Source organism: Spongiibacter tropicus DSM 19543, from assembly GCF_000420325.1.
In the GTDB taxonomy this organism is placed as follows: domain Bacteria; phylum Pseudomonadota; class Gammaproteobacteria; order Pseudomonadales; family Spongiibacteraceae; genus Spongiibacter; species Spongiibacter tropicus.
Window position 1 is genome coordinate 171,141 of the sequence record NZ_ATUS01000005.1, and the last position, 57,671, is coordinate 228,811.

Here is a 57,671-nt window from a genome sequence, read left to right on the forward strand (position 1 = left end):
CGAATATTTATTACTACCATGGCTATTTCAATCTGGCTGATGACGAGGCCCTGGTGATCGAAGCGGATGAGATTCCCGATTGCGACAACTGGAATTTCCAGCTCAATAACTACTGGATGGAGTCGCTGGAATACCGCTACGTCGATATTCATGTGAACAAGCACACCGCTAAATACCGCCCCGATGGGGGTGTACGCATCGTCGTGTCGGCGCGTGATCCCGGCTGTGATAACTGGCTGGATACCACTGGACACCGCGAGGGCACCATGGCCTTCCGCTGGATTGGCGCCGACCGCATCGTCGACCCGCGTTGTCGCGTGGTCAAGCTTAGCGAACTTTCATAACAACAACTCAGTAGTAAGGATTTTGAACATGACAGAACAGGCCATTCCCGAGGTCGAGCTGAGTGTAGACGCGCTGCTGGCCGCCGCCAGTGAGGCCACCGGGCTGAGTGATTTTGGCGACGACAGCTTTCGCGAGCCCATGGCCGTGCTGGTCAAGGCGCTGAACGAAGAAGCGAACCTGAATGCGGCAGGTCGCTACGGGCAATACGAACGTATTCTCAATATTTTGATCAACCGTCTGCGGGTAGAGGCGTGGATAGCCAAACACCCGGAAATTCTCGACGAGAAGGTGTTGGCGCCGGTGGTCATTATTGGCCTGCAGCGCACCGGTTCTACCTATACCCACCGCATTCTAGCCAGCGACCAGCGCTTTTTCGCGCCGCTGTGGTACGAGGTGCGTAATCCGGCACCCGCGTTGGATTGGGACTTCAAGAGCAAGGATGCGCGCATTACCTCCGCGGAGGCCGAAGTGGCGGCGATGCTGGAAGCGAACCCGGAGTTGGCCGCGATTCACCCGATGGACCCGGTGGCGGCAGATGAAGACATCATGCTGCTGGAGCACAGCTTCTACAGCACCATTCCCGATGCCTTTTGTAATGTGCCCAGCTATGGCCAGTGGAACGACAGCCACGACAACACGCCGGGCTACGAGTATCTGAAGCGTTTGCTGCAATGTTTGCAGTGGCAGAAAAAACGCAGTGGTCAGCAGGCGCAGCGCTGGCTGCTGAAAACCCCGCACCATCTTCACCATGTGGCGACGCTGTTAAAGGTGTTTCCCGACGCGAAAATCGTACAGACCCATCGCGATCCGCTGCAAACTATTCCATCCGCGGCCAGTATGAACTACAACCTGTGGATTATGTGCAGCGATGAGGTTGACCCGAAAGTCGTCGGCGCTCAGTGGGCTGAAAAATACGCGCGGGGAACACGCCACACCATGGCGACCCGGCGGGCGCATCCCGAAGCATTTCTGGATGTGTGGTACAAGGACACCATCGACGATCCGCTGAAAACTGTCGAAAGGGTGTATGACTTTATCGGTATGCCGCTGACCGATGCCGCCCGCGATGCCATGGAGCGTTATCGCGAAGATAACAAGCGCGATGCACGGCCCTCCCACGACTACACGCTGGAGCAATTTGGCTTCAGCGAAGACCAGCTCAAGGCGATGTTTGCGGAGTATCGCGAGGCGTATCTGTAAGGGCCTGGCGGCGGCAGAGGTCGATCCAGTCTCTGACCGCCGCCTTGTCGTGACGCTTGCGCGGCAGGGCGAAATAGAATCGCCGCCGCATATCCCGTCGACTCAGTTTCAGCGGCACCAAGGTGCCGTTCTGAAAGTCCTTCTGTAATACCACCTGTGACAGACAACCGATGCCCAGCCCGGATTCCACGGCGCTTTTGATCGCTTCGTTGTGGCGGAATTCCCGGTAGATATTAATTTCCGGCAGCAGGCCTGCCAACGCTCGGTCGAAGGTGTGACGAGCACCGGAGTCGGGTTCGCGCAGCACCCAGCGTGCGCTCTTGATATCGCGATCGCTGAGGGATTGCTTCTCGGCCAGCGGGTGGCTCGCACTGCAGAACACAATCAGCTCGTCTTCCATCCAGGGAATCAGCTCCAGGTCGCGGTGCTGGACTTCACGCTCAATCATGCCGACATCCACTTCGTAGTTAAGCACCTTGCTGACCACCTCCGGGGTGTTGGCAGTGGTCAACTGCACATCGGCTTCCGGGTAAAGACTCAAGTAATCGGCCAGATAACGCACCACAAGGTGGTTGCCGATGGTAAAGCTGGCGCCCACCTTGAGATGGCCCAGTTCGCCGTGGCTGCGCAGGCGCTGGTCAAACTCCTGGCAGTGCGCATAGAGCACCTCGGCGTCGCGACGCAGGCTGCGGCCCACGGCATTGAGGGACAGCTTGTTGCCCTGACGCTCGAACAGCGACACGCCGTAATTGTTCTCAAGAGCCTGAAGGGCTGCACTGGCGGCCGACTGGGACAGCTTGAGATCGGCGGCGGCACGGGACACGTTTTCGTGGCGTGCCACGGCTAAAAAAATGCTCAACTGGCGAAGGGTGTAGTTCATGATGTTTGCCGTCGCATTGCTGGAAATTAAGTATCGATGAAATCGATACTGAGTATAGCAACAAGTCGTTTTACTTGTAGTAGTCGGAGGCCTATGATGCCGCACTATCTCAGTGGCAGATCACTGCCCTTTGCATACAGCCATTCCTATTCGGAGATCAGCATGACAGAAGTGAAAGCGACGAATGTTCACTGGCACGACGGCGAAGTCAGCCGTGAAGATCGCAACGCCCTGCTTAAGCAGAAGGGTGTAACCCTGTGGTTTACCGGCCTGTCTGGCAGCGGTAAAAGCACCGTAGCCGTGGCGCTGGAGAAAGCGCTGATGGAGCAGGGCCACCTTTGCTACCGTCTGGATGGCGACAATATCCGCATGGGTATTAACAAAAACCTGGGTTTCAGCGCTGAAGACCGCGCCGAAAACATCCGCCGTATCGGCGAAGTAGCCAAGCTGTTCGTCGATACCGGCGTAATCGTATTGAGCAGCTTCGTTAGCCCCTACCGCGCTGACCGCGACGCTGTGCGCGCTCTGCACGATGAAAGCGGCATGGATTTCGTGGAAGTTTACGTGAACGTGCCGCTGGAAGTGGCCGAAGAGCGCGACCCGAAAGGTCTGTACAAAAAAGCGCGTGCGGGTGAAATCAAAAACTTCACCGGCATCGACGATCCCTATGAAGCTCCAGAGAAGCCCGAGCTGGTGCTGAACAGCCATGAGCTGAGCCTGGAAGAAGAAGTGAACGTACTGCTGGCCATGCTCAAAGAGCGCGGCGTTATCTGAACCCGAATCGACCGATGTATTAAGGGAGTTACTTTATGATTAAGCCTCATGGCGCCGACGAACTGAAGCCATTGTTCGTCTATGACACCGAGCAACACCATGCCCTGAACAAAGAAGCTGAAAGTCTGCCGTCTATCGTCGTCAGCTCTGCCGCCGCGGCCAACGCGGTGATGTTGGGTGGCGGTTACTTCACCCCGCTGACCGGCTATATGAATCTGGCTGATTCACTGAGTGTGGCTGAAAATCTGCACACCGCTGATGGCCTGTTCTGGCCTGTGCCCATTATCAACCTGATGCCCAGCGCTGAAGGCGTTGAAGCGGGCAGCCGTATCGCCCTGCGCGACCCTAACGTTGAGGGCAACCCCGTTCTCGCCATCATGGATGTGGAGGCGGTTGAGAGCGTGAGCGACGAGCAGATCGACTTCATGGCCGAAAACATCTTCGGCACCCTGGACATGGACCACCCCGGTGTGAAGACCTTCAAAAGTCAGGGCAATGTACTGCTGTCCGGTCCGATTCAGGTGCTGAACTTCTCCTACTTCCAAGACGACTTCCCCGACACCTTCCGCACCGCTGTTGAAATTCGCAACGAAATGGCTGAGCGCGGCTGGGAAAAAGTCGTGGCTTTCCAAACCCGTAACCCCATGCACCGTGCGCACGAAGAGCTGTGCCGTATGGCGATGGAAGACCTGGGCACCGATGGTATTCTGATTCACATGCTGCTGGGCAAGCTGAAGGCTGGCGATATTCCTGCTCATGTGCGCGACGCGGCGATCCGTAAGATGGTGGAAGTGTACTTCCCCAAAAACACCGTAATGATCACTGGCTACGGTTTCGACATGCTGTATGCCGGTCCTCGCGAAGCAGTACTGCACGCGGTATTCCGTCAGAACTGTGGCTGTACTCACCTGATTGTGGGTCGCGATCACGCCGGTGTGGGCGACTACTACGGCGGTTTTGACGCGCAGACCATCTTCGATGAGAAAGTGCCCGCCGGTGCCCTGGAAATCGATATCTATCGTGCAGACCACACGGCGTACTCCAAGAAGCTGAACAAGGTGGTGATGATGCGCGATGCGCCAGATCACGAGAAAGAAGACTTTGTTCTGCTGTCAGGCACCAAGGTTCGTGAAATGCTGGGCAACGGTATTGCGCCGCCGCCTGAGTTCTCTCGTCCTGAAGTGGCTCAGATTCTGATGGATTACTATCAGATTGAAGGCTGATTTGCGGCGCTGAGCGCAAGCAAATAAAAAGCCCTGCCGCGCGAGCGACAGGGCTTTTTTTATGGGCGGTGCGTGTAAGATTAGAAGTAAAAGCCAAAGTTGATATTGAAGCGGGTATTCGCATTGCCGGCGTTTTCGCCCATGCTGCCGCCGATAAACGGCTGGTTTTCACCGTGTATCAGGTCGACATAGGTAAACAGGCTGCCTTTGCTGATCGACGCCCCGAGGACATGCATCTGGGTGTCGTCGAGTTGCCCCGATTTATTGCTGATCAGGCTGTTGTCCAAATAGAACGTCATCGTATCCAGCCCGGCCAGGGGCTTATCCCAGCGGTAGGCGATGTTGGCACTGTGAATATCCGCCTCGGCGGCAATACTGTCGAAGAAGGAATAGGCGCCCACTACCATACGCTCCGCGCCGTCGTCGCTGTTGTACTCGTAATGCCCGGTGGTAAGTTGCAGGTTCCAGTTGCCCAGATTGGCGTCCATATGGAGTGCATACGCGCCGTAATCGCCAGCGGACTGTTCCTGGTCATTGTGCAATTGTCCGTGCAACAGGGATACGCCCAACTGAACCTTGCGGTTTTCATCTTGCAGAACATTGCCCGCTAACCGCCAGGCCAAGGTATTACTCTCTGCCAGCGCACTCCCCGGTGCATCAAAGGTGCCTTCTCCGGCTTGTCGGCTGCCGACGACATCGTAGGAGTAGCGGTCGCTACGATTGTCGACATAGCCGTCAATACCACCCTGTTCATCGTTCTTGAAAAGGGCGATCTGGCTTTCGATACGCTCGCCCTGATAGAGAAACTTCAGGCCGAAGTCGTAGTCATCTTCCAGTCCGACATAGTAATTGCTGCTGAAAAAGAAGCTGTGGGAGTTATAGCTGAGGTTGCCGAAGGGCACCTGGGTGATCCCCAGTTGTGCCTGCCATTCGGGATTGATCTGGTAGCCCAGCCAGGCGTGGTGCACCACTTCCATATACTGGTAGTAGCGCAGCTCCGCCGACAGCAGAATATTGTCCACAGTGCCATCAAAGTTCAGGCGGACCGTATCCAGGTCGAGGTCGCCGACCCGCTCGCGATTGCCGTTGTCGTAATCCTCGAAGGTATACTGAAATCGCACGGCGCCACCGACCGTAATGTCGGTGGCTGCCGAAGCCGTCAATGGCAGCAGTGTAGCGGCCAGGCAGACGAGAGGCTTTTTCATGCGTTGGCCTCCTCAGTCAGTGAGTCGCTGGGGGCGATGGTTGCTCGCGTCATGTCCAGATACAGCAGATGTTTGTTGTATTGGGACAGGATGTCACTGATGATCTGCTCGCGCGGATAATCCATGATGTCGTAATGCTGGGCGCCATCGCTAAGGTGTACGTCCAGGCGGTAGACATGATGCTGCCGGGCGGCGTCCATGTGCAGGTCAGACACGACAAAGCTGGGCGCAATATGGCTGCTCAGAAAGACGCCGTAGCGGAAGTTCTCCTCGTCGCCATGGAAGACTTTGAGCACAATATTGTCGTCACCGCGCTGCACTTCACAGTGCAGATCGTGCTTGGCAAACTCCTTGCGCACCGCCGTAAAGGCATCCAGCACTTCCGAATTCAAAAACGCGGTGGCACGCTCCCGGCCAGGGAAGGTCACCATGCGCTTCAGACGAACCTGCCAGGGAACCTCGCTGGCCGTAATGCTGTGGTCGTCCTGGCTGCGTGCTTCCAGTCGCAGGCTTTCGCGTCTCAAGCCTTTGTGCAGGCCGTAGCAGATCACCAGCATGATGAAGGTGAAGGGCAGGGCACTGGCGATGGCAGCGCTTTGCAGGGCCGCCAGACCACCGGCAAGCAGCAAGGCGATGGCAACAACACCTTCGGTGACCGCCCAGAATACACGCTGCCATGTGGGTGGCTCGTGGTTGCCGCCGGAAGTGATAATGTCGATGACCAGCGAGCCTGAATCGGAGGAAGTCACAAAAAAAGTGATGACCAACAGGGTCGCCAGCATCGATGCAATATTCCCCATGGGCAGGTAATCAAACACTTTAAAAATAGCGGTGGAGACATCGCTGTTTACTGCCGCGGCAATCGCGCCATCGGCAATACCAAAGTCTAAGGCTATCGCGGTATTGCCGAACAGCGTCATCCACACGAAGGTGAAGCCCACTGGCACAAAGAGAACGCCCATCACAAATTCACGAATGGTGCGGCCCCTCGAGACGCGGGCGATGAACATGCCGACGAAAGGCGACCAGGCAATCCACCAGCCCCAGTAGAAGAGCGTCCACGCGCCCATCCATTCGGTGGGTTCGTAGGCGTAAAGATTGAAGGTTTTTTCCATCAGGCCATCGAGGTAGTGGCCGGTGTTTTGAACGACCGCCTGCAGCAGGTGCTGAGTGGGGCCGCTGACGAGCATGTAGACCATCAAGGCGCCGGCCAGTATCAGATTGAGAATACTGAGTCGACGGATACCGGCATCAAGGCCCGCAACGACCGAGGTCGTGGCAAAGGCGGTAATGATGGCGATCAATATAATTTGAACGGTCGTCGATACCTGAATATCAAACAGGTAGCTCAATCCCGCGTTCACCTGCATCACCCCGAGGCCCAGTGATGTGGCTACGCCAAACATGGTGCCCAGTACCGCGAAGATGTCTACCGCATGACCGATCCAGCCGTGCATACGCTCGCCAATGATGGGATAGAGGGCTGAGCGGAGGGTGAGTGGCAGCCCGTGGCGAAAACCGAAATAGGCCAGTGACAGGCCCACCACGGCATAGATAGACCAGGCGTGCAGACCCCAGTGGAAGAAAGTGGTGGCCATGGCCTCCCTTGCGGCTTCCACGCTATGACCTTCTCCTTGGGGAGGGCTGCTCATATGAATCACGGGTTCGGCGACGCCATAGAAGATCAAGCCGATACCCATGCCAGCGGAGAACAGCATGGCGAACCATGAGCTGTAGCTGAAGTCGGGCTGTGAATGCTCGGGGCCCAGGCGAATGCTGCCGTACTGGCTGAGTGCCAGATAAAGCGAGAACAGCAGGAAGACCGCGACAGCCAGTAGATAAAACCAGCCGAAGCTGTCGACGATCCAGCTTTGAGTTTGGCTGAAGACGCTGCCCGCCAAGTCCGGGCTACTGACCGCGAAGAGAACGACGGCGAAAATGAGAATGACAGAGCCGAAAAAAACCGGCGGATTGATGTGTTTCAAACTGAAACCGGGGGAAGAGTTAGGCATGTTGCGCATGCTCCGATTAACGGTGTGTGACCTCGCAAGGATGAGTGGAATAGTGTTAGTTAAGTCGCCAGAACTGCTGAATACAAGTAAAGCGCTAAAAAAGGCGGGAATTTGTAGAGTCGTTCAGGGGAGATAGCAATGTTACGCGATGAATCAATAAAAAAAGGGGCGGAAATCCGCCCCTTGTCGATATTGCCTGTGTTGGCTTAGCTTTCCGAGCTGATTACCTGCAGCTCTACGCGGCGGTTACGCTCGCGTCCTTCTTCCGTGCCGTTGTCGGCAACCGGCTTACTTTCACCATAACCCACAGCACGCAGGCGGCTGCTATCGATGCCCTGACTGATCAGGAAATCAACCACGGCTTGAGCACGCTCTTGTGACAGGCGTTTGTTGTAAGCATCGCTGCCCATCGAATCGGTGTGACCGGCGATGATGATGCGTACATCAGGCTCGTTGGTCAGTGACTTGGCGACATTACTCATGACCGTTTTCGAATCCAGCATCAAGCGCGCTTTGTCGAATTCGAAGTGAACACCGCTCAGCTCAACGGTTTGCGAAATGACGCAGCCACGTGAATTAACCTTCATGCCGGGCAGGGTGCCAGGACACTGGTCAATCTTGTTGGGCACGCCGTCGTTATCGGTATCCAGCGGACAGCCACGGGTGTCAACGGGGACGCCGTATGGTGTGCCTGGGCACTGGTCGATATCGTTGGGTACACCGTCGCGGTCGTCGTCGATGGAACAGCCGTTTACGTTAACCTTCGCGCCAGCGGGAGTGTTCGGGCACTGGTCGCGGAAGTTGGGTACGCCGTCGCCGTCACTGTCCAGCGGACAGCCGCTGGAATCAACGGGTGTGCCGCGAGGGGTGTTCGGACATTTGTCGATCCGATCCGGCACACCGTCGCCATCGCTGTCGTAGTTATACGGCAGGGGCTTGTCACCGAACGGTACCGATACACCGAGCATGAAGGCATAGGTGTAGAAGTAATCGTCAACCAGCACGTCTTTTTCGTGGATCTTATCGATCTGGTAGCGGGCTTCAGCGCGAAGCGAGGCATGATCCAGTTCGTAAGTCAGACCGAGAATGGCGTCGTTACCGTAGTTGGACTCGATGTCGCCAACAAACTCGATTTCGTGATAAGTCAGACCCAGACCGAAGTAGGGCTGCAATGCGCTGGCATCCAGATAAAAGGCGCCGAAAGGGAAGAACAGAATATCCAGACCGACAGCTGCACGCTCGTACACATCATCTTTGCTGGTCTTCAACTCGCCGTAGTTGATGTGGCTGTCCAGCATAATGTAAGGGCTGATGGGCTTACCGAAACCGATTTTGCCCTGTGCACCGTTGTCGAGGTCGTCGTCATCGGCAACCTGCGCGCCGATCATGCCGTGCACACGCCAGCGATCGTCGAATACCTTTTCCTCATCGCTGCTCTGGGCAACCGCAGTGAGCGCCAGGCCCATCGCGGCAACACCTAGCGCAAAATTACGCAGTTTCATTGGGAGTCTCCTAGTAGCTATCCAATGGCAAAACGCGGCCCGAAGGCCGCGCTGGTATTGTTGTTGTATTACAGGCCGCCTTCAAAAATGGCTGCGCAGTTATCAAAGTTGATATCAGCAATATCCTCAAAGGCGCCAGCGTCAAAGGTAAGGATGCCTGTGAGAAGGTTGCCTAAGAAGTCAAGCGTTTGGGACAGGACGCATGAGTCGAGGAAGTCGACTAGCAAGCCCAGTCCCGGTACTTGTTCTATGCCATTGATCAAGCCATCAGTGATGGTTGCCAAGCCAAAGCCGAGGTCTGGTGCATCTGCGCTCAGGCCAGTGAAGTCACCGTAGAGCAGGCCGTCGAGGATTTCCTCCACGGGCAGTGCGCCACCGTCGTCATTGGCAACCAGGCTGGCCAGCAGCGGGTCTGCAACCAGGCTTACGCCGTAGATGACAGGCAGAAGAATGCCCGGGCCGTCGCCGTCAACGAATGACAGTGAGCCGCCGAGCGTCAGTACGGGCTCCAGTGTTTCGCAGAGTTCGTTAGACGAGGCAAGCAGTGTGTCGTCCGCGGCAGGCAGAACCAGAACGGTGGTGCCGTCAACCGTACGGATGTCCTCAGGGATTTGCTTGCTTTCGTCTTTCAGCGCAAAGCCTGTTACGCACACCGTGTTAAGGCGCAGTAAGCCATCGGACTTCAGGCGACCTTTCTTGTTCGGGTCGAAGCTGGCCGCCGGTGAGTTAACAATAACGCCACCGGTTTCCTCGCCGAGGTCGGGGATTTCACCGAGGTTGGAAATGCTCTGACACATGGCAGGATCTGCCCAGCTGCCACTCCAGTAGCCCGATTCCGCGCTGAACTGGATTTCAGTCTCAGGGGTGACGTAGACGAGGCCGGAGTCCGGTCCATTGGGGTCGTCCAGGTTGGGGTCTGCAGAGCCCGGGATGTTGGAGAATACAGCGTAAATCTCGAACTGCTGGCCGTTCTCTACAAAGTTTTCGTCATTGCTGACTGACGATACGAGGTCCGAGCGGCCCACACAGGCGAACTGGTCGATTTCCACTTCATCCGGGTTGGACTTGTTCGGCACCATAAACAGACGCAGCGCCTGCAGTTCGCCGGGGTCGCGCGCTTCAATGTTGCGGCTGCCGCTGATGTCCTCATCGCTGCCGATGTAAGTCACAGTCAGTGTGAACGGGAAGGGCTCTTGCGCCAACTGAACACCGGTTTTGGGTTCGAGAGTGATAACAGGTGTTGCTTCTGCGCTGGGTTCTGCAACATCAGGTGCGGAAGAGGTCCAGCGAATCAGGCCGTTGGGGCAGGTCTCGAACTCTTGCTCAGTACCAGACAGGTCGCTGAACTGACACAGAGCGCGGTACTCAATGCCATCCAGGAAGCTGTTGACGTAGATGGTATCCGGGCTCTGTTGGGGATCGTCCGCGTTGAGGCCGTCAGTGCGCTCAATCTTGATAGCGTCTACGCGCGCATCGACCAGATTCAGTGTCAGGCTGTCTTGCAGCTCGGGAACGCCTTCGCCGAAGTTACCGGTAACAACCGCATTGGGGTTGGCAACAACTTCAACAAGTTGTGCGTAGGCGAGGCGGTCGATAGTGGCCGCTGTACCCTGATCAGGGTCAACAGCCGGATCGCTGGAGAAGATATCGGGCTCGTCGACACTCCACGTCGGTGCAGTAGCATTTTCGCGTTCTTCGCTACACAAGTATTCGGTGAGTGTTTGCGTGGTATCAGTGGTCGAGTTGAAGGTTTTGCGGGCTACGAACTGAAGATTTTGCGCGGCGGGTACAAAGATACTGTCAGTATCCAGTCCGCGGCAATCCGCAATGTAGTCCTCATTGAATGCTCCACCTGCACTACAGGCATCGCCAGCGGGGTTGATCACCGCGCAGATATCAACGCTGGAGAAGGTTGCCGGGCGAAGTGTGACTTTTAGCTGACGCTCGCCGTTTGGCTCGGCGCCCACGCAAGCGTCGTTGCTGTCGCCGTCAACAGCGAACAGGATGACTTCCTTGGCTTCATTGTTGCCATCGGGAGTGAAGGGGTTGGTATACGTGACATCCACAACACCATCGCCGGGGCTGACGGGCTGGCCGGCTTCCACGGTGGCAAACTCGCTGCTTGAACAGATCACCACGGTATGCGTGCGGTTCTCCGGCACCGAGGTGTTGGTGAAGTATTGCAGGAGGCGGTAACCATTGGTCTCGCTGTCACCGGGAATCGTCGGGTCAAGCAGGATGAGGTCTTTGCCCACCAATTGCTCGGCGCCACTCGGGGTTGGCGGAACAATGGTGAAGTCGCCCACTCGAGAGGTCCCTTGGAAGGTGCCGGTGATTGACGCGCTGACCACGGCCGCGTCGATCTCCATTTGCTGGGTGCTCTCGATATCGATAACAGTACCAATACCATTGCGGGTGACCGTCCGGAAAGACAGGTCGCCATCTTCATCTGAAGACAGTGCCGCAAGAGGGGTGTTGGTGAGCGTCCAGTTAACGCGGGAGGTAATGTTTTGGGCCGGGCCGACATTTTTGTTAATGCCGTCAGACTGCAGAGCCATCATTCTTACGGAAATACGGTTGTTACCCGTTCCCGGTAGAGTGGTAATGCCGTCGACGAATTCCAATTGCATGGTCGACGGGTCGATGCTTAGGCCGGGACGGTCAGGGCTTCGGGCATCTCCGCCACCACCACAGGCCGCAAGTAAGCTGGATGTGATCAAGAGCCACACCGCGAGTCTGAGACTTTTCATTTATCCCCCTCCAGGAGAGTCGAGCAGGTGTTACAGGGCGTTATTAAATACGTTCGTCTAGAAACTTAAGTAGTTTCACGGATGTAGCAGGTAAAAACAACTATTGCCGCATCTAAGCTTAGATGTTAGAGCAGGGGTGGCGGGCATTTCTGTGATCTATGCACGGGCTCAGGGTAAAAAACTGTGCATTTTTACGCAGAATTTCCAAGTGGGTGACATTTTCACCTTTCGACATGCCCGAGCTGTAAAGCCAAAGCCGCACAAACAAATGCGCAGCGGTTTTTGACCGCGAATGACATTGTCATTGCCCGCCGCCAGACGCAAGCTCCTGAACATGAACAATAAGTAAGGAGTTTCTAATGGCGCGCTACCGGCTTCACTCACTTTATCAACGTATGGGGCTTATCGGGGCGCCAGGTGCCGTGACTGCGCAAGGCATGCCATCTCCGCTGTCAGTTCTTTTGCGTTTTGTGGCGAGTCGGTTGAGGCGCGGTAAGTCGGTAGCGTCCAATGACTTCAGTACACGAGTCATGCGCCTGGCCGCTGAATTGGAGATTGATGTCCCAGAGCCGATGACGCTTGTTGGGGGCGAGCTGCGTTGGCATTCCACCGGAGTGCAGTGTCAGGCCGGTGACCGCGTCATGCTGCTCGCCTGCGGACATCTGTATCTTTCCAGGGCGCTCGACGTAGGTCTGGGACCGAATTCCGCGCTTTGGTATCGCTTCGGTGAGGGCAAGGTGCAGAAGGCCTTGAGCGAGGCCACGATCCTTACTGCGGACTGTGATGGTGAATTACAGCTTATTGCTGTCGCTCCAGGCGATTTTGCGACGACCACTGGTGATATTGATGAAGTGGCGCAGCCACCTTTGCCGCTGACTGGAACGATGGCGGTGATTCCTGTTCCAGCGCTTGCGGATGCCGAGTTGCTGGCTAGAGCTCGGCAGTCCGCGCCCGAGCTATTTACCGATGTTGCCGAAGTGCAGCCGTTGCCCGAGGGCTGGAAGGATTTGTGGCGGATGGGCCAGGGGCGCATTTTCTCGACGAACGGCTGCGGCGAAATAAGCTGTCGTACCTGTGGCGATGTGGGGATTGTTCAATACCCGGTTGACCTTCCTCTCGACGACGCACTGACGCTGAACTGGTCATGGATGGCCGAGTCGCTGCCGTCCAATCTGCCAGAAAATATTCAGGCAACGCACGACTACCTATCTATCGCCGTCGAGTTTGATAACGGCCTGGATTTAACCTACATGTGGAGTGCCGAGCTCGCAGAGGACACGATTTTTCAGTGTCCACTTCCCTGGTGGGATCAACGTGAAACGCATTGGGTGCTGCGCAATGATCCCGAAAAATTAGGGCATTGGCTGCAGGAGCGGCGCTCCCTGCTTGCCGATTACCGGCGGGCGATTGGGGGGGAGCCGCCGGAGCGTGTTGTCGCCGTATGGCTAATCGCCAACTCTGTTTTTCAGCGCGGAGAGGGGCGCTGCCGCTATCGGGATATCGGCTTTGACAATGCTGATGGCCATCACCCCGTTTGGACGGTGGCGCAAGGCGCAGCAGAAAGTGCCAGTTGAGCGCCGTGCGGTGATCACTGCCGGCCGACATGGCGACGAGCCTGCGGCTGGCCTTCTTTTTCCTGTCTTTAAATATTTGCAAGCTTCGCAAATTCGCAAATTTTCTTCGCAATAACCCGCTTTTTTAGCCCTTGTTACACGATGTTTGCCGCGCAACTATGGCGGCCGTGCAGCGCTGTGGGCCGAGTTCCCGCTGTACGTGAACACGCAGTAATTGCCATTGCCAATGGGCCAGTAGAGATCATGGTCTGGCCGATCCGCTTTGCAAGTATTGCGAATATCTTGAAGTTACTAACTGGCTGTCCATTGCTGGGGTCAGCGGTTGCGGAGAACGATCATGAGCGAAGCCTTCATCTCAAAAGAAGCCTCAACGGGCGCGGCGCCGGTTGGCAAAAAGCCCAAGAAGTCGGTCGCCCTGTCCGGGGTCGTGGCCGGCAATACCGCGATTTGCACGGTGGGGCGCACGGGCAACGATCTGCACTATCGCGGTTACGACATTCTCGATCTGGCGCAGAACTGTGAATTCGAAGAAGTTGCCCATCTGCTGATACACGACAAGCTGCCAACCGCCGCCGAGCTCCGTGCTTACAAGACGCGCCTTAAATCGCTGCGCAGTCTACCCGCCAATGTGAAAAGCGCCTTGGAGGCCGTGCCCGCTGCGGCTCACCCGATGGATGTGATGCGCTGTGGCGTCTCGGCGTTGGGCTGCGTGTTGCCGGAAAAAGAGGATCACAATATTCCGGGCGCCCGCGATATTGCTGACCGGCTGGTGGCATCGCTGGGTTCCATGCTGCTCTACTGGTATCACTGGTCTACCTCGGGGCGCCGCATCGAGGTGGAAACCGATGATGATTCGGTTGGTGGGCACTTCCTGCACCTGCTGCATGGCGAGACTCCCAACGAGTCTTGGGTGAAGGCCATGCACGTTTCATTAATTCTGTATGCCGAGCACGAATTTAATGCCTCGACCTTTACCTCGCGGGTTATTGCGGGCACTGGCAGCGATATGTACTCGGCCATTGCCGGGGGGATCGGGGCGTTGCGGGGTCCCAAGCACGGTGGGGCCAATGAAGTCGCTTTCGAGGTGCAGAAGCGCTACGTCTCGCCGGATGAGGCCGAGGCGGATATTCGCCGTCGGGTGGAAAACAAGGAAGTGGTCATCGGTTTTGGTCATCCGGTCTATACCGTGAGCGACCCCCGCAACGAGGTAATCAAAAACATCGCCCGGCAGCTTTCAGAAGAAGCGGGCAGCATGAAGATGTTTAACATCGCCGAGCGACTGGAGTCAGTGATGTGGGAGGTCAAAAAGATGTTTCCCAACCTCGATTGGTTCAGTGCCGTCAGCTACCACATGATGGGCGTGCCCACGGCAATGTTTACGCCGCTGTTCGTAATTGCTCGCACGGCGGGCTGGTCGGCGCATGTGATCGAGCAACGTATCGACAACAAAATCATTCGACCCAGTGCCAACTATATCGGTCCCGAAGATATGGCGTTTACGCCGATGACCCAGCGCGCCTGAGGCTTTTTCCCATTTGTTGTTGCGGCAGCAACGCAAGTCTGCCGCTGTTGTGATGTTATGAGGTTCCACATTGTCATCGTTAAATACTGCCTATCGCATTGCTCTGCCGGGTACCGAACTGGATTATTACGACGCGCGCAGCGCGGTGAACGCCATCCGGCCGGGTGCCTATGAGGGCTTGCCCTACACCTCGCGGGTGCTCGCCGAACAGTTACTGCGACGCTGTGAGCCGAACGCCCTGACCGAGGCACTCACGCAGTTGGTTGAGCGACGCCGAGACAGCGATTTTCCCTGGTATCCCGCCAGAGTGGTTTGCCACGATATTCTCGGCCAGACGGCGCTGGTTGATCTTGCTGGCTTGCGCGATGCCATTGCCGAGCAGGGGGGGGATCCTGCCAAGGTGAATCCGGTGGTGCCTACGCAGTTGGTTGTCGACCACTCTCTGGCGGTGGAAGCGGCGGGTTTTGATCCCGAAGCTTTCGAGAAAAATCGCGAGATTGAAGATCGCCGCAATGAAGACCGTTTTCACTTTATTGAGTGGACCAAAACCGCTTTTGAGAATGTGGATGTGATTCCCGCAGGCAACGGCATCATGCACCAGATTAATCTGGAGAAGATGTCGCCGGTCATTCAGTCTCGCGACGGCGTCGCTTTCCCGGATACCTGCGTAGGCACCGACAGCCACACCCCGCATGTGGATGCGTTGGGCGTCATTGCTATTGGCGTAGGTGGCCTGGAAGCCGAAACGGTGATGTTGGGGCGTCCATCGATGATGCGTCTGCCGGATATTGTCGGTGTGCAACTGAGCGGCAAGCGTCAGCCCGGTATCACCGCGACCGATATTGTGCTGGCGCTGACCGAGTTCCTGCGTCAGCAAAAGGTGGTGTCGGCCTATCTGGAGTTCTTTGGCGAGGGCGCTCGCGACCTGACCATCGGCGACCGCGCGACCATTTCCAATATGACGCCGGAGTTTGGTGCTTCTGCTGGGCTGTTCTATATCGATGAGCAGACGCTGGATTACCTGACACTAACCGGGCGCGAACCGGAGCAGGTCAAGCTGGTTGAACAGTATGCTAAAACCGCCGGACTGTGGGCCGACGATCTTGAGGGTGCAGAATACGAGCGGGTGTTGGAGTTCGACCTGTCCCGCGTGGCACGCAATATGGCCGGGCCATCCAACCCTCATCGCCGCCTGCCGACCACAGCTCTTCATGAGCGGGGAATAGCGGTGGGTCTGGAAAAAGCGCGTGAAGAGGAGGCTCAGGGAAAGCTGCCCGATGGCGCGGTGATTATTGCGGCCATTACGTCCTGCACCAATACCTCGAATCCGCGCAATGTGGTCGCGGCGGGCTTGCTTGCCAAAAAGGCCAATGCGCTGGGGCTGCTGCGTAAGCCCTGGGTGAAAACCTCGTTTGCGCCGGGTTCCAAGGTGGCTCGTCTGTATTTGGAAGAAGCAGGGCTTCTGCCGGAGCTGGAAAAGCTGGGCTTTGGGATCGTCGCCTATGCCTGCACCACCTGTAACGGCATGAGCGGGGCGCTGGACCCGGCGATTCAGCAGGAAATTATCGATCGTGATCTGTATGCCACAGCGGTGCTGTCGGGCAATCGCAACTTCGATGGCCGCATTCATCCCCATGCCAAGCAGGCCTTTCTTGCGTCACCACCGCTGGTAGTGGCCTATGCCATTGCCGGTACAGTGCGCTTCGATATTGAAAAAGACGTGCTGGGCTACGATGACAAGGGCATGCCGATTACCTTGAAAACGCTGTGGCCCTCCGACGAGGAGATCGATGCCATTGTTCGTGACCATGTTCATCCGGCGCAATTCAGACAGGTGTACATCCCCATGTTTGATCTGGATCGTGGCGCCCGGGCACCGAGCCCATTGTATGACTGGCGTCCTCAGAGCACATATATTCGCCGTCCTCCGTACTGGGAGGGCGCACTGGCCGGAGATCGCAGTTTGACGGGTATGCGCCCGCTTGCGGTGCTGGGTGACAATATCACCACCGATCACCTGTCTCCCTCCAATGCGATTCTGGCCTCCAGCGCGGCGGGGGAGTACCTGGCCAAAATGGGGCTGCCTGAGGAGGACTTTAACTCTTATGCCACGCACCGGGGCGACCATCTCACCGCGCAGCGGGCAACCTTTGCCAATCCCAAGTTGTTGAACGAAATGTGCTTGGATGGCAAGACTGGCGAGCCTATCCAGGGCTCGCTGGCACGACTGGAGCCGGAGGGCGATATCGTGCGCATGTGGGAGGCCATTGAAACCTATATGGCTCGAAAGCAGCCGCTGATTATTGTCGCGGGGGCCGATTACGGACAGGGCTCCTCCCGCGACTGGGCAGCAAAAGGCGTGCGTCTGGCCGGGGTTGAGGCCATTGTGGCAGAAGGCTTCGAGCGCATTCACCGCACCAATCTGGTTGGCATGGGTGTTCTGCCGCTGGAGTTCAAGGCAGGGGAAAACCGCAATACCTTTGGGATTGATGGCTCCGAGTTGTACGACGTGGTGGGCGACATTGCGCCCCGCGCCGAGCTGACCTTGATTATTCACCGTCAGAACGGCGATAGCGTGCAGGTGCCGGTGACCTGTCGCCTGGATACAGCCGAAGAGGTTTCGGTGTATGCGGCAGGCGGGGTATTGCAGCGCTTTGCTCAGGATTTTCTGGCGGGCAATGAGGCGGCATAAATGTGTTGCCTTGCCGCCGTGTTAACGATTTAAGGACAGCGTATGTCGTGTTCACCTCAGCTTCGTATTCCCGCTACCTATATGCGTGGCGGCACCTCAAAAGGGGTGTTTTTTCGTCTGGATGATCTCCCCGTTGCTTGTCAGCAGCCGGGGGAGGCCAGAGACCGCCTGTTTATGCGGGTGATCGGCAGTCCCGATCCCTATGCCGCCCATATCGATGGCATGGGCGGCGCGACGTCCAGCACCAGCAAATGCGTGATTCTGTCGAAAAGCCAGCAGCCTGATCACGATGTGGACTACCTCTATGGCCAGGTGTCAATTGACAAGCCCTTTGTGGATTGGAGTGGCAATTGCGGCAACCTGTCTACGGCGGCGGGGGCCTTCGCCATTCACGCCGGGCTGATTGAACCGTCGCGATTGCCGGAAAGCGGCTACTGCGAGGTGCGTATCTGGCAGGCCAATATCGGCAAAACTATTATTGCCCGCGTGCCGGTCTGCGATGGTCAGGTGCAGGAAAGCGGCGATTTTGAGCTGGACGGTGTGACCTTTCCCGCCGCAGAGGTTGTGCTGGAATTTCTCGACCCGGCCGATGGCGGTGAGGATACCTCGCTGTTTCCCACCGGCAATCCTGTCGATGAGCTGGACGTGCCGGGGATCGGTACGCTGCCTGCCACGATGATGACGGCGGGGATTCCCACTGTATTCGTCAACGCCGCAGACACTGGCTACCAGGGCACTGAGCTTCGCGACGATATCAATAATGACACGGTGGCGCTGCAAAAGCTGGAAGCCATTCGCGTGGCGGGTGCGCTGCGCATGGGCTTGATCCGCGCGCCGGAAGAAGCACTGCAGCGCCAGCACACCCCCAAAATTGCTTTCGTGGCCGCGCCTGCTGACTACCGTGCAGCAAGTGGGGGCACCGTTTCTGCCGACGATATCGACCTCTTGGTGAGGGCGGTGTCGATGGGCAAGTTGCACCACGCCATGATGGGTACAGCGGCCGTTGCCATCGCCGCCGCGGCGGCAATTCCCGGCACCTTGGTCAATCTTGCGGCGGGCGGCCGTGCTCGTGAGTCCGTCTGTTTCGGACATCCCTCCGGCACGCTGCGTGTGGGTGCCGAGGTGGCAGAAGAAAACGGCGAGTGGCGTGTGAAGCGCGCCATTATGAGTCGCAGCGCCCGCATTCTGATGGACGGCTGGGTGCGCGTTCCCGCCGATACCTTTTAACGCAGTAACACTGAATTATTGACAGGAAAAACGTATGTCCACAGGAAAAACTTTGAGAGAACTTGCCAATGCCCGTCGGGGTGTACTGGTGCCTGGCGCCTTCAATGCCTTGTCTGCCAAGGTGATTGCCGATCTCGGTTTTGAAGCGATTTACGTCACCGGCGCTGGCGTTACCAATATGCAGTTGGGACTGCCGGACATGGGATTTATGGGGCTGGCGGAAATTGTCGAACAGACCTCACGTATCCGCGACGCGGTGGACCTCCCGCTGCTGGTTGATGCCGACACCGGTTTCGGCAACGCCGTTAATGTGCGCCACAGTATCCGTCAGCTCGAACGGGCTGGCGCCGACTGCGTGCAGTTGGAGGATCAGCTCAGCCCCAAACGCTGTGGCCACTTTAATGGCAAGGCGGTGATTAGCTGCGAAGAAATGGTCGGTAAAATCAAAGCCGCCGTCGATGCCCGTCAAAGCGAAGATCTGCTGATTATGGCTCGCACCGATGCTCGCGCTATCGATGGCTTCGATGCCGCCGTTGACCGCGCGGCAGCTTATGCTGAGGCCGGTGCTGACATTCTGTTTGTCGAAGCCTTGGAAACCGCAGATGAAGTGCGTCGTTTGCCGGCGTTCCTGAGCGCACCCTTGCTGATGAATATGGTGATCGGCGGTAAAACACCTATTGCGACGACCGGCGAACTGGCGGAATTCGGCTATGGCATCGTGCTTTATGCCAACGCGGCCCTGCAAGGTGCTGTAGCGGGCATGCAGCGGGCCCTGACGGTGTTGCGCGATGAACGTCACTTGAACGAAGATCCGGCGCTGGTAGCGCCCTTTGCCGAACGTCAGCGCTTGGTGGGCAAGGCGTTTATCGATGAGCTGGAGGCACAGTATTCGGTGTGAGGAACGGCTTTTGCGCTGGGTGCCGGCCTTAGTGCTGTGATGCGCCGAGTAAAAGGCCTATTTCTGTTTTAATATCGTCCAGCGGCGCGGGATCTCTGCTCGAACGGCACATCACAATGGCACCCTCCATTGCCGCGATGATCAAACGCGATCGGCGGCTTGCAGCGAGGGAATCAACGCCGCTGCTCTCCAATGCTGAGGCAATAATCGCCTGCCAGCCACTGAAAGCGTCTTCGGCAATATCAAGGAACTGACGTTGTACGCCGGTATCCGGCGCGCCATCGTCGCCGATATATTGCTCGACGCAAACGGCGAGGATAGGGCAGCCGGCTTCATAGTCATTGTCGCGAAGGATGTCCTTCCAGCTATCGATAAAAGATAGCACCCCTTCTGTTGGTCCTTTGTCTTCGATCAACGCTTTCAAAAGTTGCGTTACCAGTTCGTCGGCACTGCGCATCGCCTCCGAGATCAATTGCTGCTTTCCGTCGGGGAAATGGTGTCGCACAGAGCCTCGTGGAGTATTGCTGTGTTTCACCACCTCACGGACGCTGGTGGCATTCAGGCCGCGTCGGCGCAGCAGGTCGATGGCACCAAAGATCATTTTGTTTCGGGTTTGCCCTTTCATTTTCTGCCACCGGTATGGATACGAAGCTTGACTATGACGCACGGCATAATATAGCCTCCAGGAATATGTCGCATGGCATAATTCTATGGGATTTCGCAGGGTACTGAAATGGACACACCAACAAAAATCTATAAATGGTTCATCTGGATAACGCTTTACGGCGCGGCATTGCACTTCTTCGACAATGTTTACTTCTTTGATGAATATCCCGAGCCCGCCTGGTTGACGGCAGAGATTGTCGCCTTGCTCTTTATTCCCATTATGTTGCTCGCGCATCGCGCGGTGGACTACATCTACCGGGGTAAAGTCGACTACAGCTTTTCTCTGGTTCACGGCTTTGTATTGGCGAACTGGATTTCCTTGGGGCACTACCTCTTCGCGAGTCCGTCGGAAGTGTTGCCGCGCATTAATTTTGCCATTGCTCTGCAGGTGGGTCTCGCGACTGGATTGTTTATCTATACGCTTTGGTTTCAATATCAGCGTGCCCCTGAATCAGCGATGTGGAGTCGCCGAGCCTGGAAAAAGAATGTGGTGATGTACGCAGTGCTGATTGGCCTGCTGGAACTGGTGTGGCCGTCCAACTTCGACAGTTGGTGGATGTTTTGGCAAGTGTAACTGAACGCCGTTACGACAAGTTCCTTATCCATCTCGCGATACTGGCGCCGCTTGCTTTGGTGCTGCTGGGGAAGTGGCAGGCATCGCTCGAAAGCTGGTATGTCGACCCGGATGAAGCTCCGCTTATGGGGTTTAACGACGGCTTTTCGGGGAGGGCGCAGGCCTGGTTGCTAGACGAAGGGTATGCCGGAGATCAGTTAGTACTCATCGTAGATCGCCATTGTGTATGTACCGCGGCAACGCTGAAAAAGCTGACTGCGATCCTCGAGGAGGCTGAACGCCCCACCTCAATGCTGAAGGTGATTGATGTCGGTCTCTATCGCACTGGAAACGGGATGTTTGATGCGCCTGCCATACTCGCCGAGATTCCGTCAACGCCAACACTACTCACTATGCGGGCGTCTGTGTTGACCTATGTTGGCCCAGTAACGTCGGGAAATTTTTGTACAACTGCCGTGAATGATGTCATGGGTGTTTCTGCCTTGTCGTGGGAGTCTGAGGCGACCGTCTTTGATTGGTTGAATCGAGGTTGCTACTGCGACAATCCCATTGCTGAGCCCCATTCAACTGCGACTGGCGAGGCGTAGCCAGGCCTTTCGGTGTAACGGACGGGAGCAGAACACCGCATATCATTGTCACTATTTTTTTGCAGATGCCTTTCTGTTTGGTGGGCTCAGACGATCACCCAGCCGGGCCTCCCAGCCCGCGCCTGCTTTTACCTCAACGTCTCGCGCGCGGACTTCCTCTCCACATGCTGAGCAGTGAGTGACGGGTGTCATCGGCATTCCGCAGTGTTTGTGCACATGAATAATCGGCGGTCCTTGCTCATCGGTCATGTACTTGTTTCCCCAAAAGACGAGATTGATGATGATGGGGTAGAGGTCCATACCTTTTTCAGAAAGGCGGTACTCCTCTCGTTTCTGCCCGTCCTGATAGGGCTTTTTGTACAGTACGCCATTCTCTACGAGCTTCTTCAGGCGGCCCGCCAGCACGTGCCGGGTAATGCCCAGACGTTCCTCAAACTCTTCAAACCGGCGAATGCCGAGAAAACACTCTCGCAGGATAATCAGCGTCCATCGATCTCCGATAACCGAGAGAGTTCTCGCTAAGCTGCAGGGCTCTTTGTCCAGGTCTTCCCAGCGCATATTTCGCTCCTAACGTCAGGTTCTCGAATAGTAACTTGACAGGTTCCAAAATAGAACTAATATGAAAGTTCTAAAATAGAACTTAAAGGAGTGGGCATGACGAATACAGATCGACGGGTTGCTGTCGTGATTGGCGCGGGCGATGCCACCGGAGGCGCTATCGCGAAGCGTTTCGCTAAAGAAGGCTATACCGTTGTCGTGACGCGTCGCCAAAAAGAAGCGCTGGAGGGCTTGGCTCAGAGCATTCGGAATGATGGCGGCGACGTTCACGCGTTCGGCTGTGATGCCCGCAACGAGACAGATATGGAGTCGATGTTTAAGGATATTGAAGCAGACATCGGCAGCGTCGAGGTTGTCATTTTCAATATAGGTGCGAACGTTCGATTTTCTATTCTGGAGACAACGGAACGGGTCTATCGGAAGGTTTGGGAAATGGGCTCGCTGGCAGGTTTTCTTACGGGGCGAGCTGCCGCAAGAGTGATGCTTCCCCGGCAGCGGGGCACCATTATTTTCACTGGGGCCACGGCCTCGGTGCGCGGTGCTAGCGGTTTTTCTGCGTTTGCGGGTGCCAAGTTCGCTTTGCGAGCTCTGGCGCAAAGCATGGCCAGAGAATTGGGGCCTCAGGGAATTCATGTTGCACACGTTGTGGTAGACGGGGCGATTGATACGGACTTTATAAAAGAGCGCTTCCCTGATGTGTACGCTCGAAAAGCGCAGGGCGGGATACTCTCGCCAGAACATATCGCTGATCAATATTGGAATATCCATTCGCAGCCACGGGATTGCTGGACTCACGAGTTTGATCTTCGTCCGTGGATGGAAACCTTTTAAAAAGGAGCTGTTATGAGCCGCTGTGTTGATTTTTATTTTGATGTGGGCAGTCCGGCCAGTTATCTGGCGTGGACACAACTTCCGGATATGGCCCGTAGTTTGGATGCGCGTATTAATTGGAAACCGATACTGTTGGGTGGGCTGTTCCAGGCGACAGGAAACCAATCGCCGGCGGCCAATCCGGCCAAAGGCCAGTATTTGTTTACGGACTTGAGCAGATATGCCGCGCGCTATGGTGTGGAGTTTATACTTAACCCGTATTTTCCCATCAATACACTTCGGTTGATGCGAGGCGCGGCAGGCCTGCTGGGTAGCGCAGATTTTGAAGCCTATCTAAACGCCGTGTATCCGGCACTGTGGTCAGAGGGAAAAAACCTGGGCGACGCGGATGTTCTGAATGAGGTGTTGCGTAAGGCGGGTATCGACCCTGCTGAAAACGATGCGCTTTGCGGTTCAGAGGAGGTCAAAGAACGCTTGAAATCATTGACTGGAGAAGCCGTTTCGCGAGGTGCTTTTGGTGCACCCACGTTCTTTGTCGGCGACGAGATGTACTTTGGCCAAGACCGGCTTGAGTGGGTCGCTGCGGCCTTGGAAAAGGAATGACGGGTCGCTAAACGCGCGTTCGGGGAGGGCATTGCGCCCTCCCGTGGAGTCCAAGGCTGATAAGCCGGTGCTTAGCGATAGCTGTCAACCGGCGGGCAGGAGCAGATCAAATTGCGGTCGCCGTAGACATTGTCGATGCGGTTGACCGTTGGCCAGTACTTGGCGTCTTTCAGGTAGCTGGCTGGCCAGGCGGCTTCCTCGCGGCTATATGCGCGAGTCCAGTCGTTGCCGATGACGTCGGCCTGGGTATGCGGTGCGTTGACCAGCGGGTTGTCGTCGGCGGGTAACTGACCGGCTTCGACGCGGGCAATCTCACGGCGAATGCTGATCATGGCGTCGCAGAAACGGTCAAGCTCCGCCTTGGATTCACTTTCTGTGGGCTCAATCATCAGTGTGCCGGGCACCGGGAACGACATGGTGGGCGCGTGGAAGCCATAATCCATCAGACGTTTGGCCACGTCTTCTTCGCTGATGCCGCTGCTTTCCTTTAATGGGCGCAGGTCGATAATGCACTCGTGAGCTACGCGACCCATCTTGCCGGTGTACAGCACAGGGTAGTGTTCGCCGAGGCGTTTAGCCATGTAGTTCGCGTTGAGAATGGCAACCTCTGTGGCCCGGCGCAGGCCGCTGCCACCCATCATGCGGATGTACATCCAGGAGATCGGCAGAATGCTGGCGCTGCCGTAGGTAGCGGCTGATACCGTGTCGTTATCGGCATTCAATCCGGCGATAGGCTGGACCGGGTGATTGGGCAGGAATGGCGCCAGGTGCGCTTTCACGCCGATGGGACCCATGCCCGGGCCGCCACCGCCGTGAGGAATACAGAAGGTTTTGTGCAGGTTCAGATGCGATACGTCGGCACCGAAATGGCCGGGGGCGGCGAGGCCCACCAGGGCGTTCATATTGGCGCCATCCACGTAGACCTGTCCGCCGTGCTGGTGAACAATGTCGCAGATCTCGCGGATACCTTCTTCAAAAACACCGTGGGTGGACGGGTAGGTCACCATCAGGGCGGCGAGTTGCTCGCTGTGCTGTTCAGCTTTGCTGCGCAGGTCGTCGATGTCGACGTTACCCAGCTTGTCACAGTTGACGATAACCACGCGCATGCTTGCCATTGCTGCTGATGCCGGGTTGGTGCCGTGGGCAGAGCTGGGAATCAGGCAGATGTCACGCTGCACGTCGCCGCGACTTTCGTGGTAGCGGCGAATCGCCAGCAGCCCGGCGTACTCACCCTGTGAGCCGGCATTGGGCTGCATGGAGAATTTGTCGTAGCCGGTACATTCCACCAGTTGTTTTTCCAGCTCATCGACTAACTGCAGGTAACCCTGAATCTGCGATACCGGCGCGAAGGGGTGGATGTTTCCCAGCGTCGGCCAGGTGACCGGAATCATTTCGCTGGTGGCGTTGAGTTTCATGGTGCAGGAGCCCAGCGCAATCATCGAGTGATTCAGTGCGATGTCGCGACGTTCCAGTCGCGCCATGTAGCGCAGCATCTCGGTTTCTGAGTGATAGCTGTTGAACACCGGATGGCTGAGAATTTCGCTGTGGCGCTGCAAGTCTTCGGGGATGCCCGGCAGAGCGGCCAGTTCGGCATCCAGTGCGTCGATATCAGGCAGCGGCTGGCCGTCGGCGAACAGCGACCAGAGGGCCTGCAAGTCGTCACGAGTGGTGGTTTCGTCCAGGCTGATGCCCAGTGAGTCACCGTTGCGGCGGAGGTTGATCAGTTGCGCTTCGGCGGCATCGGCGATGGCGCCGGCTTTGCCTTGCGCATCGACACTGAGTGTGTCGAAGAACTGCTCATTGCTTGAATAGCCCAGTTGCTTGAGGCCCGCTGCCAGAATGCCGGTCATGCGGTTGGTGCGCAGGGCAATGCGGCGGAGGCCCTCGGGGCCGTGATAAATCGCGTAGAACACGGCCATGATGGCCAGCAGTGCCTGCGAGGTACAGATATTCGAGGTCGCCTTTTCACGGCGGATATGCTGCTCGCGGGTTTGCATCGCCATGCGCAGGGCGGGCTTGCTACGGCTGTCGACGGAGACACCGATAATACGGCCGGGCACCGAGCGCTTGTGCTTGTCTTTGGTGGCAAAGAACGCGGCGTGCGGGCCACCAAAACCCATCGGCACGCCAAAGCGCTGGGCGCTGCCCACGACAATGTCGGCACCCAGCTCGCCGGGAGGGGTCAGCAATACGAGGCTGAGTAGATCGGCAGCGACCACGCTCAGGCAATCCTTCTGTTGTGCGGTCTGGCAGAGTGCGCGCAGGTCGCGCAACTCGCCGCCGGTTTGAGGGTACTGCACCAGTACACCGAAACATTCGGTATTTTCCAGTTCGCTGAAGGCGTCGCCGACGTGAATGTCCAGTCCGAGGGCGTCAGCGCGGGTTTTCAGTACGGCGAGAGTCTGCGGATGGCATTGGGCATCCACAAAAAAGACGTCGCTCTTGTTTTTGCGGGCCGCGCGCTTGCACATGGCCATGGCTTCGGCAGCGGCTGTGGCCTCGTCCAGCAGCGAGGCGTTGGCCAAATCCAGTCCGGTCAGGTCAATAACCATCTGCTGGAAGTTCAGCAGGGCTTCCAGGCGCCCTTGGGCAATCTCTGGCTGATAGGGTGTGTAGGCGGTATACCAGCCCGGGTTTTCCAGCACATTGCGCAGAATGACCTTGGGGGTGTGAGTGCCGTAGTACCCCATACCGATAAACGAGCGGGCAATCTGATTTTTGCCGGCGATGGCGGCCAGCTCGCTCAGCGCATCGTGTTCACTGACACCGTCTGGCAGCGGCAGTGAATCGCGAAGAATACTGGCGGGCACGGTCTCTCTGATCAGTGCGTCCAACGATGGCGCGCCGAGCTGGTGAAGCATGGCGGAGACCTGCTCGTTGCCGGGTCCGATATGGCGCTGCGTGAATTCGCTGGCGTCGCTGAATTGAGAGAGGGTGTGTTTCATAGCTGAGCGCGGCCTGAGTAGAGTAAAAAACGGCGCTATTAAAGCACATTACAGGCCACATTTCGTCGGCATTAATGCGCCAGGAACGCATATTTTCAGGCTTTATCGGTTCATTTCGCTAACTTATCCGCTTCTGTGTGCAAGATTTCATTTGAGGGGGTCGCGTGCCTTAGGGATTTCGTTATAAGATTGAAAAATCAGTGCTAAACGCCAGTATAACCGCCGCCGGAAACGGAACATTCTATGTCTTTTCGCCTTTCTCTTTTGCCTCTTGCCGCCGCAGTGATGTGTACGGCGTGCTCGTTGACCCCTGTTCAGTCGTCTGGACAGGTTGCGCCGGAAGCGGTGCCCGATGGCGAGCGCATGGCATCGCTGGAAACCGCCCTGGCCGATGCATTGATTCAGATAGAAAAGTTAAAGGCGCGCAGTGAACAGGATGGCGGTCTGCCTGCCATGCCGCCGAACGCCCAGACGGGCGCGTGCTATGCGCGTATGCTGACGCCGCCGAAATATATCGACCGCCGGGCCAGTCGTATTGTTAAAGAGGCGACCGAGCGTCTGGAAATGCAGCCTGCGCGAACGGAGTGGCAGGAAGAGCAAGTGGTTGTCAGCGAGGCCTATACCAAGCTGGAGCTGGTGCCCGCGACCTATAAGTGGGTAGAGGAGCGCACCGAAGTGCTCCCCGCCAAGCAACGTCAGGAGCTGGTGCGCCCTGCCGAGTATGAGAGCCGCGAAGAAAAAATTCTGGTGAAACCGGCAGAGTGGGTATGGCGTCCGGGTCGCGGTGAGCTGGAAAAGATCGATGAGGAAACCGGCGAGATTCTCCATCAGGTAGAAATCCCCGCAAAATACCGCACAGTAGAACGGCAGGTATTGGTGTCGCCTCCGGAATACCGCACCATTCATGAGCCCGCCGTGTTCGAAACCGTGCGCAAGCGCGTTGTCGATCAACCGGAACACACCGTGGAAGTCAAAGTACCCGCGGTGTACAAAACCGTGAAAGTGCAGAAGGTGGTGGAGCCCGCCAAGCTGATTCGTGTGCCGGTACCCGCAGAGTACGAGGAATATAGCTATCGCGAAAAAATTGCCGACGAGGAGCTGGTCTGGCGTCAAATTCCCTGCAAGCGTGACCTGGACGACGACAAACTGCTTCGCCAGGTACAAAAACAGCTTAACGAGCGCGGCTTCGACGCGGGCTATGCTGACGGTATTCTAGGCAAGCGCACCGAGGCGGCCATTCATGCCTTCCAACAAAAGCAGGGACTGGCAACCGGGCGTCTCTCGGTTGAAACCATTCAATCACTGGGCATTGCGTTCTGATAGCGGCGCGGGTGTTGGCTTGCTCCCAACCTCGCGCCAACGCAGAATGCGGCCATGGACGCATTTTCTGAATTGCTGAGCGAGGTGCGGCATTGCCGCCTTTGCGAAGCGCATCTGCCACTGGGGCCTCGCCCCGTTGTTCAACTCAGTGCTGACGCCCGATTGCTGATCATCGGGCAAGCGCCGGGTACGCGCGTGCATGCGTCCGGCAAACCCTGGGATGACCCCTCGGGTGACCGCCTTCGCGGTTGGCTGCAGATGGACCGGCAGCGTTTTTACCACGATCCTCAGCTTGGCATTATGCCGATGGGCTTTTGCTACCCCGGTAAAGGGCGCAGTGGTGATTTGCCGCCCCGGCCAGAGTGTGCGCCCACTTGGCATCAGCGTTTGCGTGAGCATATGCCGAACATCGCGCTCACCCTGCTGATTGGGCAGTACGCCCAGCGCTATTATCTGCCGGATGTCAAAAAAGGCGGAAAGCCGCTTTCGCTGACCGATCGGGTGCGGAATCAGCCATTGGACGGCGATTTTCTGTGCCTGCCGCATCCCTCGCCACGCAATATTCGCTGGTTTCGTCAAAATGCCTGGTTTGATGACGAGATCGTGCCCGCTTTGCAGTCGCGCCTGTGCGGGATACTTGATCCCTACCTTCCCGTTACCGAGATTTCTCCTGATGACTAAATCGATTGGCCCCTGGCTTCAGCATAGCCGTGACACGGTGTACGAAAACCCCTGGTTGCGACTGGAGCACCACAGTGTCACCACGCCGGGCAAGACCGAGGGTATTTACGGCAAAGTCTGCTTTAAAAATACGGCAGTTGGCGTGGTGCCGCTGGATGACGACGGCTATACCTATTTGGTGGGGCAGCATCGCTATCCGCTGGATAGCTATAGCTGGGAAATTCCCGAGGGCGGCGCGCCACTGGGCACATCCCCTGCGGATACCGCCAGGCGTGAATTGGCAGAGGAAACCGGCCTGCGCTGCGCGGCGCTGTATCACTACGCTCAGCTGCACACCAGCAATTCCTGCACCGATGAAGTCGCCGATGTATTTCTGGCATTGGAGCTGACGCCGGGAGAGACTGCGCCGGAAGAGACCGAGGATTTGCAAGTGCGTCGTCTGCCGCTGGGTGAAGCGGTGGAGATGGCGATGTGTGGGGAGATCACCGATGCCTTGAGCGTAGCGGCACTGCTTAAATTGCGGCTTTTGCTTGATCGGCATCGCGGCGATCTGCAGTCAGTGATTGCCGCAATGAAAAGCTGTCCTGATTGAACACTGGCGCAAGTCGGCGTACTAAACGTAGTGTGTCAGGACAGACAAACAGGTGCTGGGGAAATTAGAGGAGAACAGATTATGCCGTATCGCCAATGGCTGGGGATTTGGGTATTGCTGGTGACATTGCTGCCGCTTTCGGCGACCGCCGAAGAGGGCGCCGATGCCCAGAATGAGGGCTTCAGCAAAGAGCAGGTCATGGAAAAAGCGGGGGCTTTCTTCGGTGAAACGAGCAAGGGCTTGGCGAGCGCCATAGAGAAAGTCTTTGAGGAACAGGGCGAGCCCAATGCCATCGTGGTGGGCGAGGAAGTGTCGGCGGCCATTGTGGTGGGTTTGCGCTACGGGCGGGGTGAGCTGCAAATGCTCGACGGTGAGACGCGGGCAATTTTCTGGCAGGGGCCGTCAGTGGGCTTTGATATGGGTGGCAACGCCTCGAAAGTTTTTACGCTGATCTACAATCTGGACGACGCCGAAACCCTGTATCAGCGCTTCCCCGGCGTTGAAGGCAGTGTGTATTACGCTGCCGGGGTAGGCGTGAACTATCTGCGCAGTGGCGACACGGTCGTCGCGCCGATTCGTACCGGGGTAGGCCTGCGAACTGGCGCCAATGTGGGCTACCTGCAATTCACCAAGGAAGCTTCCTGGAATCCCTTCTAATTGACCCAGCCCGGCGTTATGCCGGGCTGGGTTCGCCTTCCTCGTTGTCGTTATTCCGGTTGTCGCTATCACTGCTGCTTGTGTTGCTGTTGTCGCTAGTCAGGCTGACCTTTTCGCCCAGGTACTGCTGGTGAAGCACGTAGCAGTAGTCACAGAGTGCGTTGACGACCAGTTGGCTGCGCAGTGAAATCACCAGCTCAAAAGCGTGCTGAGCGCCGGGTAGTTCCGCATAGCCGACGCCTTGTTTCGAGACGGCCTTCAGCATGTGGTAAAGCTCTCGGGATTCCTTGACGGGCACCAGCGTGTCGGCGTCGCCATGAATAATCAGGAACGGCGGTGCATCGCCATTCACCCATGACACCGGTGACGCGCGCTCCCAGAGTTCCGGATCTTCACTGCGCGTTTTCTTGACGACGCGTTCAGCCAGCCATTGTTCCAGACCTTCGTTGTGGCGCTGATGCTTGCTGTTCAGGAAGTCGTAAACCCCATAGAAGGGAATACAGCCCTGCACCCGCGTGTCGCGGTGCTCAAAGCCGGGCTGAAAACAGTCCGCATTGGCGCTGAGGGCCAGCAGACTGCTCAGGTGCCCGCCTGCCGAGCCACCGGTGGCAACGATAAAGTCGGGGTCGCCACCGTAGTCGGCAATATGATCTTTCACCCACAGCAGGGCGCGCTTGCAGTCGATAATGTGGTCGGGGAAGGTGGCGCCCGGGCTGAGGCGGTATTGGACGGCAACACAGATCCAGCCGTTCAGCGCCAGTTGCGTCATCAGCGGCAGGCCCTGTTGCTCCTTGCTGCCGAGATTCTGCATCCAGGCGCCGCCGTGAATCTGCAACAGCACCGGCGCGTTTTTCGGGTAGTCGCGGCGCTGGTAGATGTCTAGGTGTAAATCTCGGCCGTCGACCTTGCAGTAGGGAACATTGCGATGAAGTTTCAGGCGCGGGTGTTTGAAGGCCACCGGATTACGTAGGCGTTCGAAGTCCGGCGTGTAATGCAGGATGTCGTCCGGGGTGTCGGGGTAGGTTTCGCTGTCCAGCGCTTCACAGATAGCGCCACGCATTACCGGCTCTGCATTGGCTGACTGGAAATAGAAGCGCGCCAGCGCCAGCCAACTCAGCATGGCAATCAGCAGGCCGAGACTGTCAGCCAAGCCCTCCAACTCGCCGAAGGTGACAATACCCAGCGTCAGAACGACGTTGATAGCAATGATGTGCAGCCCCAGCTCACCCGCCAGCATTCCGAAGATAAAGCTGATAATCCCCATCATCTCCGGCTTGCCTTTCCAGGGGTGGTAAGCATTCCAGCTCAGCCAGGCCCAGAACAGTGATAGCAGCAACATAGCCCGTTCTCCTTATGTGTTGGTGTCCGGCTTATCGCCGTAGTGAATCGCGCAGACGTAGTAGCATTTTTCGCCGGTGGGCGTGCTAACAAGCACTTCGTCATCCAGCCGCTTTCCCAGCATGGCACGAGCCAGTGGGGCGTCCATCGATAGCTTGCCGCTGGCCAGGTCAAATTCATCGGGACCGACAATCCGGTAGCAAGTCTCTTCGCCGTCGTCGTCTTCCAGTGTGACCCAGGCGCCGAAGAAAATCTTGTCACGGTCGCTGGGGAGGGTGTCGACCACCTTCAGTTCGTCTAGGCGTTTGCCGAGAAAGCGCACCCGGCTGTCGATTTCCCGCAGGCGTTTCTTGCCGTAGATATAATCGCCGTTTTCAGAGCGGTCGCCATTCTTGGCTGCTTCGTGCACCGCAGCGGTCACCTGGGGGCGTTCGACCTTCCAGAGTTGCCTGAGTTCTTCTCGCAGCGCACGCTCGCCTTCGGGCGTAATATAGCGAGACCCTCGGGCGCGGGGAGGGCGGTAGCGGCTCATGGGTGCAACAATCCTCAGGACGAAATAGCTGAACGGCGGATCATATCGCGATATGGTATCGGCGATGAATAGGGGGCAACGATTTGCAGCCCCGCGAGAAGGGAGTGAAAGATGCGAGGTTTTATCACGCTGGCGGTACTGGTGTTGTCGGTATCGGCTCAGGCGGTGGAGCTGAATGGCTCATTGATTCAGGGTGGAATGATCTGGGGGAAGGTTGAGCCGGGTAGCCGTGTGGAACTCGGGAAATACACGGTGGCTGTCGCCGATAACGGGGTGTTCGCGGCGGGCTTTGACCGCGATGCGCCGGCGTCTGTGCCACTGAAAATCTGCCGGGGTGATGCCTGTCAGACGCAAATGCTGTCTATCGAGCAGCGTGAATACGCGATTCAGCGCGTCAATGGCGTTCCCCAGAAAACCGTGACACCACCGGCGGATGTGTTGGAGCGCATTCGCCGCGAGGCCGCGCTGGTGCGCAAGGCGCGTCAGCACTATGAGCCCCGTCAGGATTTTACCGGTGACTTCGTATGGCCGCTGAGTGGGCCGGTAACGGGTGTTTTCGGCAGTCAGCGTGTCTATAATGGCACGCCCGGCCGGCCCCACTACGGTGTGGATGTGGCTAGACCAACCGGCACCGTGGTCACCGCGCCGATGAGTGGTCTGGTGACGCTGGTTCACGACGAGATGTTTTATTCCGGTGGGACGCTGATTATTGATCACGGCCAGGGGATTTCCTCGACTTTCATTCACCTCAGCAAAGTGCTGGTGAACGAGGGCGACGAAATTGCGCAGGGACAGGCGATTGCCGAAGTCGGCGCCACCGGCCGCGCAACGGGGCCACATCTCGACTGGCGACTGAACTGGTTTGGCCAGCGTCTGGATCCGCAGTTGCTGGTCGGTGAAATGCCCGAGATGTCGCAGTAATAGTCTGCTGCGGCGCTGAACAATGAATTTGAGTACATGTAATGATTGATAAAAAACTGTTGGAAATCCTCGTTTGTCCCGTCAGCAAAGCGCCGGTGGAATACGATGCAGAGCGCAATGAGCTGGTGTGTAAAGCCAGCGGTTTGGCCTATCCGGTTCGCGATGGTATTCCGGTGATGCTGGAATCCGAAGCGCGAACCTTGAGTGCAGACGAAAAACTCGGCTGAACATCCCTGCACCGGGGTTTCGGTAGCATACAAACCTCGGTGATTTCGCTATACTTTTCCTCTTTCGCCGGACGTTTTCGTCCGGCGTTTCTCGTTTAATCAGAACTCCGGAGTGAGACCGTTTTAATGAAAAGCGCTGCCATTCGCGATGCCTTTATCCGCTATTTCGAAAGCAAAGGGCACACCCCTGTTGCCAGCAGTTCGCTGGTGCCCGGCAATGACCCGACGCTGCTTTTTACCAATGCGGGCATGGTGCAGTTCAAGGACGTGTTTCTTGGTCGCGACAAGCGCAACTACAGCCGAGCGGTCAGCAGCCAGCGCTGCGTGCGGGCCGGCGGTAAGCACAACGATCTGGAGAACGTTGGCTACACCGCTCGTCACCATACGTTCTTTGAAATGCTGGGTAACTTCAGCTTTGGCGATTATTTCAAGCGTGATGCAATTCAATTTGCCTGGGAATTTCTGACCTCGAAAGACTGGATGAACATCGACAGCGAGCGGCTGTGGGTGACGGTGTATGCCGACGACGATGAGGCCTACAAAATCTGGAATGAAGAAGTGGGCGTGCCCGCCGAGCGCATGGTGCGTATCGGTGACAATAAGGGGGCGAAATACGCGTCGGACAACTTCTGGTCGATGGGCGACACCGGCCCCTGCGGACCTTGCACCGAAATTTTCTATGACCACGGCGAAGACGTAGCTGGCGGCCCTCCGGGTAGCCCCGACGAAGACGGTGACCGCTACATCGAAATCTGGAACAACGTCTTCATGCAGTTCAACCGCGATGCCGATGGCACGATGAACCCGCTGCCCGCGCCCTCGGTGGACACCGGCATGGGCCTGGAGCGCATCTCTGCGGTGATGCAGGGTGTGCACAGCAACTACGAAATTGACCTGTTTGCCAATCTGATTGCGGCAACGGCGAAGGTGGTTGGCGCAAGCGATCTGGAGCATGCGTCACTGCGGGTGATTGCAGACCATATCCGCTCCTGCGCATTCCTCATTTGCGATGGTGTGTTGCCCTCCAATGAGGGGCGCGGTTACGTGCTGCGCCGTATCATTCGCCGCGCGGCGCGCCACGGTAATAAGTTGGGGGCAGAAGGCCCGTTCTTCTACAAACTGGTCGACGCTCTGGCCGCGGAAATGGGCGAGGCTTACCCTGAGCTGCGTGAGCGTCAGTCGCAGGTTGAGAAGGCGCTGCTGGCGGAAGAAGAGCAGTTTGCCAAAACGCTGGATCAGGGCATGCGTATTCTCGAAGCGGATCTGGAGGGGCTCGAGGGCAGCCAGATTCCCGGTGAAACGGTCTTCCGCCTCTATGACACCTATGGGTTCCCGGTTGACCTCACCGCCGATATCGCCCGTGAGCAGAACCTGACGCTGGATATGGATGGCTTTGAAGCGGCGATGGACGCCCAACGCGAGCGCGCCCGCTCTGCCTCCAACTTTAAAATGGATGCCGATATCGAACTCGATCTCGACGGGCAGACAGCGTTTCTGGGTTACAGCGGCCTGGTAAGCGATGCGACTGTGCTTGCCATTCTCAAGGATGGCAAGCGTGTTGCCAGTGCCTCGCAGGGCGAGGAAATTGTGCTGGTGCTGGATCGCACGCCGTTCTACGCCGAGTCCGGTGGGCAGGCGGGGGACAGCGGTGTGATCTCGGCTGATGGCCTGCGGGTGGAAGTTCGCGATACCCAGAAAGCCGGTGCCCATTTTGTGCACCTCGGTATCGTTGCCGAGGGGCAGGTGTCCGAAGGCTCAGCCGTACAGGCGCTGGTGGACGCATCGATCCGTCAGGCGACGGCACTGAATCACTCCGCCACGCACTTGCTGCATGCGGCGCTGCGTCAGGTACTGGGCGATCACGTCAGTCAGAAAGGCTCGCTGGTTACTGCCGAGCGTTTGCGTTTTGACTTTGCTCATGGCGAAGCGGTGAAGCCGGAAGAACTCGCGGCCATTGAAGATATGGTTAATGCGGAAATTCGCCGCAATACGGCCGTTGAAACGCTGGAAACGGATATCGACACCGCCCGCGAGCGCGGTGCCATGATGCTGTTTGGCGAGAAATACGGCGACAGCGTTCGTGTGCTGAGCATGGGCGGGGATTTCTCGGTCGAACTTTGCGGCGGTACCCACGTTGAGCGCACCGGAGATATCGGCCTGATGCGCATTGTGGCGGAGTCCGGTATTGCCGCTGGTGTGCGCCGTATCGAAGCGGTGACCGGGGAGGGCGCACTGGCGGAAGCCAATGCGGATCGCCGCCGCCTTCAATCTGCCTACTCCGCGCTGAAGAGCAGTCCGGAAAACTTTGACAGCAAGCTGTCTCAGCTACTGGCCGCCAATCGCGAGCAGCAGAAAGAGCTGGAGCGTCTGAAAGCCAAGCTGGCGACGGCAGGCAGCCGCGATCTCATGAGTGAAGTCGAAGAGATCAACGGTGTAAAAGTATTGGCGGTGCAGATCGAAGGCGCCGATGCCAAGGCCCTGCGCGACAGCATGGATCAACTCAAAAACAAACTCGGTAGCGGTGTTCTGCTGCTGGCCAGTGCCGAGGGCGACAAGGTCGCACTGGTGGCCGGTGTGACCAAAGACCTCACATCGCGCTTCAAGGCGGGTGAGATCATGAAGCAGGCGGCGGCGGCCGTTGGCGGGAAAGGTGGCGGTCGTCCGGATATGGCGCAGGGCGGCGGCACCGACCCCGCTGGGATTCCTCAGGCATTGGCAGTTGCCAAGGAATACGTGAACCACGTATAGGGGCTGAGAAGCCGTTTCCTTTATTCTGGAGTTGTTGTTTAATGGGCGCCCTCCGCACGGGGCGGTCATTTGCAGAAAGAAAAGATGAGTCTGATTGTTCAAAAGTTCGGTGGCACCTCGGTCGGTACCATTGAACGTATAAAAGCAGTGGCCGAAAAGGTCGCGGGATTCAAAGCAAACGGGCACGACGTGGTCGTTGTGGTGTCGGCAATGAGCGGTGAAACCAACCGCTTGATCGACATGGCCAAAGCCATGCAGGACCAGCCGACGCCCCGTGAAATGGATGTACTGGTTGCCACCGGTGAGCAGGTGACTATCTCCCTGCTGTGCATGGCTCTTCACGACCTCGGCGTTGGTGCTCGCTCCTATACTGGAAGTCAGGTGCGAATCCTGACTGATGAGGCGCACACGAAAGCCCGGATTAAGGAAATTGACGATAAACGTATCCGCGCTGATCTGGCTGCAGGACATGTCGTTGTTGTTGCCGGTTTCCAGGGCGTGGATCAGGACGGCAATATCACCACGCTGGGGCGTGGCGGTTCTGATACCACGGGCGTGGCGCTGGCTGCTGCGCTGAAGGCCGATGAGTGCCAGATTTATACCGACGTTGACGGTGTTTACACCACCGATCCGCGGGTGGTTGGTGATGCGCGCCGCCTGAAGCGTATTACCTTTGAAGAAATGCTGGAAATGGCCAGTCTGGGTTCAAAGGTATTACAGATTCGCGCGGTGGAATTCGCTGGAAAATACAGTGTACCGCTGCGTGTGCTGCACGCCTTCGAAGAAGGCCCAGGCACCTTGATCAGTCTTGAGGAAGATTCAGATATGGAAAACCCGGCGATTTCGGGTATCGCGTTTACCCGCGATGAGGCAAAAATTACAGTTTTAGGCGTGCCCGATACTCCGGGACTTGCGTATCAGATATTGGGCCCGGTCAGCGATGCCAATATTGAGGTCGACGTCATCGTTCAGAACGTTGCCGAAGACAACACTACAGATCTGACATTTACGGTAAGCCGTAATGACCTGGCTAAGGCTGAAGCGATTGTTCGGGAACTGGTGCAGAAAACCGGCGCTCGCGAGGTCAAAACAGACAACAAGATTGCCAAAGTATCCCTGGTCGGTGTTGGTATGCGTTCGCATGCGGGCATTGCCAGCAAGATGTTCAAGACCCTGGCAGAAGAGTCGATCAACATTCAGTTGATCACCACCTCGGAGATCAAGATCTCTGTGGTTGTTGACGAAAAATATCTTGAGCTGGCGGTGAGGGCTCTTCACGCAGCTTTTGATCTGGATAAAGAGCCTTCAACGTAAAAACAGAGACGATTGCTGCGTTGCATAGGGATACGCCACGGGGTATGGACACGGACTCTGGAAAGGAGAAACCTACATGTTAATACTGACTCGTCGTATTGGTGAGACGCTCATGGTTGGTGACGAAGTCACCGTGACAGTACTGGGTGTAAAAGGAAATCAAGTGCGATTGGGTGTCAATGCCCCCAAACACGTCGCGGTTCACCGCGAGGAAATCTACGATCGCATTCAAGGTGAAAAAGACGGTAACAAAGAATAGCGGAAATTGCCGTCAAGGCCTTTGATTCTTCGCTGAGTATGGTATTATGCCGCGCGTTTCGTTGCTAACACGCTTTTGAAAACAAGGCCTTAGCAGCAAAACCGCCAGCATTATGCTGGAACATCCCGGAGAGGTGGCCGAGTGGCTGAAGGCGCTCCCCTGCTAAGGGAGTATGGGGTTAATAGCTTCATCGAGGGTTCGAATCCCTCCTTCTCCGCCATATTTGAAAAGCCCTGATCGAAAGGTCAGGGCTTTTTTTATTTGTGGCATTGCTCAGTATTGTCATGAGCGTGTCATTGTTACTCGCTAGGCTCCCAGCTTCATTTGTGCGTCCTGCACAGCCATATCCTGTTTCTGGCAGCGCCGGTTGGCGTAATGAGGTTGCCTATGTTGTCCCGCCGCGAACTACTTCAATTGATTATGTCTTCCGCCGCACTGACCGCTTGCGGGAGTGATACAACACTTAATCCCAAAACGGTCGATGGCGGCAGTGATAACAGTGATGGCGGCGGTGAGGTGCCCGAGCCGGGAGAGCCTGACCTCAATGTTGATTTCACGGTGCCAGACAGTTGGGACTATCCTGCCGTAGAGGCGCTTTTGCCATTTGGCCACGGTGTCGCGTCGGGTGACCCATTGGCTGACCGGGTGATTCTATGGACGCGCATTACGGTTCCCGATGAGCGGGGATGGCGGGTCGAGGCGCCGCAGGGCTTGCGGGAAGTCAGTGTGTATTGGGCTATCGCAACGGACCCGGACTTTCAGCAGATCGTCGGCAGTGGGGAAGTCGTGACCGATCGGCAGCGCGACTGGACGGTGAAAATTGATGCGGCCGGACTGGCATCGGCGACGACTTACTATTATGCATTCGCCGCGCTGGGCCGCAGTTCGCCGATCGGCCGGACCCGCACCGCGCCGAAAGCCGGTGACCGTGTTGACGATCTGCGTATCGCCCACGCGTCCTGTTCATCGTACTGGAACATGGACTTTCATCCCTACGCGCGCATTGCGGAGCGCAACGATCTCGACCTGTTCTGTCACGCCGGAGATTACGTCTACGAGTTTGTCGACAGCAAGGGCTGGTATCGTGCGCGCAATGACCGCTTTGATCTGGACTATGTCGATTTTCGCCATTGGCATAACCGCGACGAGTGCTGCCGGCGCTACGCGCTGTATTACAGCGACCCCGATCTGCTGCGCGCGCACCAGAGCGTAGCCTTTGCCATCATGCCGGATCAGCACGACTTTGATGATCAGGAAGATCCCGAGACGGGGGTGCTGTTCAGTCAAAGCGACGCTGCGGAAGTGTTCTGGCTGTGGACGCCCTCACGACCGCCGCTGCCCGATGGTTCGGGGGAATTTGGCCCGCCGCCTGCGGCCAACGAGCAGGTAGCGGCCCCTGCTGGAGAGCAGGCTTTACTGGATTACCGCTATCTCCCCTACGGCGATTTGGCTGATGTGGTATTGATTGATATCCGACGCTTCCGTGACGACAGTGCCGCTTCGGAAATGGGTAAGCTGCTGGGCGATCGTCAGACCGAATGGTTGAAGCAGCTATTGTTGGCATCGGCGAATACGCGGCAGGCGCGATTCCGCATCATTGTTAACCAGATCAATATGTCGCAGCTCGGCACCACTGAGAGTATCCCGTTTCTGGAGACCTTGTTTGGCTCAGAAGCTACCGGCCCGGAGCTCTATACCAATGGCTGGGGAGGCTATATTGCTTCACGCCGAGAGTTCTATGGCTTTCTGCGCGAGCAGGGTATTGTCGACAACATCGTCTTTTCCGGCGACAGCCATGGCTGGTTTGCCCACGATCTGATTGAAGATCCGTCCTTACCCAGTTATGTGCCTGCTATTGCCGACAATGGCCCGGCGGGGACGCTGCAAACCGTGGGTGTAGAATTGGTCCCGTCATCGATGGGGCGGCCCGGCGGGGGAGAAGTGGTGGCTGGTGCTCTCTATGAAGCGGCGGAGGGTGGTCCGGTGCACGACGACTACGAGACCTTTCGTCAGCGCTATCTTCCCTTGGGTGAAACGGCCGTTCGTGTGCTGGAAGGGGTTGCGCCACTGGCGAACAATAATCTTCGCTATTTTAATTGGCGCACTTACGGCTACGGCCTGACGCACCTGACTGATGATCGTCATGTGATGGAGTTGTGGGAGGTGCCTGCGCCGGTGCGAAGTGATGAGCAGACATTGATTCGCCAGTTCGACAACCGCCGGGGTAATCCGGGGCTGTTGGAGCGCGGTCCCTTCTCCAGAGTCGCAACGGTAGGGCTTCGTCAGGACCTTCCCGCACCGGCCCCGAACTGCCGGCGGTGTTTACGCCAGTGGTATAACAGTTTATAAGCCCTTCAAAAATAAGGGTTTATAGGCTGTAACCTGTAAAATTATTAATCCACTTCGGGTAGCCATCCTGATAAGCTGCTCCGTTGCTCGCGCGTGCATTTTTACCAGATGGCCTACGCCGCGCTGACGTCACGCACTTTTGCGCTATACCGCGTCGGGTGTACCTGCTCAAACAGAGATGAAAGGAAGAACAATGACAAAGCGGATGCTTATTATGCTGCTGCTCTGCGGCGTGGTGTTTGGCGGTGTGTTCGGCATGAAGTGGTTCGGCAACAGCATGATGAACGAGTTTATCGATAATATGCCGACACCTGCGGTCAGTGTGTCCAGCAGCGAAGTGGAAGCGCAGCAATGGGCATCGACTCTCAACGCGGTGGGCAGTCTGGTGGCGGTGCGCGGGGCCGATCTGACGGCGGAGATGGACGGGACGGTCACCTCGATTGATTTTGAGTCGGGACAAACGGTCAGTGAGGGCGATCAGCTTCTCAGCCTCGAGTCTGTCGCCGAGCGCAGTGAATTGGCGCGTTTAAAAGCCCAGGCCAAGCTCGCCGAGATTGAAGTAGAACGTCGGGCGGCCTTGTTCAAGCGCGGTACGATTTCCAAGTCTGAATACGATACAGCAATTGCGGAAACGGAAGTGGCCAAGGCGGCGGCTGACGCGCAGCAGGGGCGTGTGAATTTGAAAACATTGCGGGCGCCCTTTGCCGGTGAGCTGGGTATCCGCCGTGTTTCTGTTGGACAATACCTTCGCGCGGGTGATGCCATCGTGACGCTGCAGGCGCTCGATCCCATTGAACTGGACTTCTCACTGCCCGAAAAGCAGCTGGGCAAAGTTCAGCCGGGCGATACTGTGACGATTGTGGTGGATGCCTTGGGCAACCGTCAGTTCACCGGGGAAGTTATAGCGGTAGAGCCAAAAATCGACCCGGCGACCCGAAATTTTGATTTGCGTGCACGCTTGAGTAATCCGGAAAAGCTGCTTAAACCCGGTTTGTATGCCAAGGTCAGCGTCGACTTGAACGTACCACGCGATGTCTTGGTGTTACCTCGCACGGCGATTCAGTACACCTCTTACGGTGATTCTGTCTATGCCATCCGTCCTCAGGAAGAGGGCAATAAGGAAGGCGATCTGGAAGTAATCCAGCGCTTTGTCACACTGGGTGAGGCGCGTGGTGATTACATTGAAATTATTGACGGGCTGGAAGCGGGCGACGAAGTTGCCAGCAGTGGTCTGCTGAAGCTGCGCAGTGGTCAGCCGGTAATGATCGAAAACGCGTTGAAACCGCAAGCCAAGCTGGCGCCGACGCCCCCGCAGGGCTGATGTCTCTGAGACGACGCGAATACGACAAGGACTGGCCCTATGCATTTTACTGATATTTTCGTTAAGCGCCCGGTACTGGCCATCGTGGTCAGCCTGGTGATTTTCCTGCTCGGCCTTCGCGCGGCGCAGGACCTGACCGTGCGCGAGTATCCCGAAATTCAAAACGCTCAGATTACTGTGTCGGTGGTGTATCCGGGCGCGGATCCGGAGTTGGTCGAAGGTTTTATTACCACGCCATTGGAGCGGGAAATTGCCTCGGCGGACGGCATCGACTTTCTGACCTCAAACTCGGCTCAGAGCCTGGCCAATATCACGGTCAATTTGAGTATTGATAAAGACCCCAACGAAGCGCTGACCGAAATCTCCGCCAAGGTAAACAAGCTGCGCAGTCAGCTGCCCGAGGGGAGTGAGGACCCGGTTATTCAGCTGGCCGATGCCGGCGGGAATGCGGCGATGTATCTGTCGTTCTATTCCAATACGCTGAGCAAGGCGCAAATTACCGACTATGTGATCCGCGTGGTCGAGCCGGAGTTGTCCTCTCTCGGCGGTGTCGAAAGCGTCGCCTTGTTGGGTGGCCGCAATTACGCCATGCGTATCTGGTTTGATCCGGAACGGCTGGCTGCCCACGACATGACGCCGGGTGAAGCCTTTTCTGCGGTACGGAATCAGAACGTATTGTCGGCAGTGGGCGAGACCAAGGGGCAATATGTAAAAGTCGGCTTGGCGGCAGATACCGATTTGAATACGGCTGAATCCTTTAAAGATTTGGTGCTGCGCAGTGAGGGGACCCAAATTGTCCGCCTCCGGGATGTGGCCGATGTGGTGTTCGGTGACGAAAGCTATGACTCTGTTGCGCATTGGGATGCGGAGTCGGGCTTGTTTCTGGGCATCAACGTACGGCCAGATGCCAATCTGCTGGCGGTGACGGCCGAAGTCCGCGAGATGTGGCCTCGAATCGTCAAGGCGCTGCCTGAGGCTATTGAGGCCAATTTGTCTTACGACAGCACCGTGTATGTGAATGCGGCGATCAGCGATGTTCGTACCACGCTGGTAGAGGCGGTACTGATTGTTGTTGTCGTTATTTTCTTGTTCCTCGGCTCTGCCCGCAGCTCCATCATTCCTGCTGTTACCGTACCCTTATCTCTGGTTGGCGCACTGTTTTTGATGTACTCACTGGGGTTCTCCATCAACTTGCTGACCTTGCTCGCTATGGTGCTGGCGATCGGGATGGTGGTCGATGACGCCATTATCGTACTGGAGAATATCCACCGGCATATTGAAGAGGGGATGGAGCCTAATCAGGCGGCGCTTGTCGGGGCTCGCGAGCTGGTCGGTCCGGTCATCGCCATGACCATTACGCTGGTGGCGGTCTACGCGCCGATTGGCTTCCTGACGGGGATTACCGGCAAATTGTTTACAGAGTTTGCCTTTACCCTGGCCGGAGCCGTGCTGATATCGGGGGTGATCGCACTGACCTTGACGCCGATGATGTGCGCCAAGATTTTGCGTTCGACAACGGGCAGCAGCCGTCTTGAAGTGTTTCTCGATGAAAAGTTTGAGTTCTGGCGCCGAGGCTACAAAGATCGCCTGCATGTGGCACTCGATCAAGTCAACGTCATCGGCGTTTTCGGCTTAATTGTTCTCGTTTCCTGCTTCTTTCTTTTCACAACCTCTACCAGCGAGCTGGCACCGGCCGAGGACCTCGGCTTTGCGGGCGTGATCGCAGAAGGGGATGGATATTCATCGCCGGAGTATTTTACCGAGTCGTTTCTGGCCACCCAGCGGGCCATTCTCGACCATCCAGAAGTTGATCACACCTTCGCGTTTAATATCGCCGAAAATGGCCAGAGCAGCATGGGCTTTATCGGCTTGATTGGTACTCCCTGGGACGCGCGTGACAAGACCATGGGCGATGTCGCGAACGAGCTGGGACAGAGCCTGGTGAGTATCGCACCACTGCGCCTCGCGGCGTTCCAGCCACCGCCATTACCGACCCCCGGCCAAGGTTACCCGGTTGAATTTGTCCTCAAGTCGACGGCGGAACCCGAGTTGCTCGCCGAGGTGGGGGACGAAGTGGTTAAACGCGCTGAGGCGAGCAATCGCTTCTTTTACGTGGCGTCGCAGTTGAACTTCGATCGCCCGGAGGCGACCCTGGCTATCGATCGGGATAAGGCCGGCTTACTGGGCGTGGACATGCAGTCATTGAGCTCTGATCTGACGGCGATGATGGCGGGCGCTGAGGTCAATCGCTTCTCCTACCTCGGGCGCTCTTATAAAGTGATTGCTCAGGTGAGTCGCGACGAGCGTTTGAACCCCGAGCAACTGGAAAACTTCTATACCCGCGGTGGGCAAGGTGAGCTGCTGCCGATCTCCACGCTGACGACGCTGAAAAAGGAGACCAAGCCCCGGTCAATCCCGCATGCCCAGCAGCTGAACTCCAATACAATTATCGCTGTTCCCCGTCCGGATGTGAGTCAGGGCGACGCGCTGGCGGTATTGGAAAATATTGCTCGGGAAGTCATGCCCAGTAATTTCCAGCTCGACTATGCCGGGAGTTCGCGACAGTTCAAGCAGGAGGGGAATGCCCTGCTGGTTACTTTCGCCTTTGCGCTGCTGATTATCTATCTGGTGCTGGCGGCGCAGTTCGAATCTTTCCGCGATCCGCTGATTATTCTGGTCACCGTACCGATGTCGGTGTGTGGGGCACTGCTCTGCCTGAATATCTTTGCCTTGACCAATGGGATGCAGCTGACGGCCTTCCCCGGTATGACCCTGAATATTTATACACAGGTCGGCTTGGTTACCCTGATTGGTGTGATCTCGAAACACGGTATTCTGATCGTCGACTTCGCCAACCGTCTTCAGCTGGAGAACGGAATGAGCAAGCGGGAGGCGATTGAGGAGGCGGCATCTATCCGCCTGAGGCCGATTCTGATGACCACCGCGGCATTGGTTGTCGCCATGTTTCCGCTGCTGGTCGCGACCGGCCCCGGCGCTTCGTCGCGCTTCTCGCTGGGGATGATTATCGCCTCGGGGATGAGCATCGGTACGCTGTTTACACTGTTTGTGGTGCCGGCCATGTACCAATACATCGGGCGGGACTACGGCAACGCGGACAAGAAAGCGGCGGCTGTCACTGGTGGCGAGACCTGAGGGCGCGTATGATCGCGCCTTTAGCCTTTACAGAGGGTCAATGGTGATCAAACACAATACGTATTTCGACGGCAATGTGCAGTCGCTGGGATTTGAGTCTAAGGGTCAGCCGGTATCAGTCGGGGTGATGGCTGCCGGTGAATACCAGTTCGGCACCGATGCTGCCGAACGCATGCTGGTCATCAGTGGCGAGCTGAATGTCCTGTTGCCCGGTAGTGATAACTGGCAGCGATTTGGTCCGGGTGAAGAATTTAACGTGCCTGCCAATAGTGCCTTTGACCTTCAGATTCCCGAAACCAGCAGCTACGCCTGCTTCTACGGCTGATCAGTTTGTCCTCTGGCTTGTCTTGCCAGAGGACGCTTCTCATGTTGAAAACAGCGATTGATAGTGCGCCTGCACACTTTGCAGGTCGAGCTTGGACAGACCGCTGGAAAACCCAAACCACACATACAAGCCATTCAGGTCGCGAAACATGGGCGGCAGATAGCGCGGTGGCTCGATAATACCTTCCTGCATATAGCGATACAGTACCGGTACGTCATCCAGGCTCACCTTGCCCACAAACAGCAGGGGCAACAGCTGCGGGGCGTCGGCCAGAATGGCGCTGCGGATGAAGTTCACCGTTTCCACCAGTCCTTTCACATAGGACAGATCCTTGGTGAAGCAACTGCCGCCCGCCACCATGCCACCTCGGAACACCCGCTGAGCGATTTTGTAGCACTCGCGTTCATTCAGCCCCTGTGCCAGAAAATGACGGTAGACCTCGATAAAATCAGCGCCTCGCTCGGCCATATCGATGGCGACCACCCGGTCGCTGATCTTGCGTGCCCGGCCGGGGAAAGAGCTGAAGGTCAGTGTTTCGATCAACACTGCCAGTCCTTCCTGGAGTGCGGTAATACGTGGTGATCCGACACTCAGCCAGCTCGCCCAGGGTTGTGATCGACCGTTGAGAGTCGTGCCCACATGCACCCAGCCTTCGTGCACTTCCAGTACTTGCAGTTCCAGCTCGGAAAAATTGGCGTGGGTGTTCACCTTGATGCAGTCGCCCCCGGCAGAGGCGTCTGACACGATGCCATCAGACTCTTTGACGCTGAAGTTGCTGCCATCGAAAAAGGGCAGCAGTCGCTGCTGAAGCTGGCGGACGGCTTCATCGGCGGGAATGTTCTTGGGGTAGGGGGCGGAGAGGTGGTGAGCGGCGGGCAGCGAAAAGATATCGCAGAAGCGCTGTCCCATCTCAATCAGAGGCGTCGTATCGCCATTCAGGGCGTCGCTTGCTGAGCCGTAGAGCTGTCGGCTGGCGGTGAGGAATGCTGGCGTGCCGCGGGCGGCGAGCAGCTCGGTAACACGCTGATACTGCTCGGCTGTTTCCCAAAGAATATGGCCCAGTGGATCCGCTTCGCCAAGACGGTTATGCAGTCGCTGCTGAAAGTCTGACAGCTGGCGCTGCAACACTGCCGGTTCGAAATTCAGCGGGTTATTCTGCTGATAGAACGCACTGTCTATATCCGGCAGGCGCTGGGCATTGTTGGCAAAGAACGTCTGCTCGACCGACTGAGGCCACTTGATAGCATCAAGAATCAGTATCGGCTTTTGAATGGCAATCAATTCGTCTGATAGTTGGCGCAGTGTTTCGCGGTAGGTCTCGGTAACAGCCATAAAAGATCCTGTCTGTGGGGGCGACACGCCCATCCTCATCCGTGGCGTCGGTCGATGGCAAGCAGGCAGCGCAAGCGCCGCTTGCCGTAACTGGCCATGGTGCTGAACTGGTCCAGCGAAATCGGTACATGGCGGTAATCCGCCTCAGATTGCCAATCGCTGGCACTGTCGTCCAGCGATTGGCCGTTCTCGGTGTTGCTGTCGGGGTCGTTAATAAAAACAGTGTTGGCGCTGTTGCGACTGAGGTAAACCCAGTGTGGCTGCCGACGTCGGTCCAGTGCCCAGGTGCTGATCAGCGCTACCACGTGTTCATGACGACTCAATAGCTCAGCGAGCTGCCTGCGATCCAGTATGGCCTGCTGAATAGTGGCCGGGTACGTCGCCAACTGCTCAAGAAAGTCGCTGTGCACCCGCTCCAGCAGCTCTCGCCGGTCTTCCCCGCGCACACTGTCAAGAAAAGGCGGAGTCAGGTCGTTGATATACAGCGTGGTGTCAAAGCCTCTGCGCAGCGCTGCCAGCGCCAGCCCGTGAGGCGAGCAGCCGCCATGGCCGCGCCCCATAAAAATGGTGGTGGCTTCACGCCACAACTGTAATTCCTGACGTTGATTCAGGGCTTGAGTGGGGTCAAGTTGATGCATGGCCATCATCAGCGAGGCGGGGCCACAGGTAAATTCGGTGGTTTGGCGGTAGTAGGCCGGTGCCTGCTGCATGCCTTCTTTTGCGTGGCCGCGAAGCCGTTTTTCCATACGCAGGGCAGCCGCAGCATCCTCGTAATAGTCGGTCACCCGGTCAAAACGGCGATAGCCGCGCTGTTCGTATAGCGCGATGGCGGCACGGTTATCCTCACGCACCTCAAGCCGCAGAAACATACAGTTGCGCTGCCGGGCATGGTCTTCCGCGGCGTCCAGCAATTGCCCGGCAATGCCTCTGCCTCGGCAATCGGGGTGGACGGCCAATGAGTATAGGCGGGCGAGCAGTGTTCCGCGGCGAAACAGCAGCAAGGCATAGCCCCGCAATACCGCGTTTTCTTCCCAGACAAGCAGGTGATGAGCGCCGTCGTGGATAAAGGCCCGTAAGCTGCGGCGGGATAGTCGATCGCCCTCAAAGCATGCGGTTTCCAGCGCCAGCAAGGCGTTGAGGTCGCTCAAAGCCGCTTCGCGAATAGCGGGATTCACACCGCTTGGCTCGGGGTAATGGACGCATTCATACTGGCAACCTGGTAGAGCGGCGGCGCCGCAAATATGGGCGGATCATACTGCGCAATATTTACTGACGACAATCCGCAGTGATCACTTGTTTAGGGTAATAGTTGGCCGCAGAATGCGCGCCATTGAGCGGCCTGTTGCCCGCTCGCTCAGGGATGCCCGTTGGGCCAGGAGAGTTGCCGCATGTCCCGTTTTTTTGTGGTGGTTGATGATGTTCGCGACTGGGCGCCGTATTACCCCAGCAAGGATGTGATCAGCTTTGATGACTATCTGGCCTTGCCCGCTCAACGCGAGCGAGTGAGGGTGATTAACCTCTGTCGCTCTTACCGCTATTTGGGCAGCGGTTACTACTGCTCACTCCTGGCAGAGGCACGCGGACACAATGTGTTGCCGTCGGTGAAAACCCTCAGCGACCTCGGCCGCAAATCCCTGTCAGCGATTCAGTGGGAGGGGGTCGATCCGGTGCTGAGGGAGCTGCCCGCCGGTGAAGAGGGACAGCAGCACAAGCTGCGCTGTTGGTTTGGCGACACCTTGGATGATGCCTACCGCGATGTCGGTCGCTCGGTGTTCACGCATTTTCCCTGCCCGCTGCTTGAAATCACTCTGGAGTTTCGGCGTCGCTGGCGGCTGGAGAAGGTGCAGGCGGTCTCGCTGCGCGCCTTGAAATCCGCTGACGAGCAGGAGGCCTTTGCGACTACCTTTGAGCGCTTCAGTCGCAAAATGTGGCGCAAGCCGCCAGCGCGAAAAACCTTCCGCTACGACCTGGCGATTCTGGCTGATCCGGAAGAGGGGATGCCGCCCAGCGACAAGACGGCGCTGCGCAAGTTTATTCGAGCGGCAGAGCGACACGGCATTTCGGCTGAGCTGATTGGCAAGCGGGATTATCCCCGACTGGCTGAATATGACGCACTGTTTATTCGCGAGACCACATCGGTCAATCACCATACTTACCGCTTTGCCAAGCGTGCGGAAGCGGAGGGACTGGTGGTCATCGACGACTCCCAGTCCATTCTGCGTTGCACCAATAAAATCTACTTGGCTGACCTGTTGCGCAGCCATCGTCTGCCGGTGCCCGCGACGGAGTTCTTGCGGCGTGATCGTGACGGCGAGCTGGAGCGTCTGGTGACAACCTTGGGCTTGCCCATGGTATTGAAAGTGCCGGATGGGGCGTTTTCCAAGGGGGTGGTTAAGGTCGATACGATGGACGAATTGCGAGAGGAGAGCGCTCGTCTGCTGGACAAGTCGGCGCTGTTACTGGCGCAAGAGTTCATGTACACCGACTACGACTGGCGTATTGGTGTGCTCGATGGCAAGCCACTGTATGCCTGTCGTTACTATATGGTGCGCAAGCATTGGCAAATTTACCGCCACGGCAAGCGCAGCCAGTCAGGCGGCTTTGATGCGGTGCCCCTGGACGAGGTGCCGAAGGCCGTGCTGGATACGGCGGTGAGCGCCTGTGCACTGATCGGAAAAAGTTTTTACGGGGTTGATCTCAAGCAGAAGGGTGACCGGGTTGTGGTGATCGAAGTCAACGACAACCCCAGTGTGGATTCAGGCGTTGAGGACAAGCTGCTGGGGGATGCTTTGTACGATGCGTTGATGAAGGTGTTTTTGCAACGCATGGAAATGCGCGGTCGCAGAACATAAAAAAAACGGGCCGTCTGGCCCGTTTTCCGTATTGCTTAGCGGCGGTTTTAGTAGCCGCAGAGGCTGGCGTAGCGGTCGCGGTGGAAACCGCTGTTACCCAGCAGATGACTGGCCATGCGCGAGCGTTTCAGAAAGAAACCGATTTCCAGTTCATCCGTCACGCCAATGCCGCCGTGCATCTGTACCGCCTCGCTGGTGACCAGCTCAAACACGTCGTTCAGACGAGCCTTGGCCAGACTGGCGAGCTGGGGCATGTCCGGGCGCTTGTCGTCGATGGCTGACAGGGCGTCAAGCACCACCGATTTAGCCAGCTCCAGCTCGATGTACATCAGTGATGCACGGTGTTGCAGGGCCTGGAAGGAGCCGATTTTGACGCCAAACTGCGAGCGCTCTTTCAGGTATTCCACGGTGCGTTGGAAGCACTCTTGAGCGCCACCCAGCATTTCAGCGGCCAGGCAGATACGGCCGCGGTCCAGTGCCGGTTCCAGCACAGGCCAGGCTTTGCCCAGTTCACCGATAAGCGCGTCGCTGCTGACCTCCACATCGAAATCGATGGCGGCGGCACCGCGACTGTCGGCCATGCGGCGGCGGTGTCGTGAAACCCCCTGGGCGTTCCCGTCCACCAGAAACAGGCTCAGACCTTCCGCTTCGCCGGCCTTGCCGCTGCTGCGGGCCAGCACGATCAATTTGTCGGCGCTGTAGCCGTCGGTGACAAGGCTCTTGCTGCCGCTGAGGCGATAGCCTGAGGCGGTCGCTTCGGCGCGCAGAACGGTGTCGAGCGGCGCATGGTGATTGCCTTCTTCCATGGCCAGCGCCAGTGTCAGCTCGCCGCTGGCGATTTTCGGCAACAGCGCCGCCTTCTGCTCGTCGCTGGCGCCGAGCATCAGGATGGATGCGCCCAGTACCACGGTGCTCATCAGGGGCGAGGCCGCCAGTACACGGCCGCTCTCTTCAATGACGGCGCCAAGGCCCATAAAGCCGAAATCGAGGCCGTCGTATTCTTCGGGCAGGACGATGCTTGCCCAACCGAGTTCACACATCTGCTGCCAGTGTTCGCGGCTGTAGCCCATTTCATCGTCGCTGTCGCGCAGCTTGCGCAGGGCTTCGACGGGCATGTTCGCGCTCAGAAAATCCTTGGCGGTATCCTTGAGCAGGCGTTGTTCTTCATTCAGTACCAGTGCCATTTCCGGTCTCCCTTTCTTACTGCTGAGGCAGGCCAAGGACACGCTTGGCAATGATGTTCAATTGGACTTCCGAGGTGCCGCCGGCAATCGACAGGGCTTTGGAGAACAGCCAGCCGCGGGTGGTGAGATCTTCGTCTTCGTTGAAGCCATCACCGCCCCAGCCGAGGGCTTTATGCCCCAGCAGGGCAACCAGCAGCTCGTCTTTGCGCTTGGTTTCTTCGGTACCGACGTACTTCATGATCAGCGGCACATTGCTGTCGGCCTGACCACTCATGCGCTCTTCAAACGTACGGAAGTGGGTGAGCCCCACGGCGCGGAAGGCCATCTCGTGACGGACCAGTTGGTCGCGCAATCCGGCGTCTTTGAGCTTGCCGTCGTCACCCAGACCGACGTACTCCAGTGCGGCTTGTACCGGCCCGAAGCTGGGAGCAGGGGTGTCGCCGCCCACTTCTGACATCAGTTTGCGTTCGTGCTTGAGCAGGGCCTTGGCCACTGACCAGCCCTGGTTCAGCTCGCTGACGAGGTTCTTCTTCGGCACTTTCACATTGTCGAAGAAGGTCTGACAAAACTCTGACTCGCCACTGATCAGCTCGATGGGCGTGGTGGTTACACCGGGATCGTCCATGTCGATCAGCAGGAAACTGATTCCTTCCTGCTTTTTCGCGTCGGGGTCAGTGCGCACCAGACAGAAGATCCAGTCGGATTTATCGGCGTTAGTCGTCCAGATTTTGGAGCCATTGACCAGGAAGTGGTCGCCCTTGTCCTCGGCCCGGGTTTGCAGGCTGGCAAGGTCGGAGCCCGCACCGGGTTCCGAGTAACCCTGACACCAGCGCGCGTCGCCGCGAACAATTTTGGGGATATGCTCGCGCTTCTGTTCTTCGTTGCCAAACTCCAACAGCGCGGGGCCAAGCATCCAGATACCCAGGTCGTAGAGCGGCGTGCGGCAGCCCAGCGCTTTCATTTCTTCGCGCAGGATTTTGGTTTGACGCTCGTCAAGACCGCCACCACCGTATTCGGTCGGCCAGTCAGGCACCGTCCAGCCCTTGTCGGCCATGCGCTCGAGCCACAGTCTGGCATCGTCGCTGGGGAAGGATTTATTGCGTCCGGCCCAAACCTGCTCGTCGCGGGTAATCGGCTTACGCTGTGATTCGGGGCAGTTGTCCTCCAGCCATTGGCGGACTTCGAGGCGGAATTGGTCCAGATCGGCCACGTCGCTCTCCTGTAGTTTCTAGTGTGGTGGGGCGCTGGGCGCCGCTATAACAGGTGTTTTTTTCTGCGGGCCAGCTTATCTCAGCCGTGTCGCAAGGCAAGGGCCAAACACGTCACCGGGACTAACATATTCGGTCACTTTCCCCCCGGCACCCTGCGCCTCCTACAAACGGGTGTTTCCCCGCGCAGCGAGCACTGCTATTTCTGTCAACCTTGTACACGACAACAATAAAACAGGAACACCATGAAACGATTCGAAAATAAAAATGTATTGGTCACCGGCGCTGGCTCGGGGATTGGGCGTGCAGCGGCGCAGCGGATTGCAGCAGAAGGCGGTCGGGTGCTGTGTGCCGACATCAATGCCAAGGGGATTGACGCAGTGGTTGCCGAGATTGCCGAGGCCGGTGGTAGTGCCGAAGCTATGGTGTTTGATCTCTCCCGCGAGGGGGACGCAGAGCGCAGTGTGGCCAAGGTGCGGGAGTGGGGGCAGTTGGATGCTGTGGTCAATATGGCCGGCATCTTGCGCTTTGCCAATGCCCACGAAACTCCGCTGGATGTGTGGCAGCAGATCATCAACGTCAATCTCACGGGCACGTTCATGCTGTGCAAGGCCGCGCTGCCTTCGCTGATTGAAAGTAAAGGGGCACTGATTAATGCGGCGTCGACCGCGTCGCTCAAAGGTCTGCCCTGGGGTGTGGCCTACGGTGCTAGCAAAGGCGGTGTGCTGGCGCTGACTCGCAGTATTGCCGTGGAATATGCCAAGCGCGGGGTGCGGGCAAACTGTGTGTGTCCCGGAGATATTCAAACGGGCATGGTGGATGGCCTGGCCTTTCCCGACGATGCCGATTTCAGCCTGCTGAGCCGTATCACCTCGCTGTCTGGTGCCAAGGGCCCCGACGTCGTGGCCGGGGTCATCGCCATGCTGGCGTCGGATGACGGTACGCATATCAATGGCGAAGAAATTCGTGTCGACGGCGGGATGCTCGCCTAGACGGTGCTTGTGCCACGCTGCCCTGCTGAGTACGCTTGCCTGTAACGAAAAGTACAGGGGAGAGGGCGCCGATGGGCCAATATCTGCTAGCCATCGATCAGGGAACCACCAGTTCCCGCGCGATTGTTTTCGATCGACACGGACGTCACTGCGGTGTCGGACAGCAGGAGTTTACGCAGCACTATCCGAAGGACGGTTGGGTAGAGCACGACCCCGAGGAAATCTGGCAGACGACGCTGGAAAGCTGCCGGGCGGCGATTGCCGATGCGGGGCTGCAAGCGTCAGAGATTGCCGGCATCGGTATTACCAATCAGCGTGAGACCACGCTGGTTTGGGATCGTAGCAGTGGCGAGGCGATCTATCCCGCGATTGTCTGGCAGGACCGCCGCACGGCGGACTGGATAGCTCGATTGAAGTCTCAGGGTCTGGAGAAAATGGCCAGCCGTCGCAGTGGCCTGCTGCTGGATCCGTATTTCTCCGCCAGCAAACTGGCCTGGATTCTCGATAATGTGCCGGGTGCACGCCGCCGGGCGGAAGCCGGGGAGCTGGCATTCGGCACGGTCGACAGCTTTTTGTTGTGGCGCCTGACCGGCGGCAAAGTACATGCCACCGACGCGAGCAATGCCGCGCGTACCTTGCTGTTTAATATCCACGAACAGCGCTGGGACGAAGAGTTGCTCGAAATGTTCGATATTCCCGCCAGTCTGCTTCCAGACGTGAAGGATTGCGCTGACGATTTCGGTCACAGCGACGAGGCGCTGCTGGGCGCACGTCTGCCGATCTGTTCGATGATTGGCGACCAGCAAGCGGCGACGGTCGGGCAGGCCTGCTTTGAACCGGGTATGGTCAAGAGCACCTATGGCACCGGCTGTTTTGTGGTGCTGAACACCGGCAAGCGTGCACTGAAATCCAAGCACCGGCTGCTGACAACCGTGGCTTACCGGCTTAATGGTGAAGTTTGCTATGCGCTGGAAGGCAGTATTTTTGTGGCGGGCGCGGCCGTGCAGTGGTTGCGCGATGGTTTGAAACTGATTGGTTCGGCCGCCGAAACCCAGGCGATGGCAGAGAGCGTGGACAGTGCCAATGGCGTGTTTATGGTGCCTGCCTTTACCGGGTTGGGGGCGCCATACTGGGACCCGGAAGCGCGCGGCGCGATTCTGGGGCTGACCCGCGACACCGGGATTGCCCACATTGCGCGAGCGACGCTGGAGTCGGTGTGCTACCAAACCCGAGATCTGCTGGAAGCGATGGCCGGCGACGGCGCAAATATTCAGAACCTGCGCGTCGACGGAGGCATGTCGGTGAATGACTGGTTGATGCAGCGTCTGTCCGATACCTTAGGCTGCCACTGCCAGCGCCCCCAGGTTACCGAGACGACCGCGCTGGGAGCGGCGTATCTGGCAGGCTTACAGTTGGGGTTGTTTGACTCCTTGGACGATATCGCGGCGCTGTGGCAGGAGGAGCGCAGCTTCTCGCCCAAGATGGGGGATATCGACCGCGAGCGACGCTATCACGGTTGGAAGCGGGCGGTAGCGCGGGTGCGCAGCGACGCCTGATACGCCGCGCGCTAATCGGGCAGGGTGGTATGGAGATTCAAGGCGTTTATCGGCACCGGGCGGCTGATGTAATAGCCTTGAATGTAATCGACATCCAGTGCCCGCAGCACTTCCAGAGCCTGACGGCTGTCGACGCCCTCCGCGATCACACGTTTTCCAAGACCGTGGCTCATCTCGACGATCGAGCGAACGAGCACCCGGTCGTTCTCCCGCTCGTGGACGAACTGCACAAACGCCTTGTCGATTTTGATGTAGTCCACGGGCAGTTCCCGAACATACTCAAACGAGGTGAAGCCGATACCGAAGTCGTCCAGTGCAATACTGGCGCCGAGTGCCTGCAACTGTTTGAGCAGGCGGCGGGCATTGTCGATGTCTTGCAGGGCGTCGGTTTCCACCAGCTCGAATATCAAGGCTCTGGGGTCAGCGCCTGTGCGATTTACAATCTCGGCGATGCGTTGGGCGAAATCAGGCTGATCGAGAGTGGGGGCCGTAATATTGATACTCAGCCGGGTATTGACGCCCGCCCGTTGCCATACCACCTGTTGGCGCATGGCTTTTTCGATAACCAGATAATCCAGTCGCGGCATTAAGCCCGATTCATTGGCGATATCCAGAAAGCTCGCCGGTGGAATAAAGTTGCCATCGTTGTCGAGCATCCTGATCAGGCACTCGCAGTGGGTCATTTTGCCACTGCTGAGGTCTACAATCGGTTGGAAAAACAAAACAATACGGTTATTACTGAAAGCGCGAAGCAACTGCTGTTTAAGAAGATATTTTTCTTCACGACGTTTTTTGCCATCGTCGTCTTCAGCGAGATAAACATGGCCTTTGGCCTTGGCTTTCATAAGGTTCATTACCGACGTACTGTCGGAAAGCAAGTCGTCAATGCTGCCGCTCTCACGCCGGTAGCGTTCGACAATGACAGTGATTGAGACGGTTTCCCGCTGTCCGTTGATGTCGATGCTCAGAGCTGTAAGCCCCTCCAACTGCTTGGCATCGAGTTTCGCACCCGATGACGAGGCGCGCAGGGCGCAAAATTCGCCTGAGCCTGTTCTTGCCAGCAAGCTGCTGCTGCCGAAATGTTGAGCCATGTGCTGAGCATAGCCGCGCAGGAGTTTGTCGCCATTTTCAAAGCCGAAGCGATCATTAAACTCAGAGAAATTATCGATATCTGCCATGATCAAATCGATGTCATGGACGTTGTCGAGGCTTTGGATATGCAGGTCTGCCTGTTCGGTAAAGGTAGAACGGTTCAGCAGGCCGGTGACGCGATCATGCTCGCCGAGCCACCGCAAGCTCTCTTCGGCTCTCCGTGTTTCGGTAATGTCGACCCCGAGCGACAGCAGCAGACTTTCGTCATCAATATCGATGCGGCTGTGCGTCCACAGAAAATGACGCAGTTCGCCGCTGTAGCTGAGGAACGGGAATTCGTTCTGCAGCTTGGTGGTATTTTGCTGGATAAGGTCTTCAAGCGTTTGGCTGAGGGTGATACCCCGTTCCGGGTCGCGTATCCATAAGTTGATATTTGCGCCAGCCGGTATCGCATTGTCCAGACCGCACAGTGCTCGCCCCTGACCATTGAGGGTGCGAATTCTGCCATCGGCTTCGTGCAAAATGACGACGATGGGCGCATTGTCCAGCAGCAGTTCGTTAAAGCGTTTGGCCTCGGTTAGCGCATGGACCTTATCTTGCAGTTCTTCGCGGTGACTTTGCACATCCAGACTGAGCTTCTCCAATGCATCGTTAACCGCGGCAGTGGTATTGATCAAATCGTCGATTTCATCGCGGAAGCCCGCTCGTCGTCTAACCCGTTGCAGGCTGCGCCTGGCCAGAGCGAACTGCTCATTGGGAAGCTGCGGCAGTATTCGCGTTACGGCGGCGAGGCGGTCGAGAGGAGGCTTGAGAACGAAGTACACGACCAGTGAAACGAGCACCAGAGTGATCAACGATGTGATGACCGCTTGGCGGAGGTATTCGGTAACTTCGCCGGGAATATGACTTTCGTCGACCAGAACACCAAATAGTAAGCTCGGTGACAGCGTATCCACATTGTCGACGGCCAGGCTGAAGTAGCCAATGGCAGTTTTGCCGATGAAGGTTTCGCCGGGTGTCAGCAAGGTTGGCTTGGTGTTCAGCGCGGATTTGAGTATGCGGACGCTTGCCTCCGGGTGGCTGGCCATCAGCACGTGGCTGCCTAAGTCACTTTCTCTGGACGGATGAAGGAGTAAAAGCTCTGCGTTTGTCAGATTGAAAAAATCCTGCAGCAGCAGGGTCGAGGAGCGATTGAGATTGATAATTAACTCTTCGCCCTCGTCGGTGATGACCGGCACATAGGCGCTGTTGAAGCACTGGTCGTTACATATTAATGAGGCTTTTGGACGTTGCTCTGTTGAAATATCCCTAAGCGCGTTATCGATCTGTTCCGCGGTTGGCCGCAGTTGGCGACCTTCCTGCTGAATGCTGGCAATAATTGTTCGGTTGGGTGAGATGAACAACACTGAGTCAATGCCGGACGTTAACGAGGGCGAGGAGAATGTGCCACGTTGCAGCTCGGCTAAGGACGTCACCTGATATTGGGAAGAGGCTCGAAACAGCTCTTGGCTGCTGCGTTCGGTCAGGGCATAGAAGGTCTTTTGAAGCATCGCCAGATGTTCTTCAGAATGCTCGCGCATGTGGGTCATTGTTTGCTGATAACTCACATAGCTGCGTGCGAACACGATGATGCCGATAAACAGGAAGATCAGCGTGCACAGTTTCTGGAACAGTCCAAGCGCGCGCTTGTGCTCAGTCAGTGCGGCTTCAAGCTGAGGGTTGCTGTTGGGCATTAGAAGCGGTATCCGACCATGATCGCCAGCAGTTCTGTCCGCTCGCGACGGCCATCGGGGTTGTCGCCTGCCGGGATGCCGCTATTTCCGCGAATGCCGTGCAGGTCGACCGCCAGCGTCCAGTTGTGGTCGATCGACCATTTCGCCCCCATGACGAGTCGCTGGGTATCGTCGCTGTCGAAACCCTGGTGGGGGATGCTGTATTCGTAACGTCCCAACAGCGTCATGTTTGGGGACAGTCTGTACTGGGTCTGCAAATAGCTGCCCTCAATATCGATCTTCAGGTTGTTGAACGCGCCGCCATAGAAGCGAAGTTCGGTCGTAGAATACTCTGCGGTGAACGACCAGTCTTGAGTATTGTACTGGGCTGAGGCCACATAGCCGCGGGCATCGAGATGGATATCCCGGCTTCCGGGGAGCATAGTGACCAAATCGACGCCGACATCGTAGCTCGACAGCGCGAAGCGCAGCCGACTGCCATCGATATTGTGAGCCAGCTGAACATAGACCGGGCGATCGGCGCGGCCTTTCAGGATGACGGATGTATTGTCGCCGAACAGGTTACTGACCAGGGTTTCAGAGAGGCTGTTGTTGCGCCCCATCGTCAGGGAAAAGGTGGTGCTGGTGCGCTCGTCGTCCCAATAGCTGTATATCTGCGCCCCTTCGGAGGCAAACAGCAGTTCACGCATTCCGATACCTTCAAAGTAAACAGCCTGGGGGATGAGGATGCTTGGTCTTGCGACCAGAACATCCCGTATCTCATTGTAAAAACCCAAGGCATTGCGGACGCGGCCAACGCGCACTCCCAGTCCTGAATCCTGAGTCTGGACGGCGTGATAATCCACAAACAAATAGTCCACGATAACTTTGCCATTATCGGTACTGCCGGCATCACGGGTAAACAACTGCCCGGCGATATTCCAGTTTTTGCCGGTGCTCCAGTTGGCATTGAGTCCCGCTTCCATGAAGTCGAAGGTGCCGCGCTGACTTTCCCCATAAAAATTATTGCCGTCGCTCAGCAGATAGCCTTGGGACGCAAAGCCATGAATCTGCAGAGCACTTTTGTCCTGGGCATGGGCGCAGTTGCTTGCGGCATATTGCAAAACCCCCAAACACAGCAGTAAATGTCGATTCATGGTGTGTCCTCTGATTTGCCTTGCGCCGTTTGTCGGGAACTGGGGTGGTCAGGGTTGTAGGCATAGCCGATTGCGCCCGGCGTAGCGGCAACGGTTCGCCGCAGTTGCTCAACGTTTTCCAAGATCGTCGGGGGGGTGCCGGTACCACTGAAAATAATACGATCCCATTGCTCGCGCAGCACATACGGATAAACCTTTAGCACTGACTTGCAGAACGCTTTGTGGAGAGGGTGGTTGTCGGGCAAGACGAAAACGCGGATGGCGGTATTGTCTTGCCAGTT

46 protein-coding genes and 1 tRNA gene (2 of these 47 cut by a window edge) are annotated in these 57,671 nt (G+C 57.2%); 30 read left to right on the plus strand and 17 right to left on the minus strand.

What is annotated here, in order from left to right:
- Both G411_RS0117115 and G411_RS0117120 read left to right on the plus strand, forming a co-directional pair.
- A protein-coding gene (locus G411_RS0117115) for a DUF1214 domain-containing protein (protein ID WP_022960434.1) crosses the window boundary here: on the plus strand, positions 1-344 show its 3' portion. It extends 790 nt beyond the left edge of the window; 344 of the gene's 1,134 nt are visible here — the last part of the coding sequence; the start codon falls outside the window, past its left edge; it ends in the stop codon at positions 342-344.
- Between the two features lie 28 nt (positions 345-372).
- Complete coding sequence (locus G411_RS0117120; protein ID WP_022960435.1) at positions 373-1,545, plus strand: sulfotransferase family protein; 1,173 nt, start codon at positions 373-375, stop codon at positions 1,543-1,545.
- Here G411_RS0117120 and G411_RS21010 read toward each other — a convergent pair.
- The gene (locus tag G411_RS21010) at positions 1,505-2,425 is read right to left on the minus strand and encodes a LysR family transcriptional regulator (protein WP_022960436.1); all 921 of its coding nucleotides are present in this window, start codon (positions 2,423-2,425) and stop codon (positions 1,505-1,507) included. The two genes, G411_RS0117120 and G411_RS21010, sit on opposite strands and share 41 nt — an antisense overlap.
- Positions 2,426-2,587: 162 nt before the next feature.
- On the opposite strand from G411_RS21010, the gene cysC reads away from it, so the two are divergent.
- Together cysC and sat are read left to right on the plus strand one after the other, a co-directional pair.
- Positions 2,588-3,199, plus strand: coding sequence for an adenylyl-sulfate kinase (gene cysC / locus G411_RS0117130; protein ID WP_028968561.1), 612 nt, complete (start codon positions 2,588-2,590; stop codon positions 3,197-3,199).
- Between the two features lie 35 nt (positions 3,200-3,234).
- Positions 3,235-4,422 (plus strand): sulfate adenylyltransferase, encoded by a 1,188-nt coding sequence (sat, locus tag G411_RS0117135; protein ID WP_022960438.1) that lies wholly within the window; start codon positions 3,235-3,237, stop codon positions 4,420-4,422.
- Between the two features lie 80 nt (positions 4,423-4,502).
- On the opposite strand, the gene G411_RS21015 is transcribed toward sat, so the two are convergent.
- From G411_RS21015 to G411_RS0117155, 4 genes are all read right to left on the minus strand, one after another.
- On the minus strand, positions 4,503-5,627 hold the full coding sequence (locus tag G411_RS21015) for a hypothetical protein (protein WP_022960439.1): 1,125 nt from the start codon (positions 5,625-5,627) through the stop codon (positions 4,503-4,505).
- Positions 5,624-7,639, minus strand: coding sequence for a BCCT family transporter (locus G411_RS21020; protein WP_245542397.1), 2,016 nt, complete (start codon positions 7,637-7,639; stop codon positions 5,624-5,626). The genes G411_RS21015 and G411_RS21020 overlap by 4 nt, the downstream gene beginning before the upstream one ends.
- Positions 7,640-7,845: 206 nt before the next feature.
- A complete protein-coding gene (locus G411_RS21680) occupies positions 7,846-9,141 on the minus strand; it encodes an OmpA family protein (RefSeq protein ID WP_022960441.1) in 1,296 nt (431 codons plus the stop codon).
- A 68-nt stretch (positions 9,142-9,209) separates the two neighbouring features.
- Positions 9,210-11,891, minus strand: a complete 2,682-nt coding sequence (locus G411_RS0117155; protein WP_157581393.1) for a hypothetical protein — start codon at positions 11,889-11,891, stop codon at positions 9,210-9,212.
- 359 nt (positions 11,892-12,250) lie between these two features.
- On the opposite strand from G411_RS0117155, the gene G411_RS21030 reads away from it, so the two are divergent.
- The 5 genes from G411_RS21030 to G411_RS0117185 all read left to right on the plus strand — a co-directional run bounded on the left by G411_RS21030 (position 12,251) and on the right by G411_RS0117185 (position 19,804).
- Complete coding sequence (locus tag G411_RS21030) at positions 12,251-13,465, plus strand: DUF3047 domain-containing protein (protein WP_022960444.1); 1,215 nt, start codon at positions 12,251-12,253, stop codon at positions 13,463-13,465.
- Positions 13,466-13,802: 337 nt separating this feature from the next.
- Complete coding sequence (gene prpC / locus G411_RS0117170) at positions 13,803-14,987, plus strand: bifunctional 2-methylcitrate synthase/citrate synthase (protein ID WP_022960445.1); 1,185 nt, start codon at positions 13,803-13,805, stop codon at positions 14,985-14,987.
- Positions 14,988-15,057: 70 nt separating this feature from the next.
- Positions 15,058-17,679, plus strand: a complete 2,622-nt coding sequence (gene acnD / locus G411_RS0117175) for a Fe/S-dependent 2-methylisocitrate dehydratase AcnD (protein ID WP_022960446.1) — start codon at positions 15,058-15,060, stop codon at positions 17,677-17,679.
- A 42-nt stretch (positions 17,680-17,721) separates the two neighbouring features.
- Positions 17,722-18,906: a 2-methylaconitate cis-trans isomerase PrpF gene (gene prpF / locus G411_RS0117180; RefSeq protein ID WP_022960447.1), complete on the plus strand. Its 1,185-nt coding sequence runs from the start codon at positions 17,722-17,724 to the stop codon at positions 18,904-18,906.
- Positions 18,907-18,940: 34 nt separating this feature from the next.
- Positions 18,941-19,804, plus strand: a complete 864-nt coding sequence (locus G411_RS0117185; RefSeq protein ID WP_022960448.1) for an isocitrate lyase/PEP mutase family protein — start codon at positions 18,941-18,943, stop codon at positions 19,802-19,804.
- Between the two features lie 28 nt (positions 19,805-19,832).
- Here the strand turns inward: G411_RS0117185 and G411_RS0117190 are convergent, their stop codons facing one another.
- The gene (locus tag G411_RS0117190) at positions 19,833-20,429 is read right to left on the minus strand and encodes a TetR/AcrR family transcriptional regulator (RefSeq protein ID WP_022960449.1); all 597 of its coding nucleotides are present in this window, start codon (positions 20,427-20,429) and stop codon (positions 19,833-19,835) included.
- A gap of 108 nt (positions 20,430-20,537) precedes the next feature.
- Between G411_RS0117190 and G411_RS0117195 the strand changes: the two genes are divergently transcribed.
- Both G411_RS0117195 and G411_RS0117200 read left to right on the plus strand, forming a co-directional pair.
- A complete protein-coding gene (locus G411_RS0117195; RefSeq protein WP_022960450.1) occupies positions 20,538-21,044 on the plus strand; it encodes a hypothetical protein in 507 nt (168 codons plus the stop codon).
- Positions 20,999-21,631, plus strand: coding sequence for a DUF6436 domain-containing protein (locus G411_RS0117200; RefSeq protein WP_157581395.1), 633 nt, complete (start codon positions 20,999-21,001; stop codon positions 21,629-21,631). Before G411_RS0117195 ends, G411_RS0117200 begins: the two co-directional genes overlap by 46 nt.
- 51 nt (positions 21,632-21,682) lie before the next feature.
- On the opposite strand, the gene G411_RS0117205 is transcribed toward G411_RS0117200, so the two are convergent.
- Positions 21,683-22,189 (minus strand): winged helix-turn-helix transcriptional regulator, encoded by a 507-nt coding sequence (locus tag G411_RS0117205; protein WP_022960452.1) that lies wholly within the window; start codon positions 22,187-22,189, stop codon positions 21,683-21,685.
- Between the two features lie 96 nt (positions 22,190-22,285).
- Between G411_RS0117205 and G411_RS0117210 the strand changes: the two genes are divergently transcribed.
- Positions 22,286-23,020, plus strand: coding sequence for an SDR family oxidoreductase (locus G411_RS0117210; protein WP_022960453.1), 735 nt, complete (start codon positions 22,286-22,288; stop codon positions 23,018-23,020).
- A gap of 12 nt (positions 23,021-23,032) precedes the next feature.
- Positions 23,033-23,623, plus strand: a complete 591-nt coding sequence (locus G411_RS0117215) for a 2-hydroxychromene-2-carboxylate isomerase (RefSeq protein ID WP_022960454.1) — start codon at positions 23,033-23,035, stop codon at positions 23,621-23,623.
- 71 nt (positions 23,624-23,694) lie between these two features.
- Here G411_RS0117215 and gcvP read toward each other — a convergent pair whose 3' ends face one another.
- Positions 23,695-26,568: an aminomethyl-transferring glycine dehydrogenase gene (gene gcvP / locus G411_RS0117220; protein ID WP_022960455.1), complete on the minus strand. Its 2,874-nt coding sequence runs from the start codon at positions 26,566-26,568 to the stop codon at positions 23,695-23,697.
- A 243-nt stretch (positions 26,569-26,811) separates the two neighbouring features.
- Here gcvP and G411_RS21035 point away from each other — a divergent pair, with 243 nt between their 5' ends.
- From G411_RS21035 to G411_RS0117240, 4 genes are all read left to right on the plus strand, one after another.
- On the plus strand, positions 26,812-27,888 hold the full coding sequence (locus tag G411_RS21035) for a peptidoglycan-binding domain-containing protein (RefSeq protein WP_084495655.1): 1,077 nt from the start codon (positions 26,812-26,814) through the stop codon (positions 27,886-27,888).
- 54 nt (positions 27,889-27,942) lie between these two features.
- The gene (locus tag G411_RS21040; protein ID WP_022960457.1) at positions 27,943-28,569 is read left to right on the plus strand and encodes a uracil-DNA glycosylase family protein; all 627 of its coding nucleotides are present in this window, start codon (positions 27,943-27,945) and stop codon (positions 28,567-28,569) included.
- Positions 28,562-29,161, plus strand: a complete 600-nt coding sequence (locus G411_RS0117235; protein ID WP_022960458.1) for an NUDIX domain-containing protein — start codon at positions 28,562-28,564, stop codon at positions 29,159-29,161. The genes G411_RS21040 and G411_RS0117235 overlap by 8 nt, the downstream gene beginning before the upstream one ends.
- 81 nt (positions 29,162-29,242) lie before the next feature.
- Positions 29,243-29,818 (plus strand): DUF1134 domain-containing protein, encoded by a 576-nt coding sequence (locus tag G411_RS0117240; protein ID WP_022960459.1) that lies wholly within the window; start codon positions 29,243-29,245, stop codon positions 29,816-29,818.
- A gap of 16 nt (positions 29,819-29,834) precedes the next feature.
- On the opposite strand, the gene G411_RS21045 is transcribed toward G411_RS0117240, so the two are convergent.
- Together G411_RS21045 and greB are read right to left on the minus strand one after the other, a co-directional pair.
- Entirely contained in the window at positions 29,835-31,157 is a 1,323-nt protein-coding gene (locus G411_RS21045) for an alpha/beta hydrolase (protein ID WP_022960460.1), read from the minus strand.
- 12 nt (positions 31,158-31,169) lie between these two features.
- Positions 31,170-31,688, minus strand: a complete 519-nt coding sequence (gene greB, locus G411_RS0117250) for a transcription elongation factor GreB (protein ID WP_022960461.1) — start codon at positions 31,686-31,688, stop codon at positions 31,170-31,172.
- A gap of 111 nt (positions 31,689-31,799) precedes the next feature.
- On the opposite strand from greB, the gene G411_RS0117255 reads away from it, so the two are divergent.
- The 10 genes from G411_RS0117255 to ppnP all read left to right on the plus strand — a co-directional run bounded on the left by G411_RS0117255 (position 31,800) and on the right by ppnP (position 44,305).
- Positions 31,800-32,609, plus strand: a complete 810-nt coding sequence (locus G411_RS0117255; RefSeq protein ID WP_022960462.1) for a M23 family metallopeptidase — start codon at positions 31,800-31,802, stop codon at positions 32,607-32,609.
- 41 nt (positions 32,610-32,650) lie between these two features.
- Complete coding sequence (locus G411_RS0117260) at positions 32,651-32,836, plus strand: Trm112 family protein (protein ID WP_022960463.1); 186 nt, start codon at positions 32,651-32,653, stop codon at positions 32,834-32,836.
- 126 nt (positions 32,837-32,962) lie between these two features.
- Positions 32,963-35,584: an alanine--tRNA ligase gene (alaS, locus tag G411_RS0117265; RefSeq protein WP_022960464.1), complete on the plus strand. Its 2,622-nt coding sequence runs from the start codon at positions 32,963-32,965 to the stop codon at positions 35,582-35,584.
- 84 nt (positions 35,585-35,668) lie between these two features.
- Positions 35,669-36,898 carry an aspartate kinase gene (locus tag G411_RS0117270; protein ID WP_022960465.1) on the plus strand — a complete coding sequence of 410 codons (1,230 nt, stop codon included), beginning with the start codon at positions 35,669-35,671 and terminating at the stop codon, positions 36,896-36,898.
- Positions 36,899-36,974: 76 nt separating this feature from the next.
- Entirely contained in the window at positions 36,975-37,157 is a 183-nt protein-coding gene (csrA, locus tag G411_RS0117275; RefSeq protein ID WP_022960466.1) for a carbon storage regulator CsrA, read from the plus strand.
- A 127-nt stretch (positions 37,158-37,284) separates the two neighbouring features.
- Positions 37,285-37,377, plus strand: a tRNA-Ser gene (locus tag G411_RS0117280).
- Between the two features lie 167 nt (positions 37,378-37,544).
- Positions 37,545-39,506 (plus strand): alkaline phosphatase D family protein, encoded by a 1,962-nt coding sequence (locus G411_RS0117285; protein ID WP_022960467.1) that lies wholly within the window; start codon positions 37,545-37,547, stop codon positions 39,504-39,506.
- Between the two features lie 193 nt (positions 39,507-39,699).
- Positions 39,700-40,827, plus strand: coding sequence for an efflux RND transporter periplasmic adaptor subunit (locus tag G411_RS0117290; RefSeq protein WP_022960468.1), 1,128 nt, complete (start codon positions 39,700-39,702; stop codon positions 40,825-40,827).
- A 39-nt stretch (positions 40,828-40,866) separates the two neighbouring features.
- The gene (locus G411_RS0117295) at positions 40,867-43,980 is read left to right on the plus strand and encodes an efflux RND transporter permease subunit (RefSeq protein WP_022960469.1); all 3,114 of its coding nucleotides are present in this window, start codon (positions 40,867-40,869) and stop codon (positions 43,978-43,980) included.
- Positions 43,981-44,020: 40 nt separating this feature from the next.
- Positions 44,021-44,305: a pyrimidine/purine nucleoside phosphorylase gene (gene ppnP, locus G411_RS0117300; RefSeq protein WP_022960470.1), complete on the plus strand. Its 285-nt coding sequence runs from the start codon at positions 44,021-44,023 to the stop codon at positions 44,303-44,305.
- 39 nt (positions 44,306-44,344) lie between these two features.
- Here the strand turns inward: ppnP and G411_RS21050 are convergent, their stop codons facing one another.
- Together G411_RS21050 and G411_RS0117310 are read right to left on the minus strand one after the other, a co-directional pair.
- On the minus strand, positions 44,345-45,637 hold the full coding sequence (locus G411_RS21050) for a flavohemoglobin expression-modulating QEGLA motif protein (protein WP_022960471.1): 1,293 nt from the start codon (positions 45,635-45,637) through the stop codon (positions 44,345-44,347).
- Positions 45,638-45,672: 35 nt separating this feature from the next.
- The gene (locus tag G411_RS0117310; RefSeq protein WP_022960472.1) at positions 45,673-46,812 is read right to left on the minus strand and encodes a GNAT family N-acetyltransferase/peptidase C39 family protein; all 1,140 of its coding nucleotides are present in this window, start codon (positions 46,810-46,812) and stop codon (positions 45,673-45,675) included.
- A gap of 213 nt (positions 46,813-47,025) precedes the next feature.
- Here G411_RS0117310 and G411_RS0117315 point away from each other — a divergent pair, with 213 nt between their 5' ends.
- Positions 47,026-48,489, plus strand: coding sequence for a RimK family protein (locus tag G411_RS0117315; protein WP_022960473.1), 1,464 nt, complete (start codon positions 47,026-47,028; stop codon positions 48,487-48,489).
- Between the two features lie 47 nt (positions 48,490-48,536).
- Here G411_RS0117315 and G411_RS0117320 read toward each other — a convergent pair whose 3' ends face one another.
- Together G411_RS0117320 and G411_RS0117325 are read right to left on the minus strand one after the other, a co-directional pair.
- Positions 48,537-49,673 carry an acyl-CoA dehydrogenase family protein gene (locus G411_RS0117320; RefSeq protein WP_022960474.1) on the minus strand — a complete coding sequence of 379 codons (1,137 nt, stop codon included), beginning with the start codon at positions 49,671-49,673 and terminating at the stop codon, positions 48,537-48,539.
- 16 nt (positions 49,674-49,689) lie between these two features.
- Positions 49,690-50,883: an acyl-CoA dehydrogenase family protein gene (locus G411_RS0117325; protein ID WP_022960475.1), complete on the minus strand. Its 1,194-nt coding sequence runs from the start codon at positions 50,881-50,883 to the stop codon at positions 49,690-49,692.
- Between the two features lie 243 nt (positions 50,884-51,126).
- On the opposite strand from G411_RS0117325, the gene G411_RS0117330 reads away from it, so the two are divergent.
- Positions 51,127-51,873 carry an SDR family NAD(P)-dependent oxidoreductase gene (locus tag G411_RS0117330; protein ID WP_022960476.1) on the plus strand — a complete coding sequence of 249 codons (747 nt, stop codon included), beginning with the start codon at positions 51,127-51,129 and terminating at the stop codon, positions 51,871-51,873.
- 71 nt (positions 51,874-51,944) lie between these two features.
- Positions 51,945-53,429, plus strand: a complete 1,485-nt coding sequence (gene glpK, locus G411_RS0117335; RefSeq protein WP_022960477.1) for a glycerol kinase GlpK — start codon at positions 51,945-51,947, stop codon at positions 53,427-53,429.
- An 11-nt stretch (positions 53,430-53,440) separates the two neighbouring features.
- Here glpK and G411_RS0117340 read toward each other — a convergent pair whose 3' ends face one another.
- The 3 genes in view from G411_RS0117340 to G411_RS21055 are tightly spaced (each overlapping or abutting the next) and all read right to left on the minus strand, a layout consistent with a single transcriptional unit that may run on beyond the window.
- Positions 53,441-56,254: a putative bifunctional diguanylate cyclase/phosphodiesterase gene (locus G411_RS0117340; protein ID WP_022960478.1), complete on the minus strand. Its 2,814-nt coding sequence runs from the start codon at positions 56,252-56,254 to the stop codon at positions 53,441-53,443.
- Positions 56,254-57,390 (minus strand): hypothetical protein, encoded by a 1,137-nt coding sequence (locus G411_RS0117345; RefSeq protein ID WP_022960479.1) that lies wholly within the window; start codon positions 57,388-57,390, stop codon positions 56,254-56,256. Before G411_RS0117345 ends, G411_RS0117340 begins: the two co-directional genes overlap by 1 nt.
- Positions 57,387-57,671: the 3' portion of a substrate-binding domain-containing protein gene (locus G411_RS21055; protein ID WP_169530734.1), read on the minus strand. Its footprint extends 174 nt past the window's final position; the window shows 285 of its 459 coding nt (coding positions 175-459); the start codon falls outside the window, past its right edge; the stop codon is at positions 57,387-57,389. The genes G411_RS0117345 and G411_RS21055 overlap by 4 nt, the downstream gene beginning before the upstream one ends.

Excerpts from the sequence above, each read along its gene's own strand:
- G411_RS0117120 (WP_022960435.1), top strand. The coding sequence starts at position 373 with ATGACAGAACAGGCCATTCCCGAGGTCGAGCTGAGTGTAGACGCGCTG.
- G411_RS21010 (WP_022960436.1), bottom strand. The coding sequence starts at position 2,425 with ATGAACTACACCCTTCGCCAGTTGAGCATTTTTTTAGCCGTGGCACGC.
- cysC (WP_028968561.1), top strand. The coding sequence starts at position 2,588 with ATGACAGAAGTGAAAGCGACGAATGTTCACTGGCACGACGGCGAAGTC.
- sat (WP_022960438.1), top strand. The coding sequence starts at position 3,235 with ATGATTAAGCCTCATGGCGCCGACGAACTGAAGCCATTGTTCGTCTAT.
- G411_RS21015 (WP_022960439.1), bottom strand. The coding sequence starts at position 5,627 with ATGAAAAAGCCTCTCGTCTGCCTGGCCGCTACACTGCTGCCATTGACG.
- G411_RS21020 (WP_245542397.1), bottom strand. The coding sequence starts at position 7,639 with ATGCCTAACTCTTCCCCCGGTTTCAGTTTGAAACACATCAATCCGCCG.
- G411_RS21680 (WP_022960441.1), bottom strand. The coding sequence starts at position 9,141 with ATGAAACTGCGTAATTTTGCGCTAGGTGTTGCCGCGATGGGCCTGGCG.
- G411_RS0117155 (WP_157581393.1), bottom strand. The coding sequence starts at position 11,891 with ATGAAAAGTCTCAGACTCGCGGTGTGGCTCTTGATCACATCCAGCTTA.
- G411_RS21030 (WP_022960444.1), top strand. The coding sequence starts at position 12,251 with ATGGCGCGCTACCGGCTTCACTCACTTTATCAACGTATGGGGCTTATC.
- prpC (WP_022960445.1), top strand. The coding sequence starts at position 13,803 with ATGAGCGAAGCCTTCATCTCAAAAGAAGCCTCAACGGGCGCGGCGCCG.
- prpF (WP_022960447.1), top strand. The coding sequence starts at position 17,722 with ATGTCGTGTTCACCTCAGCTTCGTATTCCCGCTACCTATATGCGTGGC.
- G411_RS0117185 (WP_022960448.1), top strand. The coding sequence starts at position 18,941 with ATGTCCACAGGAAAAACTTTGAGAGAACTTGCCAATGCCCGTCGGGGT.
- G411_RS0117190 (WP_022960449.1), bottom strand. The coding sequence starts at position 20,429 with ATGAAAGGGCAAACCCGAAACAAAATGATCTTTGGTGCCATCGACCTG.
- G411_RS0117195 (WP_022960450.1), top strand. The coding sequence starts at position 20,538 with ATGGACACACCAACAAAAATCTATAAATGGTTCATCTGGATAACGCTT.
- G411_RS0117205 (WP_022960452.1), bottom strand. The coding sequence starts at position 22,189 with ATGCGCTGGGAAGACCTGGACAAAGAGCCCTGCAGCTTAGCGAGAACT.
- G411_RS0117210 (WP_022960453.1), top strand. The coding sequence starts at position 22,286 with ATGACGAATACAGATCGACGGGTTGCTGTCGTGATTGGCGCGGGCGAT.
- G411_RS0117215 (WP_022960454.1), top strand. The coding sequence starts at position 23,033 with ATGAGCCGCTGTGTTGATTTTTATTTTGATGTGGGCAGTCCGGCCAGT.
- gcvP (WP_022960455.1), bottom strand. The coding sequence starts at position 26,568 with ATGAAACACACCCTCTCTCAATTCAGCGACGCCAGCGAATTCACGCAG.
- G411_RS21035 (WP_084495655.1), top strand. The coding sequence starts at position 26,812 with ATGTCTTTTCGCCTTTCTCTTTTGCCTCTTGCCGCCGCAGTGATGTGT.
- G411_RS21040 (WP_022960457.1), top strand. The coding sequence starts at position 27,943 with ATGGACGCATTTTCTGAATTGCTGAGCGAGGTGCGGCATTGCCGCCTT.
- G411_RS0117235 (WP_022960458.1), top strand. The coding sequence starts at position 28,562 with ATGACTAAATCGATTGGCCCCTGGCTTCAGCATAGCCGTGACACGGTG.
- G411_RS0117240 (WP_022960459.1), top strand. The coding sequence starts at position 29,243 with ATGCCGTATCGCCAATGGCTGGGGATTTGGGTATTGCTGGTGACATTG.
- G411_RS21045 (WP_022960460.1), bottom strand. The coding sequence starts at position 31,157 with ATGTTGCTGCTATCACTGTTCTGGGCCTGGCTGAGCTGGAATGCTTAC.
- greB (WP_022960461.1), bottom strand. The coding sequence starts at position 31,688 with ATGAGCCGCTACCGCCCTCCCCGCGCCCGAGGGTCTCGCTATATTACG.
- G411_RS0117255 (WP_022960462.1), top strand. The coding sequence starts at position 31,800 with ATGCGAGGTTTTATCACGCTGGCGGTACTGGTGTTGTCGGTATCGGCT.
- G411_RS0117260 (WP_022960463.1), top strand. The coding sequence starts at position 32,651 with ATGATTGATAAAAAACTGTTGGAAATCCTCGTTTGTCCCGTCAGCAAA.
- alaS (WP_022960464.1), top strand. The coding sequence starts at position 32,963 with ATGAAAAGCGCTGCCATTCGCGATGCCTTTATCCGCTATTTCGAAAGC.
- G411_RS0117270 (WP_022960465.1), top strand. The coding sequence starts at position 35,669 with ATGAGTCTGATTGTTCAAAAGTTCGGTGGCACCTCGGTCGGTACCATT.
- csrA (WP_022960466.1), top strand. The coding sequence starts at position 36,975 with ATGTTAATACTGACTCGTCGTATTGGTGAGACGCTCATGGTTGGTGAC.
- G411_RS0117285 (WP_022960467.1), top strand. The coding sequence starts at position 37,545 with ATGTTGTCCCGCCGCGAACTACTTCAATTGATTATGTCTTCCGCCGCA.
- G411_RS0117290 (WP_022960468.1), top strand. The coding sequence starts at position 39,700 with ATGACAAAGCGGATGCTTATTATGCTGCTGCTCTGCGGCGTGGTGTTT.
- G411_RS0117295 (WP_022960469.1), top strand. The coding sequence starts at position 40,867 with ATGCATTTTACTGATATTTTCGTTAAGCGCCCGGTACTGGCCATCGTG.
- ppnP (WP_022960470.1), top strand. The coding sequence starts at position 44,021 with ATGGTGATCAAACACAATACGTATTTCGACGGCAATGTGCAGTCGCTG.
- G411_RS21050 (WP_022960471.1), bottom strand. The coding sequence starts at position 45,637 with ATGGCTGTTACCGAGACCTACCGCGAAACACTGCGCCAACTATCAGAC.
- G411_RS0117315 (WP_022960473.1), top strand. The coding sequence starts at position 47,026 with ATGTCCCGTTTTTTTGTGGTGGTTGATGATGTTCGCGACTGGGCGCCG.
- G411_RS0117320 (WP_022960474.1), bottom strand. The coding sequence starts at position 49,673 with ATGGCACTGGTACTGAATGAAGAACAACGCCTGCTCAAGGATACCGCC.
- G411_RS0117330 (WP_022960476.1), top strand. The coding sequence starts at position 51,127 with ATGAAACGATTCGAAAATAAAAATGTATTGGTCACCGGCGCTGGCTCG.
- glpK (WP_022960477.1), top strand. The coding sequence starts at position 51,945 with ATGGGCCAATATCTGCTAGCCATCGATCAGGGAACCACCAGTTCCCGC.
- G411_RS0117340 (WP_022960478.1), bottom strand. The coding sequence starts at position 56,254 with ATGCCCAACAGCAACCCTCAGCTTGAAGCCGCACTGACTGAGCACAAG.
- G411_RS0117345 (WP_022960479.1), bottom strand. The coding sequence starts at position 57,390 with ATGAATCGACATTTACTGCTGTGTTTGGGGGTTTTGCAATATGCCGCA.